57 protein-coding genes and 2 tRNA genes (2 of these 59 only partly in view) are annotated in these 54,773 nt (G+C 62.0%); 20 read left to right on the forward strand and 39 right to left on the reverse strand.

What is annotated here, in order from left to right; genetic code table 11:
- Positions 1-908, forward strand: the 3' portion of a protein-coding gene (locus K3146_RS03375) for a lipopolysaccharide biosynthesis protein (protein WP_221544767.1). 469 nt of this gene lie to the left of the window's left edge; 908 of the gene's 1,377 nt are visible here — the last part of the coding sequence; its start codon lies beyond the left edge, outside the window; its stop codon occupies positions 906-908.
- A 51-nt stretch (positions 909-959) separates the two neighbouring features.
- Here K3146_RS03375 and K3146_RS03380 read toward each other — a convergent pair.
- Together K3146_RS03380 and cpdR are read right to left on the reverse strand one after the other, a co-directional pair.
- A tRNA-Val gene (locus tag K3146_RS03380) sits at positions 960-1,034 on the reverse strand.
- A gap of 88 nt (positions 1,035-1,122) precedes the next feature.
- A complete protein-coding gene (cpdR, locus tag K3146_RS03385; RefSeq protein WP_221544768.1) occupies positions 1,123-1,512 on the reverse strand; it encodes a cell cycle two-component system response regulator CpdR in 390 nt (129 codons plus the stop codon).
- Between the two features lie 166 nt (positions 1,513-1,678).
- Between cpdR and K3146_RS03390 the strand changes: the two genes are divergently transcribed.
- A complete protein-coding gene (locus K3146_RS03390) occupies positions 1,679-2,560 on the forward strand; it encodes an N-formylglutamate amidohydrolase (protein ID WP_221544769.1) in 882 nt (293 codons plus the stop codon).
- A gap of 225 nt (positions 2,561-2,785) precedes the next feature.
- On the opposite strand, the gene K3146_RS03395 is transcribed toward K3146_RS03390, so the two are convergent.
- Together K3146_RS03395 and K3146_RS03400 are read right to left on the reverse strand one after the other, a co-directional pair.
- Complete coding sequence (locus K3146_RS03395; protein WP_221544770.1) at positions 2,786-3,562, reverse strand: SapC family protein; 777 nt, start codon at positions 3,560-3,562, stop codon at positions 2,786-2,788.
- Between the two features lie 84 nt (positions 3,563-3,646).
- Positions 3,647-5,095, reverse strand: coding sequence for an FAD-binding oxidoreductase (locus tag K3146_RS03400; protein ID WP_221544771.1), 1,449 nt, complete (start codon positions 5,093-5,095; stop codon positions 3,647-3,649).
- Positions 5,096-5,315: 220 nt separating this feature from the next.
- On the opposite strand from K3146_RS03400, the gene K3146_RS03405 reads away from it, so the two are divergent.
- The 4 genes from K3146_RS03405 (at position 5,316) to K3146_RS03420 (ending at position 8,689) form a co-directional block, all read left to right on the forward strand.
- The gene (locus K3146_RS03405) at positions 5,316-5,843 is read left to right on the forward strand and encodes a hypothetical protein (protein WP_221544772.1); all 528 of its coding nucleotides are present in this window, start codon (positions 5,316-5,318) and stop codon (positions 5,841-5,843) included.
- Between the two features lie 108 nt (positions 5,844-5,951).
- Positions 5,952-7,313, forward strand: coding sequence for a DEAD/DEAH box helicase (locus tag K3146_RS03410; protein WP_221544773.1), 1,362 nt, complete (start codon positions 5,952-5,954; stop codon positions 7,311-7,313).
- Between the two features lie 41 nt (positions 7,314-7,354).
- Positions 7,355-8,179: a sterol desaturase family protein gene (locus K3146_RS03415; protein ID WP_247710996.1), complete on the forward strand. Its 825-nt coding sequence runs from the start codon at positions 7,355-7,357 to the stop codon at positions 8,177-8,179.
- A 3-nt stretch (positions 8,180-8,182) separates the two neighbouring features.
- Entirely contained in the window at positions 8,183-8,689 is a 507-nt protein-coding gene (locus tag K3146_RS03420; protein ID WP_221544775.1) for a DUF4262 domain-containing protein, read from the forward strand.
- 1 nt (position 8,690) lies between these two features.
- On the opposite strand, the gene K3146_RS03425 is transcribed toward K3146_RS03420, so the two are convergent.
- A complete protein-coding gene (locus K3146_RS03425; protein ID WP_221544776.1) occupies positions 8,691-11,003 on the reverse strand; it encodes an ATP-dependent helicase in 2,313 nt (770 codons plus the stop codon).
- A 120-nt stretch (positions 11,004-11,123) separates the two neighbouring features.
- Between K3146_RS03425 and K3146_RS03430 the strand changes: the two genes are divergently transcribed.
- Positions 11,124-11,774 carry a hypothetical protein gene (locus K3146_RS03430; protein ID WP_221545243.1) on the forward strand — a complete coding sequence of 217 codons (651 nt, stop codon included), beginning with the start codon at positions 11,124-11,126 and terminating at the stop codon, positions 11,772-11,774.
- 251 nt (positions 11,775-12,025) lie between these two features.
- A complete protein-coding gene (locus K3146_RS03435) occupies positions 12,026-12,424 on the forward strand; it encodes a hypothetical protein (RefSeq protein WP_221544777.1) in 399 nt (132 codons plus the stop codon).
- Positions 12,425-12,439: 15 nt separating this feature from the next.
- On the opposite strand, the gene rsmD is transcribed toward K3146_RS03435, so the two are convergent.
- The 3 genes from rsmD to K3146_RS03450 are packed head-to-tail and all read right to left on the reverse strand — an operon-like array spanning position 12,440 to position 14,940.
- Positions 12,440-12,994 (reverse strand): 16S rRNA (guanine(966)-N(2))-methyltransferase RsmD, encoded by a 555-nt coding sequence (rsmD, locus tag K3146_RS03440; RefSeq protein ID WP_221544778.1) that lies wholly within the window; start codon positions 12,992-12,994, stop codon positions 12,440-12,442.
- Positions 12,991-13,758: a pseudouridine synthase gene (locus tag K3146_RS03445; protein WP_221544779.1), complete on the reverse strand. Its 768-nt coding sequence runs from the start codon at positions 13,756-13,758 to the stop codon at positions 12,991-12,993. Before K3146_RS03445 ends, rsmD begins: the two co-directional genes overlap by 4 nt.
- An 18-nt stretch (positions 13,759-13,776) precedes the next feature.
- Entirely contained in the window at positions 13,777-14,940 is a 1,164-nt protein-coding gene (locus K3146_RS03450; protein WP_221544780.1) for an aromatic ring-hydroxylating oxygenase subunit alpha, read from the reverse strand.
- A 71-nt stretch (positions 14,941-15,011) separates the two neighbouring features.
- Here K3146_RS03450 and K3146_RS03455 point away from each other — a divergent pair, with 71 nt between their 5' ends.
- The gene (locus tag K3146_RS03455) at positions 15,012-16,742 is read left to right on the forward strand and encodes an AmpG family muropeptide MFS transporter (protein ID WP_221544781.1); all 1,731 of its coding nucleotides are present in this window, start codon (positions 15,012-15,014) and stop codon (positions 16,740-16,742) included.
- Here the strand turns inward: K3146_RS03455 and K3146_RS03460 are convergent, their stop codons facing one another.
- The 4 genes from K3146_RS03460 to trpB form a co-directional block, all read right to left on the reverse strand.
- Positions 16,743-18,053 (reverse strand): bifunctional folylpolyglutamate synthase/dihydrofolate synthase, encoded by a 1,311-nt coding sequence (locus K3146_RS03460; protein WP_221544782.1) that lies wholly within the window; start codon positions 18,051-18,053, stop codon positions 16,743-16,745.
- 8 nt (positions 18,054-18,061) lie between these two features.
- A complete protein-coding gene (gene accD, locus K3146_RS03465; RefSeq protein ID WP_221544783.1) occupies positions 18,062-18,910 on the reverse strand; it encodes an acetyl-CoA carboxylase, carboxyltransferase subunit beta in 849 nt (282 codons plus the stop codon).
- Positions 18,907-19,701 carry a tryptophan synthase subunit alpha gene (gene trpA, locus K3146_RS03470; RefSeq protein WP_221544784.1) on the reverse strand — a complete coding sequence of 265 codons (795 nt, stop codon included), beginning with the start codon at positions 19,699-19,701 and terminating at the stop codon, positions 18,907-18,909. Before trpA ends, accD begins: the two co-directional genes overlap by 4 nt.
- Before the next feature lie 183 nt (positions 19,702-19,884).
- Positions 19,885-21,099: a tryptophan synthase subunit beta gene (trpB, locus tag K3146_RS03475; RefSeq protein WP_221544785.1), complete on the reverse strand. Its 1,215-nt coding sequence runs from the start codon at positions 21,097-21,099 to the stop codon at positions 19,885-19,887.
- Positions 21,100-21,190: 91 nt separating this feature from the next.
- On the opposite strand from trpB, the gene K3146_RS03480 reads away from it, so the two are divergent.
- On the forward strand, positions 21,191-21,505 hold the full coding sequence (locus K3146_RS03480) for a chorismate mutase (protein WP_221544786.1): 315 nt from the start codon (positions 21,191-21,193) through the stop codon (positions 21,503-21,505).
- 10 nt (positions 21,506-21,515) lie between these two features.
- On the opposite strand, the gene K3146_RS03485 is transcribed toward K3146_RS03480, so the two are convergent.
- From K3146_RS03485 to rpiB, 6 genes are all read right to left on the reverse strand, one after another.
- Entirely contained in the window at positions 21,516-21,866 is a 351-nt protein-coding gene (locus K3146_RS03485; protein WP_221544787.1) for a hypothetical protein, read from the reverse strand.
- A 130-nt stretch (positions 21,867-21,996) separates the two neighbouring features.
- Complete coding sequence (locus K3146_RS03490) at positions 21,997-22,725, reverse strand: RNA methyltransferase (protein ID WP_221544788.1); 729 nt, start codon at positions 22,723-22,725, stop codon at positions 21,997-21,999.
- Positions 22,712-23,179: a transcriptional regulator NrdR gene (nrdR, locus tag K3146_RS03495; RefSeq protein WP_221544789.1), complete on the reverse strand. Its 468-nt coding sequence runs from the start codon at positions 23,177-23,179 to the stop codon at positions 22,712-22,714. Before nrdR ends, K3146_RS03490 begins: the two co-directional genes overlap by 14 nt.
- 15 nt (positions 23,180-23,194) lie before the next feature.
- Positions 23,195-23,446: a hypothetical protein gene (locus tag K3146_RS03500; protein WP_221544790.1), complete on the reverse strand. Its 252-nt coding sequence runs from the start codon at positions 23,444-23,446 to the stop codon at positions 23,195-23,197.
- A gap of 11 nt (positions 23,447-23,457) precedes the next feature.
- On the reverse strand, positions 23,458-24,771 hold the full coding sequence (glyA, locus tag K3146_RS03505; RefSeq protein ID WP_282098455.1) for a serine hydroxymethyltransferase: 1,314 nt from the start codon (positions 24,769-24,771) through the stop codon (positions 23,458-23,460).
- A gap of 2 nt (positions 24,772-24,773) precedes the next feature.
- Positions 24,774-25,211 (reverse strand): ribose 5-phosphate isomerase B, encoded by a 438-nt coding sequence (gene rpiB / locus K3146_RS03510; RefSeq protein ID WP_221544791.1) that lies wholly within the window; start codon positions 25,209-25,211, stop codon positions 24,774-24,776.
- A 125-nt stretch (positions 25,212-25,336) separates the two neighbouring features.
- On the opposite strand from rpiB, the gene K3146_RS03515 reads away from it, so the two are divergent.
- The gene (locus tag K3146_RS03515) at positions 25,337-26,575 is read left to right on the forward strand and encodes a sensor domain-containing phosphodiesterase (RefSeq protein ID WP_221544792.1); all 1,239 of its coding nucleotides are present in this window, start codon (positions 25,337-25,339) and stop codon (positions 26,573-26,575) included.
- A 67-nt stretch (positions 26,576-26,642) separates the two neighbouring features.
- On the opposite strand, the gene rpoD is transcribed toward K3146_RS03515, so the two are convergent.
- The 4 genes from rpoD to K3146_RS03535 are packed head-to-tail and all read right to left on the reverse strand — an operon-like array spanning position 26,643 to position 31,732.
- The gene (gene rpoD, locus K3146_RS03520; protein ID WP_221544793.1) at positions 26,643-28,661 is read right to left on the reverse strand and encodes an RNA polymerase sigma factor RpoD; all 2,019 of its coding nucleotides are present in this window, start codon (positions 28,659-28,661) and stop codon (positions 26,643-26,645) included.
- Between the two features lie 19 nt (positions 28,662-28,680).
- Positions 28,681-30,564, reverse strand: coding sequence for a DNA primase (gene dnaG, locus K3146_RS03525; protein ID WP_221544794.1), 1,884 nt, complete (start codon positions 30,562-30,564; stop codon positions 28,681-28,683).
- Between the two features lie 32 nt (positions 30,565-30,596).
- Complete coding sequence (locus K3146_RS03530; protein ID WP_221544795.1) at positions 30,597-31,283, reverse strand: hypothetical protein; 687 nt, start codon at positions 31,281-31,283, stop codon at positions 30,597-30,599.
- The gene (locus K3146_RS03535) at positions 31,280-31,732 is read right to left on the reverse strand and encodes a GatB/YqeY domain-containing protein (RefSeq protein WP_221544796.1); all 453 of its coding nucleotides are present in this window, start codon (positions 31,730-31,732) and stop codon (positions 31,280-31,282) included. Before K3146_RS03535 ends, K3146_RS03530 begins: the two co-directional genes overlap by 4 nt.
- A 151-nt stretch (positions 31,733-31,883) precedes the next feature.
- Between K3146_RS03535 and carA the strand changes: the two genes are divergently transcribed.
- The 4 genes from carA (at position 31,884) to greA (ending at position 37,478) form a co-directional block, all read left to right on the forward strand.
- Positions 31,884-33,065 carry a glutamine-hydrolyzing carbamoyl-phosphate synthase small subunit gene (gene carA / locus K3146_RS03540; RefSeq protein WP_221544797.1) on the forward strand — a complete coding sequence of 394 codons (1,182 nt, stop codon included), beginning with the start codon at positions 31,884-31,886 and terminating at the stop codon, positions 33,063-33,065.
- Between the two features lie 20 nt (positions 33,066-33,085).
- Positions 33,086-33,562 (forward strand): hypothetical protein, encoded by a 477-nt coding sequence (locus tag K3146_RS03545; protein WP_221544798.1) that lies wholly within the window; start codon positions 33,086-33,088, stop codon positions 33,560-33,562.
- 12 nt (positions 33,563-33,574) lie between these two features.
- Positions 33,575-36,898 (forward strand): carbamoyl-phosphate synthase large subunit, encoded by a 3,324-nt coding sequence (carB, locus tag K3146_RS03550; RefSeq protein WP_221544799.1) that lies wholly within the window; start codon positions 33,575-33,577, stop codon positions 36,896-36,898.
- A 112-nt stretch (positions 36,899-37,010) separates the two neighbouring features.
- A complete protein-coding gene (gene greA, locus K3146_RS03555; RefSeq protein ID WP_221544800.1) occupies positions 37,011-37,478 on the forward strand; it encodes a transcription elongation factor GreA in 468 nt (155 codons plus the stop codon).
- A gap of 96 nt (positions 37,479-37,574) precedes the next feature.
- Here greA and K3146_RS03560 read toward each other — a convergent pair whose 3' ends face one another.
- From K3146_RS03560 to K3146_RS03585, 6 genes are all read right to left on the reverse strand, one after another.
- A complete protein-coding gene (locus tag K3146_RS03560; protein WP_221544801.1) occupies positions 37,575-38,081 on the reverse strand; it encodes a GNAT family N-acetyltransferase in 507 nt (168 codons plus the stop codon).
- Between the two features lie 14 nt (positions 38,082-38,095).
- A complete protein-coding gene (locus tag K3146_RS03565; protein WP_221544802.1) occupies positions 38,096-38,326 on the reverse strand; it encodes a DUF4170 domain-containing protein in 231 nt (76 codons plus the stop codon).
- Between the two features lie 114 nt (positions 38,327-38,440).
- Positions 38,441-38,950, reverse strand: coding sequence for a hypothetical protein (locus K3146_RS03570; RefSeq protein WP_221544803.1), 510 nt, complete (start codon positions 38,948-38,950; stop codon positions 38,441-38,443).
- 49 nt (positions 38,951-38,999) lie between these two features.
- Positions 39,000-39,326: a hypothetical protein gene (locus K3146_RS03575; protein WP_221544804.1), complete on the reverse strand. Its 327-nt coding sequence runs from the start codon at positions 39,324-39,326 to the stop codon at positions 39,000-39,002.
- The gene (locus K3146_RS03580; protein WP_221544805.1) at positions 39,319-39,747 is read right to left on the reverse strand and encodes a phage holin family protein; all 429 of its coding nucleotides are present in this window, start codon (positions 39,745-39,747) and stop codon (positions 39,319-39,321) included. The genes K3146_RS03575 and K3146_RS03580 overlap by 8 nt, the downstream gene beginning before the upstream one ends.
- Positions 39,748-39,771: 24 nt before the next feature.
- The gene (locus K3146_RS03585) at positions 39,772-40,404 is read right to left on the reverse strand and encodes a hypothetical protein (protein WP_221544806.1); all 633 of its coding nucleotides are present in this window, start codon (positions 40,402-40,404) and stop codon (positions 39,772-39,774) included.
- A gap of 175 nt (positions 40,405-40,579) precedes the next feature.
- Here K3146_RS03585 and eno point away from each other — a divergent pair, with 175 nt between their 5' ends.
- Positions 40,580-41,869 carry a phosphopyruvate hydratase gene (gene eno / locus K3146_RS03590; RefSeq protein ID WP_221544807.1) on the forward strand — a complete coding sequence of 430 codons (1,290 nt, stop codon included), beginning with the start codon at positions 40,580-40,582 and terminating at the stop codon, positions 41,867-41,869.
- Between the two features lie 4 nt (positions 41,870-41,873).
- Here eno and K3146_RS03595 read toward each other — a convergent pair whose 3' ends face one another.
- Entirely contained in the window at positions 41,874-42,125 is a 252-nt protein-coding gene (locus tag K3146_RS03595; protein ID WP_221544808.1) for a hypothetical protein, read from the reverse strand.
- A 77-nt stretch (positions 42,126-42,202) separates the two neighbouring features.
- On the opposite strand from K3146_RS03595, the gene K3146_RS03600 reads away from it, so the two are divergent.
- Positions 42,203-43,246, forward strand: coding sequence for a phosphotransferase (locus tag K3146_RS03600; RefSeq protein ID WP_247710998.1), 1,044 nt, complete (start codon positions 42,203-42,205; stop codon positions 43,244-43,246).
- A 2-nt stretch (positions 43,247-43,248) separates the two neighbouring features.
- Positions 43,249-44,340 carry an Rv3169 family protein gene (locus K3146_RS03605; protein ID WP_221544809.1) on the forward strand — a complete coding sequence of 364 codons (1,092 nt, stop codon included), beginning with the start codon at positions 43,249-43,251 and terminating at the stop codon, positions 44,338-44,340.
- On the opposite strand, the gene K3146_RS03610 is transcribed toward K3146_RS03605, so the two are convergent.
- The 5 genes from K3146_RS03610 to K3146_RS03630 all read right to left on the reverse strand — a co-directional run bounded on the left by K3146_RS03610 (position 44,337) and on the right by K3146_RS03630 (position 47,367).
- Positions 44,337-45,065 carry a class I SAM-dependent methyltransferase gene (locus K3146_RS03610; protein WP_221544810.1) on the reverse strand — a complete coding sequence of 243 codons (729 nt, stop codon included), beginning with the start codon at positions 45,063-45,065 and terminating at the stop codon, positions 44,337-44,339. The genes K3146_RS03605 and K3146_RS03610 overlap by 4 nt on opposite strands.
- A 3-nt stretch (positions 45,066-45,068) precedes the next feature.
- Positions 45,069-45,491: a 6,7-dimethyl-8-ribityllumazine synthase gene (gene ribH / locus K3146_RS03615; RefSeq protein ID WP_221544811.1), complete on the reverse strand. Its 423-nt coding sequence runs from the start codon at positions 45,489-45,491 to the stop codon at positions 45,069-45,071.
- 5 nt (positions 45,492-45,496) lie between these two features.
- Positions 45,497-46,735: a 3,4-dihydroxy-2-butanone-4-phosphate synthase gene (ribB, locus tag K3146_RS03620; protein ID WP_247710999.1), complete on the reverse strand. Its 1,239-nt coding sequence runs from the start codon at positions 46,733-46,735 to the stop codon at positions 45,497-45,499.
- A gap of 117 nt (positions 46,736-46,852) precedes the next feature.
- A tRNA-Lys gene (locus tag K3146_RS03625) sits at positions 46,853-46,928 on the reverse strand.
- A gap of 109 nt (positions 46,929-47,037) precedes the next feature.
- A complete protein-coding gene (locus K3146_RS03630; protein ID WP_221544812.1) occupies positions 47,038-47,367 on the reverse strand; it encodes a hypothetical protein in 330 nt (109 codons plus the stop codon).
- A 129-nt stretch (positions 47,368-47,496) separates the two neighbouring features.
- On the opposite strand from K3146_RS03630, the gene K3146_RS03635 reads away from it, so the two are divergent.
- Entirely contained in the window at positions 47,497-48,207 is a 711-nt protein-coding gene (locus K3146_RS03635) for a helix-turn-helix transcriptional regulator (RefSeq protein WP_221544813.1), read from the forward strand.
- Positions 48,208-48,210: 3 nt separating this feature from the next.
- Here the strand turns inward: K3146_RS03635 and rodA are convergent, their stop codons facing one another.
- Genes rodA through K3146_RS03660 form a run of 5 tightly spaced genes read right to left on the reverse strand, consistent with a single transcriptional unit; the run spans position 48,211 to position 53,907 of the window.
- A complete protein-coding gene (rodA, locus tag K3146_RS03640) occupies positions 48,211-49,332 on the reverse strand; it encodes a rod shape-determining protein RodA (RefSeq protein ID WP_221544814.1) in 1,122 nt (373 codons plus the stop codon).
- Entirely contained in the window at positions 49,329-51,410 is a 2,082-nt protein-coding gene (mrdA, locus tag K3146_RS03645; protein WP_221544815.1) for a penicillin-binding protein 2, read from the reverse strand. The genes rodA and mrdA overlap by 4 nt, the downstream gene beginning before the upstream one ends.
- Positions 51,410-51,961, reverse strand: coding sequence for a rod shape-determining protein MreD (locus K3146_RS03650; protein ID WP_221544816.1), 552 nt, complete (start codon positions 51,959-51,961; stop codon positions 51,410-51,412). Before K3146_RS03650 ends, mrdA begins: the two co-directional genes overlap by 1 nt.
- Complete coding sequence (gene mreC / locus K3146_RS03655; protein WP_221544817.1) at positions 51,961-52,851, reverse strand: rod shape-determining protein MreC; 891 nt, start codon at positions 52,849-52,851, stop codon at positions 51,961-51,963. Before mreC ends, K3146_RS03650 begins: the two co-directional genes overlap by 1 nt.
- 12 nt (positions 52,852-52,863) lie before the next feature.
- Positions 52,864-53,907: a rod shape-determining protein gene (locus K3146_RS03660; protein WP_221544818.1), complete on the reverse strand. Its 1,044-nt coding sequence runs from the start codon at positions 53,905-53,907 to the stop codon at positions 52,864-52,866.
- 196 nt (positions 53,908-54,103) lie between these two features.
- On the opposite strand from K3146_RS03660, the gene mutL reads away from it, so the two are divergent.
- Positions 54,104-54,773 carry the start of a DNA mismatch repair endonuclease MutL gene (gene mutL, locus K3146_RS03665; RefSeq protein ID WP_221544819.1) on the forward strand. The gene runs 1,133 nt beyond the window's last position, so 670 of the gene's 1,803 nt are visible here — the first part of the coding sequence; its start codon is at positions 54,104-54,106; its stop codon lies beyond the right edge, outside the window.

Consider the following 54,773-nt stretch of genomic DNA (forward strand, 5'->3'; position numbering starts at 1 on the left):
CCAATCTGAGCGGGCAGGGCGACCAAGGCGGATTGATCCGTTGCATCCTGATGATCGCAGGGATCTTCTTCGTCTCGAGTTACGGCGCTCTCGACCTTGAGGCAGCGCTTGTCGTTTCCATCGTCGCATCGCTCTTGTGCACGATCTGGGCATCGATCCTGGTCCTCAGGCATACCGGCTTGTCGAGTTCGATGAGCGGGATAGGGCGGACTGTCCGGGACGGTCGGCACGACAATTTCAACATGCTGATCAGCGAAGCGCTGCTGTACTGGTCGTGGTCGACGGCCGCGGTCGTGATCGGCGGTGTCCTGATCGATGCCTCGGCCATGGCCGGCGTGGTGGCTGCATTCCAGGTAAGCTACATTCTGACCAGCCCGATCACGATGATTGCCGGATCGGTCCCGCGGATACTCATCCGCCTGCAGAAGGCAGGGGAGCAGGAAGAACTGGAGGCTGTCCTGAGAGGCACGGCGTCTGCCGCATTCCTGTTCTGCCTTGTCGCATGCGCTTTCCTGCTCGCCATCGGTCCGGCAGGCTTCCAGGCGGTATTCGGCCCGAGCTATTCGGATGCCTACTATCACATTGCGATCCTGAGCGTGGGGATTCTTTTCTTCGTTTATTGCGGGCTGTCAGGGCAGGCCCTGCTTCTGATGGGCGACACCCGGGTGCACCGTCAGGTCATGCTGCGCACGGTTCTGGTGACCACACCTGCCTACGTGCTCCTGGCGCTCTATTTCGGGCCCTATGGCCTCTCGATCGGACTGGCGTTGTCGATGATCCTGCAGAAGATCCTTCTGATCCGTGCTGTGAAGCAGGACCTCGGACTGAATACGCAGGCCTATCTCGATCCGCGCGAATATCTGAAGCTCTTCCGGTTCATGAAGCGCCTGATCGCGCAGCGGGGCTAAGCCGTTCTCGAAAAAGAAAAACCCGCCACTAGGGGCGGGTCTTCGGTTCGATGGTGGGCGTACCAAGGTTCGAACTTGGGACCCCTACGATGTCAACATAGTGCTCTACCACTGAGCTATACGCCCACGCTATCGAACGGGCCGCTTGTGCGGCAGGCGCGCCATGTAGCGAGGCGAATCGCGGCGCGCAAGGGGGCAATCGCTGCCAATCGAATTAAAGCTGCGCGCTGATCTTTTCTTCGAGGGCGCGCTGCACCTCGAGCACGAGATCGCGCAGGTGGAACGGCTTCGAAAGTACCTTGGCCTGCGGCTGTTCGCGGCTGGCCTTGAGGGTCACGGCGGCAAAGCCCGTGATGAACATGACCTTCGTGCCGGGGCTGATCTCGTTGCAGCGTTGTGCAAGCTCGATCCCGTCCATTTCGGGCATGACGATGTCCGAAAGGAGGAGGTCGTAATCAGCGCTTTCGAGAAGCGGGACAGCCTCGGTCCCGCGATCGACCGCGTCCACTGCATAACCCGCCTGCTGGAGCGCCCGTACGAGGTAGGTGCGCATCGCTTCATCGTCTTCGGCGAGCAGGATTCGTTTCTGGGACAAGTCGGTCATGCCTTCCTCTATAAGCGAAATCGCTTAAGAATTCTTCCGTTCCATCTCGCGATGTCTCTTATTGATACGACGGGCCTTTGACTTGTCGATAGCAAACCGACAGAATCGGGCGATGTCGCTTGCCGATTCCTCTAGAAAACGCGCCGATTCGGTTTAGTTTCGAAGCATGGTTAATCCTTCCTTCGAGTTGCTGCTGGATGCCGACCCGCAACTGCCGGTGCTTATTGCCGCGCCACATGGCGGGCGGGAGTATTCGGAGGATGTGCTCGGCTCGCTTCGCGATCGCGACGCGACCATGCGGCTTGAAGACCGGCACGTCGACACGCTGGCCCGCGAGGTTGCGAGGCTGAGCGACAGTGCCCTGCTGGTGGCCAATGCGCCGCGGGCGGTTGTCGATCTCAACCGAGCGCCCGATGACGTGGACTGGAGCATGGTGACGGGCAAAAAGCCCCGCAAGCAACGTCACTCGCTCGCCAACCGGCGCGCGAGAAGCGGCCTCGGACTGGTGCCGCGCCGCCTGCCCGGTTCCGGTGAATTGTGGAAGGCACCTATCTCGCGCGGCGAACTCGATCGCCGGCTCGAAACCGTTCACCGGCCGTACCACCAGGCGCTTGGCTCCACACTCGAGACGCTACGCGACCATTGGGGGGCGGCGCTATTGATCGACCTCCATTCCATGCCCCCTCTCCGCAGGCGTTTCCCGGGTGAAAGCGCGCCCGAGTACGTCATCGGTGACCGTTTCGGCGCGAGCTGCGATGCCGGGATCGTGGCCACAACGCTCCGGCATTTCGGCGAAGCCGCCAGGCCGGTATCGCATAATCGCCCCTATTCGGGGGGATATGTACTCGACCGGCATGGCGCTCCGCGGCGAGGCATCCATGCGATCCAGATCGAGGTCTGCCGCTCAAGTTATCTCGACAGCCGGCTCGAACTTCCCTGCGCCCGCTTGCCCGCAGTGGCGCGGCTTCTGGCTGAGCTTGTACGCAAGCTTTCCGCGCAGGTGGCAGAGCTTGGCCAGGGCGGGCAATTACCCCAGGCTGCCGAATAAAAAACCACCTCGTGCAGGATCGCACGAGGTGGCCAAGGTTCAGGGAGGAGATGCACTTTCGTGCATCTGGTCGACGAGCCATGAGGGGAGCGTCGCCGACCCCTCATAAATGGGCATCTGCTGTGCGTCTTTCAAGCATACAAAAAGTGGCGGAACCCGCCGTACTGGCGCGATTCCACCACGATTTGTCTCACGTCGATCCGCCTCGGGGGCGGAACGCAGGGATTAGGCAGCCGGCGTCGGCTTCGGCGCGGTACCCTGCTGGACCTGGCGCGCGAAAACGTTGCGCATGAGGTCGAGCGAATAGGTGTGGGCGTGGATCAGCATGAGGAGGCCGTTCTTGTTCCATGCTTCGAGCTTGGCACCATCGACTTCACGCAGCTTGTCCTGGTTGATCATCTGGAACCCGCGATAGACGAAGGGCTTGTCCTCGCCGTCGCGCTGGATGGCGACTTCGCCGTCCATGAGCAGGTCGGCATCCTTGAGTTCCTTGATGAAAGCCTGAGTGCGCTGGGCAGCCTGTTCGAAATGTTCGCAGAACTGCAGGACACGCTGGGTGGCTTCGGTTGTGTTGCCTTCGTCGTCGAACAGGCGGTCGCCGTCTTCGAATTCACCGACAGCTTCGCTCGACGGATCGAACATCAGCGAGAGTTCGGTCGCATCCTGCTGCAGCTTGGCCAGCATGAAGGGATAGCGGCGGACATAGGCCGGGATATAGACCTGTTCGATGACCTTGCCGTCTGCATCGACATAGGTGTTCACGCCTTCGTTGAGGCCCATGAGTGCGAGCGGGAGCGGGTTTTCGCCGCTCGAGAAAACGATCGGGAAATCGCGCTGCGCCTGGACGAATTCGTCAACCGTCAGGGGGATAGCATGGGCCGTGGAAAGCCACGGAGCGGTATCGATCTGGCGGGTGCGGAAGTTCTTGTGATCCCGGCTGTTGAGCGGCATCAGGTCATTGAAGAACAAGGGCAATTGGGGCTGCTGCGGCGCGCTCGCCATGAGTAATCTCCGAAGAATTCTTTTCAAGTTGGATGGATGAGGCGAACCATGCCGGACGGCATCACGCGCCTGAAGCTGCGCCCCTTACGGCTTTGGCACTGTTTTCGCAAGCGGCACGAGCTTGCCGGGGTTGAGGATCCCCCGCGGGTCCAGCGCATCCTTCACCGCCCGCATGACAGTGAGTGCTGTGGGGTCGCCCAGTCGGGCGAGCTCGTCGCGTTTGATCTGCCCGATTCCATGCTCTGCACTTATCGATCCGCCCCATTGCGTGACCAGGTCGTGCACGAAAGCGCTGATTGCCTTGCCATCGCTGCGTTCCCATTCGCCTCGCGTAGCGCCTGGTGGGGCGAGGACGTGGAAATGGACGTTGCCGTCGCCGAGATGGCCGAAAGCGACCGCGCTCGTGCCGGGGAAGCGCTCTTCGACCTTGGGTGAGGCCGCTTCGACAAAATCGGCCATTCGCGCAACCGGAACCGAGATATCGTGCTGCATCGCAGGCCCGATCGCCCGTTCTGCCGGGGCGATAGAATCGCGCAGTAGCCAGAAAGCGTCTGCCTGGCCTTCATTGGCGGCGATGACCGCGTCCGAGAGCAGGTCCAGCTCCAGCGCTTCGGCAAGCATGGACTCCGCGATTTCCCCGATCCGATCCGCATCTTCCGGCTCCGCAACGAGTTCGACAAGCGCATGCCAAGCGTGGTCACCGGAAAGCGGGGCGCGGGCATCGGGCAGGTGATCGAGCACCGCAGCAAGACTGTGGGCCGGGATGACTTCAAACCCTTCGAGCGCTTCGCCTGCTTGCCGTTCGCAATGCAGCAGAAGCTGGCGTGCATGCTGGAGCGAGGGAACTCCGGCCCAAACGACCCGCCGTGCGCCGATCTCGGGGAGCAGGCGTAGCGTTGCCGCTGTGACGATCCCGAGCGTGCCTTCCGATCCGATCAGCAATTGCTTGAGGTCGAAACCCCGGTTATCTTTCTTGAGCGGGGTCAGCGTATCGAGGATCGACCCATCGGCCATGACTGCCTCGAGACCCAATACCTGCGCGCGCATCGTTCCGTGGCGTAAAACCTGGGTGCCGCCCGCATTGGTCGAAACAAGCCCGCCGATAGTCGCCGAACCCTTGCCGCCAAGCGTGAGCGGAAAGCGAAGGCGATGTTCCTCCGCGGCTTCGTGAAGGTTTTGCAGGATGACCCCGGCCTCGCAGGTTACCTGCCCGGCCTCAGCGTCGAGAGCGCGGATCGTGTCCATCCGGCGCAGCGACAGGAGCACCGCTTCTCCACTGGCATCGGGGGTCGCTCCGCCCGACATGCCGCTATTTCCGCCCTGCGGGACAATCGGCACGCCATGCTCCCCGCAGAGCCGGACGATTTGCGATACTTCCTGTGTAGTGGCGGGAGAGGCAAGGCCGAGCGCCTTGCCCGTAAACCGCCCGCGCCAGTCGGTCAGCCAGGGCTCGAGAAGCTGAGCGTCCCGTGTGAAACCCCGCGGTCCCAGAAGCTCGGCTGCTTGTTCGAGAAAGGTGTCGATATCGTGCATTGACCGGCCCATGCCACAAGGTGTGGACGAAATGCACCCTCTTGCGATCACCGCGCATTCAATTAAGCCGATATTCAATCGTTGGGGGGCATAGCGGCATCGTCACCACCGCCAAAGCGCCATCCGCCGCGGCCCGAGGAGCGAATTCGCACCACCGATGCCCAGCCTGCCGTTCCTGCTTGCGCAGCTCGCGCTCCTGGTCCCTTTCGGGATGCAAGCCATGAGCACGCAAGATAGCGCAACGACGGAAGGCTCGGTTACCTTCGAGCAGGCGCGCGAGAACCAGCGATCGCTCTCGCCGCTTCCCCTATCCGACGAAGTGCCCGGCTGGGCGCCGATCCTCGACGGTATCGCGCCTGCGAGCAGCGAGCAGGTGCGCATCGAACGCCGGGTGATCCTGCGCATTTCGCCGGCCCGTCCGGAAGGGCGGCTCAACCTCAATGCGGACGCTCCCAATCCGCCGCGCATGCGGGTGGTCGAGAAAAAGATGGGCAAGTGCATCGAATCCGCGCGGATTGGCGGCGTTGCCGATCGCGGAGAATATCTCGTCATGTTCATGCGAGACCGCCGGACGGTGGCTGCCAAGCTTGAGAAGGGCTGTAGTCCGCGAGATTTCTATCGTGGGTTCTACATGGAGAACAGCGAGGACGGGCAAATCTGCGTCAAACGCGATCGCCTGATGAGCCGTTCGGGAGCCAAATGCCAGGTGGATAGCTTCCGCGAACTGGTTCTCGAACCGGTCGAATAGGCGCTTTTCCTTGACTTGAGCGGGTAAATTGGCGAAGGGCGCGCTCGCTAGAGGCCGCCCTTTTGCGGCCTTTTCGCTTTTTCCATAATGGGGGCATTTGAAAGCCGCATGAGTTTTGCCGATCTCGGCCTGTCCGAAGACCTGCTGAAAGCCGTCGAAGAGGCCGGCTATACCGAGCCGACTCCGATCCAGGCGCAGGCCATACCGCCGATCCTGATGATGAAGGACATCATCGGCATCGCCCAGACCGGGACGGGCAAGACGGCCAGTTTCGTGCTGCCCATGATCGACGTGATGGCTTCCGGCCGCCGCCGTGCGCTGATGCCGCGCAGCCTGATCCTCGAACCGACACGCGAACTGGCCGCGCAGGTGGCCGAGAACTTCGAGAAGTACGGCAAGAACCACGATCTCAAGATGGCGCTGCTCATCGGCGGCGTTCAGATGGGGGACCAGGTCAAGGCGCTGAACGAAGGTGTCGACGTCCTGATTGCCACGCCGGGCCGCCTGATGGACCTGTTCGAGCGCGGCAAGATCCTGCTCAATGGCTGCGAGCTGCTCGTGATCGACGAAGCCGACCGCATGCTCGACATGGGCTTCATCCCTGACATCGAGTTCATTTGCGACAAGCTTCCCGAGAATCGCCAGACGATGCTGTTCTCGGCCACCATGCCGCCGCCAATCGAAAAGCTCGCGAAGAAATTCATGAGCAATCCCAAGCGGATCGAGACGGCGCGTGCGGCGACCACGAACAAGGACATTACCGCATTCAAGATCCCGGTCGACAGCCGCAAGAAGCGTGAAACGCTGCGCTGGCTGTTGCAGAACGACCACGTCGAGACCGCGATCATCTTCGCCAACCGCAAGACGACCGTACGCGAGCTCAATAAGAGCCTCCAGCGCCATGGCTTTGCGAGCAGCGAGATCCACGGCGACATGGACCAGGCAAGCCGGATCAAGGAACTCGATCGGTTCAAGTCGGGCGATGTGAACATCCTCGTGGCATCGGACGTCGCGGCCCGCGGGCTCGACATCAAGGGCGTAAGCCACGTCTTCAATTTCGATACGCCCTGGCACCCGGACGATTACGTACACCGTATCGGTCGAACCGGTCGGGCAGGGGCCAAAGGTCGCGCATTCACCTTCGTTTCGAAGGAAGATGCGGAGGCAATTCAAAATGTCGAAAAATTGACAAAGAACGAAATTCCCGTTTTCGGCAAGAAAGATGTGCGGGTCGAACTGGTCGAGACTCCTAAGGGAGAGCCCGAGGCGAAGAAGCCCGAAAAGGATGACAAGCCCGAGCGGGAGGAGCGTGAGGACAAGCCGAAGCGCAGCCGCAAGAAAGACGCCGATGCACCACGCGAGGACAAGCCCAAGCGCTCTTCACGCAAACGCGACCAGGATGATGAGCCCGTTCCGGCAGGCGAATGGAATGGCCCCAAGCCGGGTTTCCTCGAAGTTTCGGCGACCTGATTTAAGCCTTCGATAACCATAGCGCGTGCAGGATGCGCGCGATGGATATCTTTGCCGACCATATCCGTGGAGCCGCAATCCTGCTGTCGATGACAGCGGTCGTGTTCGGCTTGCTCGCGCTCGCCACGAAACGCGGCGCGATCGGCGGGGCGATTGTCCGGACGCGCAAGGAATTCACGACCAATCTCGGGCTGGCCGCGATCAATCTCGTCATCCTGGCACCCTTGTTCGTGCTCCCGGAAGGCACATTGCGTGAGGCGATCGGTACACCCGCTGCCCTCGTGTCGTTCTGGGACCGGGTCCCAGGACTGCTGACATTCGTCGCGGCAGTGCTGGTCTTCGATTTCGTGGTCTATTGGCGGCACCGGCTTGAGCACACGCCGGTTTTGTGGCCAATCCATGCCACGCATCACGCAGACACCGCCTATCATTGGCTCACCACCATGCGAAAACACCCCCTCAGCAAGCTGCTGAGTGCGAGCGTGGATATTGTTCTGCTTCTGCTGCTAGGTTTGCCCGAATGGGCCATTGGAACCGCGACCCTCGTCAGGACCTGGTGGGCCTTCTTCGTCCACGCCGATGTGCCCTGGACGCTCGGCATTTTCGGCAGCGTCATGATCTCGCCCGCCGCGCACCGCCTGCACCATATCCGTGACGAGGCACTGATGGGTTCGAACTACGGCAATACGGTGACGCTATGGGACAAGCTTTTCGGCACCTATGTCGATCCGGCACCCTACCTCGAGTGCGAGACGGGGATCGCCGAGGGTACGCGCGGATTGGGCGGCGAACTGCTGCGTCCTTTCGAACGTCGCTACTGGCGGCGCGGGAGAACGTCCGAACAACCCACCGAACTCGCAGGATAATCGATGTTTCAGAAGATCAGGGACTGGTACATCGATGGCCAGGTAAGAGCGCATCGCGAAAGGTCCGCCAAGGCGATCGCCAAATATGGCTGGACTGCCAACTATGTCGGCAACGAAGGAAACGGTGAGGTAGATTTTGCCTACACACTCGGGTTCAGCGACTTCGGTGCGCCCGAACTCATCGTGTTCGATCTCGAACCGATGCTGGTGAATCATGTCTTTTGGGAAGCTTTCAACCGCGTGAAAGCAGGTTCAAAACTCCACGATGGTTACATATTTCGTGAGCCTGATCCGGAGGCCAAGGGGTTCGAATGCACCTTCAGGACTGCCCGGAATCCGGATGTCTGGAACAAGTACGTTTTCGACGCGATTGCCTACTCGCAGTCCAAGGGCAGGGGTGACCGCCCCGAAGTCATGCAGGTGGTTTGGCCGTGTGCGCAATCGCTGCTCTATCCGTGGGACCCCGGTTGCCCAGCGCCAGTAATTCGCGCCCAGCCGAGACTCTACTAGGCTACTTGTCCGCCAGTCTCACGAAGCTGTCGAGCACGCGCTTTGTGCCAGCCTTCTCGAACTCGATTTCCAGCTTGTTGCCTTCCTGATCGGTGACGCAACCGTAACCGAACTTCTCGTGGAAGACCTGCGCGCCGATGGCGATGTCGCTGCGCGGCTTGGCTGCGAAGCTTGCCGCGCTGCGTCCCGGCTCGGCGAGGCGTTTGGGTGTTGTGTCGTATCCGGTCGACAGGGCGCGTTGCCAGCCCGGCCCGCGCGCAGTGCTGCGTTCAGGGCGGGCAGTCGAGACATGGGCGAAGGGATCCTCGGTCTCGGTCCAGTTAGCGCGCCATAACGAGGCCCCACCGCTCATCGTGGTCTCGCTCTCGATATGCTCCTCGGGCAGTTCCTCGATGAACCGGCTCGGGATCGAACTGGTCCACTGCCCGTAGATCCGCCGGTTTGCCGCGTGGTAGATCGTGCAGCGCCGCTTGGCCCGCGTGATCGCCACATAGGCGAGGCGACGCTCCTCCTCGAGGCTGGCAAGTCCGCCCTCGTCGATAGCGCGCTGGCTGGGGAACACCCCTTCCTCCCAACCGGGCAGGAAAACATGGTCGAATTCGAGCCCCTTGGCCGCGTGCATGGTCATGATGGTGACCTTCTCGCCATCGTCGCGTCGGTCGTTGTCCATGACGAGGCTAACGTGCTCGAGAAAATCGGTCAGCGTCTCGTATTCCTCCATAGCGCGAGCGAGTTCGGTGAGGTTCTCAAGGCGACCGGCACTTTCCGCGCTGCGATCCTTGTTGAGCATATTCTCGTAGCCGCTCTCGGTAAGGACTGTTCGCAGCAGCTCGGAGGGAGTGACCTGATCTGCCATCTCGCGCCAATGCACGAACTGGCCGAGCAGGCCGATGAGGGTATTCTTCGCCCGCGCCGGCAGTTCGTCACTGTCGCATAGGTCCAGCGAGGCTGCGGCGAGCGGTCTTTGCGTCCTGCGCGCGTGGCGGCGCATGGCCTCGAGCGTCTTGGCGCCGAGCCCACGTTTCGGCTGGTTGTAAATGCGTTCGAACGCGAGGTCGTCGGCGGGCTGGGCAATAGTGCGCAAGTAGGCGAGGGCATCGCGGATCTCGGCGCGTTCGTAGAAACGAAAGCCGCCGACGATTCGGTAATTGAGACCGATCTGGATGAACCGGTCCTCGAATTCGCGCGTCTGATACTGGGCGCGCACGAGGATCGCGACCTCATCGAGCGGGGCACCTTCGCTTTCGAGCCGTTCGATAGCCTCGCCTACGCGGCGAGCTTCCTCCGGAGCGTCCCACACGCCGACTACCCGGACCTTCTCGCCCGCCGGAAGCTCGGTCCACAGCGTCTTGCCGAGACGGTTGCTGTTCGCATCGATCAGGCCCGATGCGGCTGCGAGGATCTGCGGAGTGGAGCGATAATTCTGCTCCAGCTTGATGACCGCCGCGCCGGGGAAATCCTTCTCGAACTTGAGGATATTGGCGACCTCTGCGCCCCGCCATGAATAGATCGACTGGTCATCATCGCCGACCACGCAGATATTCTTGCGGGTCTGGGCGAGCAGACGCAGCCACAAGTACTGGACTTGGTTGGTGTCCTGATATTCGTCGACGAGGATGTATTTGAAGCGCTGCTGGTACTGCGCGAGAACGTCGTGATGCTGGCGGAAGATGTTCAGCATGTGCAGCAGCAAATCGCCGAAGTCGCAGGCGTTCAGGGCTTTCAGGCGATCCTGGTAGAGCTTGTAGAATTGCGCGCCCTTGCCATTGGCATAGGCTTCGTTCTCGACCGCATCGAGGTCGCTGGGGTTGAGCCCGCGGTTCTTCCAACGGTCGATGAGCCCGGCCAGCTGGCGCGCGGGCCAGCGCTTTTCGTCGAGCTCCGCCTCCTGGATCAGTTGCTTCAAGAGCCGCAACTGATCATCCGTGTCGATGATCGTGTAATTGCTTTGCAGGCCCACCAACTCGGCATGACGGCGAAGCATACGGGCGCCGATTGAGTGGAAGGTGCCGAGCCATGGCATCCCCTCCACGGCATCGCCTATATGCCGCCCGACCCGCTCGCGCATTTCGCGTGCGGCCTTGTTGGTGAAGGTGACGCACAGGATCTCGCTCGGCCACGCTTTCCGCATTGCGATGAGATGTGCCAAACGCGCGGTGAGCGCTGCTGTCTTTCCGGTCCCCGCACCGGCGAGCATCAGCACCGGTCCTTCCGTCGTCAGCACCGCCTCGCGCTGGGGCGCGTTGAGCATCGCCGCATAGGGCGGAATCCCGGCGTTTACGCTTTCTTCAGAAGGGGCAGGCAGGTCCGACATGGGTATCGGAACAGCTAGGGAACGCGCGGTCGCAGCACAACCCCCTTGCGGCGACGGCCTCGGAACTATCGCCTTGATCCATGAGTAATATCGCCAATGACACTCTCAGGAGGAAGAACAATGAAGACCTTCGTTTTTGCTGGAGCAGCTGCACTTGCATTCATCGCAGCACCGGTCGCCGCAGACCACCACATGGAAGGTGAAACAGAAACCTATACCTTGGCCGAAGACCAGGTGGTCATCTACGACAGCTGGCCCGAAGACCGCCGCGTCGTCTACGATGCCTGGCCTTATGGCGTGCAGGAATATTACTGGACCCTCACCCCGGCGCAGACCGAGGGATGGTGGGTCCTAACCGATCCGCAGCGTGTGCGCGTCTACGAAATGACGCCCGAACAGCGCAGTCTCGCCTGGCAGCAGATCAGCAACCAGATGAGCAGCGCAGGCAGTGAAACCGCTGAAGCGGCGACCACCGCCGCAGCTTCTACCTCCACCCAGCAGCCCCGCTTCGTACGCAGTGAAGTCTCGCAGACCACTCCTGCCGGCTATAGCGCGGCGAGTGGCGAAGAACTGCCGGTTTGCAGCGAAGGTCAACAGGATGGCTGCATCAACAGCTGGGAGAAGAACGGTACGGGCAATCGCCCGATCGATTACTGGCCGGGCCGCCCCGCCAGCGAGATCGATGGTCCGCTTCCGGCTACCCAGGCCGAATTCGACAGCATGACCAAGGCCGAGGAGGCCGAGAACGAAGACGAACCGAACGAAGACTGATCGAGCTTACGTCAGGCGCTGTAACACAGCGCTTGTGCTTGGAGGGGGCGGGACTGCCATGGCGGTCCTGCCCCCGATTTCATGCGCAAACCTCCCGTCACCTTTTCCGCACGCCTCACGCCGGAGCGTCGCCGATATCGGACGGGAAGATGGGCGAATGCTTGCCTAACTATCTGAAGCTCTGCATTTTCTCTTGGCCGTTTAGACGGCTGGGGTCGCGTTCGTCGCGCATGTACTTGTAGGAGACAGACATGCGTAAGACCTTTCTATATCTGCTGGCGGGCCAATTGGCCTCCATATCTATTCCGATCATGGCGCAAGAATCGAACGAGCTGTCAGATCAGCTCGGTGAGACTGCCCTTACTGCTGAACAGCTAGCCACGATCGAGGCCTGGCCCCCGGAAAAGCAGGTGGAATTCCGGGCGTGGTCGGCCGACACGCAGGTCTACTTCTGGACGCTCCCACCGCAGCGCCAGGCAATTTTCTGGAAGCTGCGTGACGAGGACAAGTCTGCCTTGGCTGGCATGGATGATATTGCCCGAGAGGAGGCCTGGCTCATGATCGAGCAGAAGACGACGGGAAAATCCGATCACCCCGCTACCGATGAGAAGCGAGAGCCGGACGAAATGCCGCAGTCCGAGGGACGGTGAGCCGACTGTGGCCGCCTAGGCCGTGTCGGGAGCGAGCTTCAACAGTGAGAGTTTTGCTTTCCCGACGCGGCGTTCAGCGAGCAATTCGAGCAGTTTGACGTCAACATCCTCGGTGCGCGCGGTTTCTACCGCGATCCAGGTAGAGGGCGCGATCCATCCGAGGCGGATCATCCTGTCGAGCGCCACATTGGCAGCGTTGGTGAAATAGGGCGGATCGAGCAGGATAAGGTCGTGCGCAGTCTTTGCCGGACCCAGACTCATCACCGAACCGTGTTGTACGGTTGTGCGGCTGCGGGCGTCGAGGGCGGAAATATTGGCCTTGATAGCCTTCACCGCCTCCGATTCCTGTTCGACGAACAGGCAATGGCCTGCACCACGCGAAAGCGCTTCGAGGCCGAGCGCGCCCGATCCGGCAAACAGGTCCAGCACCGACAGGTCATCGAAGCTACCGAGGCGGCTGGCGAGCATGCTGAACAGCGTCTCACGAGTGCGGTCGGCGGTGGGGCGGGTCAAATCGCCTTTTGGCGCCACAAGCTTCCGCCCGCGCCATTCGCCGGCAATTATCCTCACTTGCGGCCTCCGCGCCCCAGCTCACGCTTGAACGCTTCGACATCGCCGCGCTTGATTTCGGCTGCCTGACCACGTGGCAGATCGCCAAGGTGGAATGGGCCGTAGCCGATGCGGAGGAGTCGGTTCACTTCGAGACCCAAATGTTCGAGGACGCGGCGGACTTCGCGGTTCTTGCCTTCGCGCAAGGTCATTTCGATCCAGCGGTTGCGCCCCGATCCGCGCTCGAGATTCGCCTCGATCTGGCCATAGCGCACACCATCGATCTCGATCCCCTCGATCAGCTCGTCGAGCTGTGCCTGCGTGATGTCGCCAAAGGCGCGGGCGCGGTAGGTGCGCGGTACTCCCGTGGAAGGTAACTCCATCGCTCGCTTCATCTCGCCGTCATTGGTGAGCAGCAGCAGTCCTTCGGTGTTGAAGTCCAAGCGGCCCACCGGCATCACGCGGCCCGCATTCTTGGGCAGGGCATTGCGGAGCGCAGCGTAGATCGTGGGCCGTCCAGCAGGATCTCGCTCGGCCGTAATCAGGCCTGAAGGTTTGTGGAACGCGAAGAGACGGGTGTCTTCGATCTCCCCGACGGGTTTACCATCTACGCTGACGCCCTTGAGCGACTCCAGCTTTACCGCAGGCGTATCGAGCACCTTGCCGTTGAGCGAAACGCGCCCGTCGGCAATCATTCGCTCAACCTCGCGGCGGCTGGCCACACCGGCACGCGCAAGCAGCTTGGCGATGCGGTCGCCGGCTTCGGGGAGTCTGTTGTCGGACATGCTGGCGCGGTTAGGCGCTCAGTTGGCGGCGCGCAAGGCTTCCTCGACCGTCTCGTGATAGCGGCGGATCCCGCCTTCCATCGTGCCGAGCGTGAGTTCGGGCACGGCACCGGTTGATAGACCCTGTTGGCCAAGTTCGGCAGCGCGGAAATCCTCGCTGGCGAATACACCGCCATCGAGCAGCGCCCAGCTGCGCTCCCAGTGATCGCGCGCCTTGTCGGTGGCGGGTTCCTCGGGGATCAGCATGAAATCCTCGACTAGAGTGCGATCGTGCGCCTGCGGCATCATCACCATCAGGTTGATGTAATCGGGGCTGGGGATCACCAGCGCGCCGGGCAAGGTCTGATAGGCGAAGGTAACCACGCGGCGCATCTGCGCCATGTCGGTGAGGTCGACGCCCTCCATTTCCTCAAGTCGCCCGACGGCGCTGCGAGCATGTGGGCCGATCATGTCGCCGCTCGTCACGCCGTCCTTGAAGAAGGGGCCGATGGTCTGCGCGTGGAGGCGAGTCACATGGTAGCTCTCTAGGAAGGCATCCATAATGAGCTTCCAGTTGCCTGCCACCTCGTGCGTCTTGCGGCGGAAGAAGAAATTTTCGCCCATGCCGAGCGCGTCGAAATCTTCGCCGAGTTTCTCGGCCATGGAGAAATCGGCGGTTTCTTCCATCGGGCAAAACCAGATCAGGCCCCCTGTCTCTTTCGACGGCAGTTCGACCAGTCCCATCGAGCCTTTGTCGAGATCGGGGAACGTGTCGGGGCGGGGCAGGGCAAGCAGCCGGCCGTCCACCGAATATGTCCACGCATGATAGGGGCAGACAAGTTTCTTCGTGCAGGCGACCTCATTGCCTTCCACGAGCCGCGTTCCGCGATGACGGCAGACATTGAGGAATACATGCGCATCGCCATCCGCATCGCGCGTGATGAGCAGCGGGCGTCCCGTGCCATCATGCGGCACAGCCATTCCCGGCTCGGGGAGCAGGGCGCTGGGGCAGATGACCTGCGGCAGCCGGTCGAAAATCGCATGCTTCTCGCGCGCGAAATATTCAGGATCGGTATAGACGCGCGCGGGCACCGTAGTCTGGCCGGGTCCGAGACGCTGCCTGCCCTCCGCGATATCGCGGGCCAAGGCCAGCATGCCATCGGTTGGCCGGCGTCCGTCGAGCAGCGTGGAGGAACCTCCCATCGCGCCTGTTCCTTTCTCTCTCCGGCGGCTAGTGTCGCAAAAAATACGTCGTTTAGGAAGGACGCTAGGGAATGGCCGAAGCGGTTGCAGAACAAAAGAAGTCGGCTTGGAAGGCACTCGGCCTTGCACTGACCAACCGCAAGACAGGCTTCATGCTGCTGTTCGGCTTTGCCAGCGGGCTGCCGTTTGCGCTGTTCCTGGGGACTCTGTTCGCCTGGTTGACCGAGGCCGAGGTCGACCTCGAGACGATGGGCATCTTCTCGCTGATCGGTCTGGCCTATGCTTTCCAATTCCTGTGGTCGCCGCTGATAGACAAGGTGAATATCCCCGTCTTGCGCAAGCTGGGGCGGCGCAAGCAATGGATCGTGCCCGCGCAGGTCCTGCTCGGGACCATCCTCGTGACGATGAGCCTGCTCGAACCCAAGACGCAGCTCGGCTGGTTCAGCCTACTCGCGGGAATCGGCGCCTTTGCCAGCGCGACGCAGGACATCGCGATCAACGCCTGGCGTATCGATGTGGCGGACGAAGAAGCGACGATCGATATCCTCTCGACCATCTACCAGATGGGTTACCGGCTTTCCTCGCTAGTGGGTGGGGCATTCGGCCTGATCATCGCCGCGCGCATCGGCTGGCCGGAGACCTATGCCCTGATGGGGGCTATCCTGCTTGGCGTAGGTTTCATCGGCCTCTGGGCACCTAACGCTTCGCAGACGGACGCGGACGTGGCCAATGAGAGCGAGCTGCAGGTCCGCGCGCTGCGCAAGGCGGGCGAACTGGCGCCCTCGATCCGTAACCGCGCGCTTGCGCTAGTGGGCTTGCTATGGGCTGTCGCCATCGGGGCGGTGCTGGCCTTCATGATCATGTCGATGACTTATGCGCCTGAAGACCGGCCGAACCCCACCGAATTCACGCTGACCTACGGGCCGTGGATCATCGTTGCGACGATCATCCTCCCCGCGCTGATCGCCGGCTGGCTGGCCTCGCAGAAGAAGCAAGGCAACCATCTACTCGCTGCCGACGAGGCACCGGCCACGGGCGGTGCCTATGCGCTGGATCACCTCTATCGCGCCCTGGTGCTGCCGCTGGTGGAATTCGTCGGCCGGATGGGCTGGTCGCTGGTGTTGATCCTCGCCGTGGTGCTGACCTATCGCATCTGCGACGCGATCTGGGGCACCTTCGCCTATCCTTTCTACCTCGGCGAGCTCGAATATACGAATGACGATGTCGCCTTCGCCTCGAAATTCTTCGGCGTCGGCGCGATCATTCTCGGCTTGGCCCTTGGCGGCTTCATGCTGACGACCATCGGACGCATGGCGACCCTCCTGATTGGCGGCGTGCTCGCGGCGCTGACGAACTTGCTCTACGCTGACATGGCCGTGGGCGGGGCCAATATGCAGGCCTTTAGCGATGCGATCGGCTTCACCTACCTCATCATGCAAATCCCCGAGATTGGCGATGCGGAGCTGGCCAAGCTGACGATCACGATCGGTTTCGAGAATCTCGCAATCGGCATTGCGGGCGCGGCCTATATCGCCTGGCTATCTTCGATCGTCTCGAAAAAATTCAGCGCGGTGCAATATGCACTTCTGTCCTCGCTGACACTTCTCGTCGGTACGCTGGGGCGCGGGGCGTTGGGAGAGATGATCGAAAACCAGGGCTATTACGATGTCTTCATCCTGACGACGTGGATCGGCCTCGCTGCGGCGGTGCTGGTGTGCTTCGAATGGTACCGCGAGAGCCGGGGCAAGGCCGCTGCGGGTATCGTCGCACCGGAGGCAGGCGAGACCGTCCCGGCGGAGTAGTCAGTCGGGGATTTCGTCGTTGAGGCGCAGGACCTCGCCCGCAAGGTAGAGCGAACCCGCGATGAGGATGGGGTAGCCGTCGTCAGGTAGCGACATGAGTGCTTGCTCGACGTCTTCGGCCGACGCCGCATCGGGATCGAACGCACATGCCGGGTGGCTATCATGACCGGGGACCGGAACGACCGTGATACTTCGCGCTCGATTTCCCAAGGGGGCGGTTAGAGCCCGCGGATCCTTGTTCTCGAGCATCCCGATGATCAGGTGTAAATCGTAGCCGAGAGCCTCAGCGAGTGCATTTCCAGCGCTCGGGTTATGGCCACCATCGAGCCAGATGCGGTCTTCCCCGACAAGTGCCGTCAGCGGGCCAGAAGAGAGCTTTTGCAGTCGTGCAGGCCAGTGGGCATTCCGAAGGCCGTCTGCAACACTCGCGTCCGAAACTAAGATCTTCTTTTGCGATCTCAGCATGGCAATTGCGAGGCTTGCGTTCAGCACCTGGTGGTCGCCCAACATGTTGGGCTTGGGGAAGATCTCGGGTGGTCCCTGGAGCGGGTAGTCATAGAAGTAAAAGTCGTTCGTGCACGGACTGCAATCCCAATCGGGTCCGCGCGCGATAACCTGCGCCCCAACCGACTGTGCAACATCACGGATTACGCCAACTTCGTTCTTTGCTTCGGGCATGATCACCAGCGGTACGCCCTGTTTCGCAATCCCAGCCTTTTCGAAAGCGATACGTGCGATCGGCTCCTCCGGCACGCCATCTTCGGGAGCGAGAAGGAAGCGTTCGTGGTCGATCCCAAGAGCCGCGATCCCGCAGGCCGCCAGCACCTCAGGCTCCAGAACATTGGTGGCATCGAAGCGCCCGCCCAGGCCAACTTCAACCACACAGGCATCCGCCGGAACGCGCGCGAATTCGGTGAAAGCGGCGGCGATCGTAACTTCGAAGAAGCTCGGATTGAGATCCTCGCCCGCGTCCAGCACCTCGGCCAGCAATTCGGCCAGGCGCTTGTCGGAGATCAACTCGCCTGCCACGCGGATGCGCTCGTTGTAGCGCACCAGGTGCGGGCTGGTGGTCATGTGGACCTTGTAGCCCTCCGCCTCCAGCATTGCGCGCAGGAAGGCGCAGGTCGAACCTTTGCCGTTGGTCCCGGCGACGTGGAAAGTCGGCGGCAACTTGCGGTGCGGGTTGCCGAGCCGATCGAGCAGGGCGCGGATCGTGTCGAGGCCCAGCCGCCCATCAGGCACGCTCAACTGCGCCAGCCGATCAAGCTGGGCTTGCACCTCGGCGTTTTCGGAGCGGGCGAAGTCCCGCATTCAGACCGTCAGGCCGCTTCCGCAGGCGCGAGGTAGTCGATCAGCGCCCCCAGCGTGCCCTTCAGCTCGTGGCGATGGACCACCATGTCGACCATGCCGTGCTTGTGCAGGTACTCGGCGCGCTGGAAGCCGTCGGGCAGCTGCTCGCGAATGGTGTCCTGGATAACGCGCTGTCCGGCAAAGCCGATTAGCGCGCCCGGCTCGGCGATATGCACGTCGCCCAGCATCGCATAGCTTGCTGTAACGCCGCCCGTGGTCGGGTCGGTCAGCACGACGACATAGGGTAGGCCGGCCTCTTTGAGGCGGCGTGTCATGACGGTGGCCTTGGGCATCTGCATCAGGCTGAGAATGCCTTCCTGCATGCGCGCACCGCCAGCAGCGGTCACGACGATGTAGGGAGCCCGCAAGGTCAGCGCGCGCTCGGCGCCCTGGCAGAAGGCGGTGCCCACCGCCATGCCCATGCTGCCGCCCATGAAGGTGAAGTCCTGCACGCCGACGACGGCGGGCTTGCCCTCGATCGCGCCTTCGCCGACGAGGAAGGCGTCCTTATGCGGGCTCTTCGCGCGCGCCTGCTTGAGGCGGTCGGTGTATTTCTTCGAATCGCGAAACTTGAGCGGATCTTCCTTCACCTCCGGCACGGGGAGCGTCTGGAAGCCTTCGTCGAGCAGCATGGCAAGGCGCTTGTCCGCGCCGATACGTCCATGGTGGTCGCAGCGTGGGCAGACATCCATGTTCTCGGCATATTCCTGCCCGAAGACCATCTGCTGGCAGCCGGGGCACTTGACCCACAGATCCTTGTCGGTGGTGCGCTTGGGGAGCCAGCTGATATTGTTGCGGACGCGTGTAAACCAGTTCATGCGGACGCCCTTGCCGCCGAATGCACTGCCTTGGCAAGGCTTGCCGTCAATTCGCGCAGCTTTTCCGGTGCGTTTTCGCCATGCTCGCCGACCAGTTCGACGAGCGCCGAGCCGACCACGACACCATCAGCAACTTGGGCGATCTCAGCCGCCTGTTCGGGCGTGCGCACGCCGAAACCGACTGCGACCGGAATGTCGGTCGACTGCTTGATGCGGCTGACGTTCGCCTCGATCGATTCGATAGCGGCCTGCTGCATGCCGGTGATACCGGCCACTGCGACATAGTAGAGGAAACCGGAGGAGCCTTCGAGAACCTGCGGGAGGCGCTTGGCATCGGTAGTCGGCGTGGCGAGGCGGATCGGTGAGATCCCAACCTCGCGAAGGTGCGGGCCGAGCGCATCGTCTTCCTCGGGCGGAATATCGACGCAGATCACCCCGTCCGCGCCCGCTTCCTTGGCGGCCTTGGCGAACCAGTCAGGCCCGCGTCGGATCATCGGATTGGCATAGCCCATCAGCACCAGAGGAACGTCCGGATGACGCTCGCGAAACTTGCGCGCAATGCGCAGCACGTCGGCAGTCGTCGTTCCCGCACCGAGCGAGCGCAGGTTCGCGTTCTGGATCGCGGGGCCATCGGCCATAGGATCGGTGAAGGGCATCCCCAGTTCGATCACATCCGCGCCGCCCTCGACCAGCGCGTCGAGATAGGCCGAAGTGTCACCGTCGCCCGCGGTAATGAAGCAGACGAGCGCGGGGTGGGGCTTGGAGAAGGCGTTGGAGAGGCGGTCAGACATTGTTTTCATCTTGATGAGCCCAGCTTATTGCCCGTCGAATTAGTGTGATGGCCGCACAAGCAACTGCAAGTTCTCCTACCTCAATCAACTCTCTCGGCCAGCCGAGCACGAGGTGAAGCGCGCCGAATACTAACCCTGCCACGAGACCAGTTATCGCGGCCTCGCGGACTTCGACGAGCCAATTCACATCTGCACTCCCAGCCGCTCGGCAACCGTGAAGATGTCCTTGTCTCCGCGCCCGCATAGGTTGGCGAGGATCACGCTGTCCTTAGGCATCTCCTTGGCGCGCTTCGCCACCGCTGCAATCGCGTGGCTCGGTTCGAGCGCAGGGATAATACCTTCGGTGCGGCAGAGGAGCTGGAATGCGTCCAGCGCCTCCTCGTCGGTGATGGCGGTGTACTCTACGCGGCCCGTGTCTTTCAGCCACGCGTGTTCGGGGCCGATGCCGGGATAGTCCAGCCCTGCGCTGATCGAGTGGCCTTCGGTGATCTGGCCGTCGTCGTCCTGCAGCAAATAGGTCTTGTTGCCGTGGAGCACGCCGGGGAAGCCGCCGAGGAGGCTGGCCGCATGTTCATCGCCATCGAGACCGTGGCCTGCCGCCTCGACACCGAGCATCTTGACGTCGGGATCGTCGAGGAAGGGGTGGAACAGGCCGAGCGCGTTGGAGCCGCCGCCGATGGCCGCCACCAGCAAATCGGGCAGACGGCCGATGCGGTCCTGTAACTGCGCGCGCGCTTCCTTGCCGATCACGCTCTGGAAATCGCGGACCAGCTCAGGGTAGGGGTGCGGCCCGGCAGCGGTGCCGATGATGTAGAAGGTGTCGTGGACATTGGCGACCCAGTCGCGCAGCCCTTCGTTCATCGCGTCCTTCAGCGTGCCGCGCCCGCTGGTGACGGGCACGACTTCCGCGCCAAGCAGCTTCATGCGGAAGACATTCGGCGACTGTCGCCGCACATCCTCTGCGCCCATGTAGATCACGCAGGGCAGGCCGAAGCGCGCGCAGACGGTGGCGGTGGCGACGCCATGCTGGCCCGCGCCGGTTTCCGCGATGATGCGCGTCTTGCCCATGCGGATGGCGAGCAGGATCTGCCCGATGCAATTGTTGATCTTGTGCGCGCCCGTGTGATTGAGCTCGTCGCGCTTGAACCAGACCTGCGCCCCACCGAGCGCCTCGGTCAGCCTTTCCGCGAAGTAGAGCGGTGACGGGCGGCCGACGTAATGCTCCAGCAAGTCGTCGAATTCAGCCTGAAATGCTGGATCGGCCTGCGCTGCGCGGTATTCGCGTTCGAGGTCGAGGACCAGCGGCATCAGCGTTTCGGCGACATAGCGGCCGCCGTAATCGCCGAAATGTCCACGCTCGTCGGGCTGGTTGCGGTAGGTGTTGGGATTACTCGCCATGTGGCCCTAATGCAGAGGTGTTGCGAACAAGTCGAGTGAGGCTTTGGTTTGTCCTCGACAAGCCGAATTCAAATCGCCATTCGCCCGTGCCATGAGTGACGAATTCAAGCTGCCCGAAGACTGCCAGACCATGCGCGACGTCCGCGCAGGCGTGGATGCGACCGATCGCGAGCTGATGACACTGCTCGACCGCCGCTTCGGCTACATGCGCGCGGCTGCCCGCATCAAGCAGGATCGCGGAGACGTGCGGGACGAAGCGCGCAAGGCGGAGGTGATTGCCAATGCAGTCACCGATGCGACAGCGCGCGGTTTGCCTGCAGAGGAGCTGCAGAAGATCTGGAACATGCTGGTCGAAGCGTCGATCGCTTACGAATTCGAAGCCTTCGATCGGGCCGACAGGGTCTGACCCGTCCCGGTCAGCGTGGGCTGATCCCGCCCGAACGCTGGTCGTTCATCGCGTTGGACATTTCGATCTGCGAGCGCCGCATCTCGTCCTGCGCGAAATCGTCGGAGAGCTGCTTTGCCTCTTCGGCTTCCGCGACCCACTGGCTATTGGGCTTGCAGACCTTCTTGGACCGCGAAATGCGCGATGCGGTAGGCGGCCGCGTCTTCTTGCAGATGATGGGATCCTCTTCAGGGCGTTCGCCTTCGACGATGATCGGATCATCCTCTGAGACGGCCTCATCGGCCTCCTGTGCGAAGGCAGGGCTTGAGCCGAGCGACAAGGCACCAGCCAGAAGCGCGGAACGCATTGCGAGTGATTTCATTGCGGTCTCCTTGCACGAAAGGTAACCGAAACAAGGAAAAAACACAAACGGCGTGCCTGGCGAGAGAAAGTTGCCCATGCGCCCGATTTTCCTAATCAAATCAGGCGCGAATATTGAAATCCCCGCGCTGCTAGGCCTTCGGTGCGCGCTGCAAGCTCGACAGGACACCTCGCAAGGTTCTCACCTCGAGGTGGTTCCATGCCGGCTTGGTCAAGACTCCGCGCAAGGTTCGCCTCGTGGCTTCTGCGCGCGGTTCGGGGAGGAAATAGCCCTTCGGTTCCAGCATGCCCTCAAGGTGAGCGATCAAGCCCTCCAGATCCTCCTGAGAGGCGGGCGGCAGCAATTCTTCCTGCGTTGGCTGGACGAGGGCTTCGTGCTTCGACCATTCATAGGCGCACAGGATCACGGCCTGCGCGAGGTTCAGCGAGCCGAATTCGGGATTGATCGGCACCGTCAGGATCGCACGGGCAAGGGCAACATCATCCGTTTCCAGACCCGAGCGCTCGGGCCCGAAAAGAATCGCGCTGCGTCCCTCTGCGCTTGCCATCTCCCGGCTTGCTTCTTCGGGCGTGTAGACCGGTTTGGTGACGCCGCGCTTGCGGACCGTGGTCGCATAGACATGTGCGCAATCGGCGACTGCTTCGGCAGTCGTCGCATAGACCTTGGCGCGCTCGAGCACGATATCCGCTCCGGCTGCCGCCGGGCCCGCATCGGGGTTGGGCCAACCATCGCGCGGCTCGACCATGCGCAATTCGGTAAGCCCGAAATTGAGCATCGCACGCGCTGCCTTGCCGATATTCTCGCCGAGTTGGGGACGGACGAGGACAATGACGGGTTTGCGGCTGTCAGCCTCGCTCATTGGCGGCTTCCTGCACCGTACTGGCGAATTCCTCGAAATCGCGAGCCTCGCTGAAGTCGCGATAGACGCTGGCGAAGCGGATATAGGCGACGCTGTCGAGCTGGCGCAGGCCGTCCATCACGAGCTCGCCGATCTTCTTGGAAGGGATTTCGGCTTCGCCTGCCGTCTCGACCTGGCGCTGGATGCCGCTGACAAGCTGGTCGATCTGCTCCTGCTTAACGTCGCGCTTGCGGCAGGCGAGCGAGATCGACTGCTCGAGCTTGCCGCGCTCGAACCCCTCGCGACGGTCATTCGATTTGACGACGGTGACTTCGCGCAGCTGGACGCGTTCGAAGGTGGTGAACCGGGCCCCACATTTCGAACACTGGCGACGGCGGCGGATCGAGGTGGCGTCCTCGGTCGGCCGGGAATCCTTCACCTGGCTATCGTCATGGGCGCAGAATGGGCAGCGCATCGTCTATCCGCGAATTCAGGGGCGCAGGCGCTTGTAGAGCATGAAACCCGCGCCTGCGACGCCGCCGATGATCGGGCCCACGACGGGCAGGACCCATCCAGCGACCGCGCCAACGGCTGCGCCGGTCAGAACGGGCTTGGTCGAAGGATGATCGAGACCATCCTTCATCATGCCCTTCAGTTCCGCCTGCGCGTCGGGGACCAAGTCATGATCACCATAATTGCTGCGCTCGTCCTCGGGTTCGCGATCGTCGGGGATATTGGCCATGGGGTGCTCCTTTAGCGGCCGGGGTAGACCGGGAAAGCTTCGCACAGCTTGGCCACACGGTCACGCACGCTCTGTTCGACCTGTCCATCACCCTCGGGTCCGTTGCGCGACAGGCCGTCGACCACTTCGCAGATCAGCTTGCCGATGGTTTCGAACTCGGCCTCGCCGAAACCGCGCGTCGTACCGGCCGGCGTGCCGAGGCGAATACCGCTGGTCACGAAGGGGCTGCGAGTGTCGTAGGGGATGCCGTTCTTGTTGCAGGTGAGCCAGGCTCGGTCGAGGCCGGATTCGGCTGCCTTGCCCGTCACATCCTTGGCGGTGAGGTCGACGAGCATGGAATGGTTGTCGGTCCCGCCGGAGACCACGCGTAGGCCGTTTGCCTCGATCCCGCGTGCCAGCGCACGCGCATTGGCGACAACATTGGCGGCATAGTCCTTGAAACCGGGACGCAGCGCCTCGCGGAAAGCGACCGCCTTGGCAGCGATCACGTGCATAAGCGGTCCGCCCTGAAGACCGGGGAAGACGGCCATGTTGATGGGCTTGGTCAGTTCTTCGTCGTCCCAAAGGATAACACCCGAGCGGGGCCCACGAAGGCTCTTGTGCGTGGTCGTGGTGACGACATGGGCATGCGGGAAAGGCGAGGGATGCGCACCGCCCGCGACGAGGCCGGAGATATGGCTCATATCGACCATCAGGTACGCGCCGACTTCGTCAGCTACCTTGCGGAAGGCTTCCCAGTCCCAGACGCGGCTGTAGGCCGTGCCGCCCGCGATGATGAGCTTGGGACTATGCTCCTTCGCGATTGCCATGACCTCATCCATGTCGATGAGTTCATCGTCCTTGCGCACGCCGTAGCTGACCGGATTGAACCACTTGCCGCTCATGTTGACCGGCGAGCCATGAGTGAGGTGGCCGCCCGAATTCAGGTCGAGCCCCATGAAGGTATCGCCCGGCTGCAGCAGCGCGAGGAAGACCGCCTGGTTCATCTGGCTGCCTGAATTGGGCTGCACGTTGGCGAAATTGCAGCCGAACAGCTGCTTCGCCCGATCGATGGCCAGCGTTTCGACCACGTCCGCATAGTCGCAGCCGCCGTAGTAGCGCTTGCCGGGATAGCCCTCGGCATATTTGTTGGTGAAGACGCTGCCAGTCGCTTCGAGCACGGCGGTCGAGGCGATGTTCTCGCTCGCGATCAGCTCGATCTTGTCCTGCTGGCGGCCCAGTTCCTTGCGGATCGCCTCGTAGATCTCCGGATCGGCCTCGGCGAGGCTGTCGTGCCAGAAACGGTCCATCGGGGTGCGTGCGGGGTCTTTTGCCTGAGTAGCCATGATCAGATGTCCGGGTTGGAGAGCTTGTCGACGCGGCGCTGGTGGCGACCGCCTGCAAATTCGGTGTCGAGGAAGGCGGTGACGCAGGCCTTAGCCATGTCGACACCGGTCAGCCTTGCGCCAAGCGCCAGGCAATTCGCATCATTGTGTTCGCGGGCAAGGGCGGCCGAAAGTGGTTCGGAGACCAGCGCGCAACGTACATTCGGATTGCGGTTAACGCTGATCGAGATACCGATCCCGCTACCACACAGGGCGATGCCGCGCTCTGCCGTGCCATCGGCCACGACGCCGGCCAGCTTGTAGCCGAAGTCGGGATAGTCGACGCTGTCCGTGGTCTCGGGTCCGAGGTCGGCAACCTCGTGTCCCTGTTCGATAAGCCAGTCGCGCAAGGTCGCTTTAAGCTCGATTGCGGCATGGTCGGAGGCGAGGGCGATACGCATGGCCAGCCACATAGGGACTACAGCCGATTCTCTCCACCCCGAAGACCGCCCTATTGCACACGAAAGTGCCGGAATCCGGCTTGGTTATGGCAAATAATTAATGAATCTCGCGTAGGTGCGCGCATATGAACATGTCCGCACACGCCTCTCTTACCGCCGACGTGGTTACCCGGCTTACGCCGCAACCGATCAAGAGCGATCCGATCGACCGCATCCTCAATGCGGTGCGCACCCATCTCGGCACCGAGATCGCCTTCGCCTCGCGCTATGTCGAGAATAACGAGAAGGAACTGACGCATGTCGATTCCGACCTCGACCTGCCCATGGGCCCGGGATTCCGCGATCCGCGCGAGAATAGCTATTGCTGGCACATCGCCGAAGGGCGACTGCCCGAGCTGATCCGGGACCCGGCAGATTTTCCCTTTACGCAGGATATCGCGATCACGCACTTCCTGCCGGTCGGTTGCCACCTCAATACGCCTCTGCGGCTTTCGGATGGCACGCTATACGGCAGTTTCTGCTGCCTCAGTCGCAATCCCGACCGCACCATGACCGAGCGCGATGTCGACGTGCTGCGCGCCTTCGCCGCGCTGGCAGTCGAGCAGATCGAGGCGAATGTCGAGACCGATTTCCGCCGTGAGCGGATCAACGCCCGGATCGACAAGCTGCTCGAAGAAAAGAGCCTCGATATCCACCAGCAACCGATCCATTCGATCCAGACCGGCAAGCCGGTGGGCGTGGAATGCCTTTCACGTTTCCCCGATGCGATGATGCGCAGCCCGGACAAGTGGTTCGACGAAGCCGCCGAGGTGGGTAGGGGCGTCGAACTGGAACTGCTCGCAGTCGAGGTTGCACTCGCCAATGTCGACCAGATGCCGGCCGGGTTCTACGTCTCGGTCAATGCCTCGCCTGAAGCGATCATGTCGGGCAAGCTCGCCAAGATCCTTGAACGCGCAGGCAAGGTGGACCTGGTCGTTGAAGTTACCGAGCATCAGCAAGTTAATGATTTCAACGCCTTGCGTGAGGCTTTGAAACCCATTTCAAAGCATGCGCGCATTGCCATCGACGATGTCGGTTCAGGCTATGCGGGCCTCCGCCACTTGGTGGACCTTTCCCCGGACCTGCTCAAGCTGGACATGGAACTGACCCGCGACATCCACCAAGACATCGCCCGCTGCGCGCTGGTCGGCGCCATGGTCCGGTTTGCCGAAGCCATCGGTTCGAAACTGATCGCCGAGGGCATCGAGAACGAGGAAGAGGCCGCAGTGCTGAAACGCCTCGGGGTCGAATACGGGCAGGGGTACCATTTCGCCAAGCCGATGCCGATGGCCGATGCGATCAAGCACCTGATGAAGAAGCGCTGAGCAAACGCGATACGAAAAAGGGGCGCCGGACCATGGTCTGGCGCCCGTTTTGCATTAGCAAATCGTTCTACTGATCGAGGAACGAGCGCATCTTGCGGCTGCGGCTTGGGTGCTTGAGCTTGCGCAGCGCCTTGGCCTCGATCTGACGGATACGTTCGCGGGTCACCGAGAACTGCTGGCCGACTTCCTCCAGCGTGTGGTCGGTGTTCATGCCGATACCGAAGCGCATGCGCAGCACGCGTTCCTCGCGCGGGGTGAGGCTGGCCAGGACACGGGTGACCGTTTCCTTGAGGTTCGCCTGGATCGCGGCGTCGACCGGAATGATCGCGTTCTTGTCCTCGATGAAATCGCCCAGATGCGAATCTTCCTCATCGCCGATGGGCGTTTCGAGGCTGATCGGTTCCTTGGCGATCTTCATCACCTTGCGCACCTTTTCGAGCGGCATGGAGAGCTTCTCCGCCATCTCTTCAGGTGTCGGTTCGCGGCCCTGATCGTGCAGGAACTGGCGCGAACAGCGGACCAGCTTGTTGATCGTCTCGATCATGTGGACCGGGATACGGATCGTGCGTGCCTGGTCGGCGATCGAGCGGGTGATCGCCTGGCGGATCCACCACGTGGCGTAGGTGCTGAACTTGTAGCCGCGACGGTACTCGAACTTGTCGACCGCCTTCATCAGGCCGATGTTGCCTTCCTGGATGAGGTCGAGGAATTGCAGGCCGCGGTTGGTGTACTTCTTCGCGATCGAGATAACGAGACGCAGGTTCGCCTCGACCATTTCCTTCTTGGCGATACGCGCCTCGCGCTCGCCCTTCTGGACCATGTTCACGATGCGGCGGAATTCGGGAAGAGCCATGCCGGTTGCGCTGGCGATATCGCTGATTTCCGTGCGGATACGGTCGATCGCGTCGGCTTCCTTCTCGGCGAAGGCGGCCCACTTCTTGTCCTTCTTGACGCGGTCCTTCATCCACTCGTCGTCGAGTTCGTTGCCGATATAGGCATCGAGGAAGTCGACGCGCTTGACCTTGTGACGTTCGGCAAGGCGCAGCATCTGGCCGCCAAGCGCGGTCAGGCGGCGGTTGAAGGCATAGAGATTGTCGACCAGGAACTCGATCTTGGTCGCGTGGAACTGGACGCTTTCGACCTCGGCGGTCAGCTGGTCTGAGAGCGCTTCGTACTTCTTTTCCTTGGCAGGCGGGAAATTCTCGCCGCGCCCAAGCACATCGACGCGTTCTGCCTGAAGCTTCTCGAACTTACCGAACAGATCCTTGATGCGCGCAAAGCGTTCGATGGCATCCGGCTTGAGCGCCGCTTCCATCTGGGCGAGCGACATCGTGTTGTCCTCGTCCTCATCGTCATCCGACTTGGACGAACCCTCTTCGCCGTCTTCGCCTTCGCTGTCCTCTTCATCATCCTCGTCGTCATCGTCGCGGATGGTCGGGCCGGCGGTTTCTTCGGAGATCTCGCCGTCGTCGTCATCGTCTTCGGCGTCGTCATTGAGCTTGTCCGCCGGAGGCTCCTTGGAAAGCATGGCGTCGAGATCGAGGATCTCGCGCAGCTGCATTTCCTCGTTGTTGAGCGCTTCCGACCACTGGATAATGGCGTGGAAGGTGATCGGGCTCTGGCACAGGCCCATGATCATCATGTCGCGGCCGGCTTCGATACGCTTCGCAATCGCGATTTCGCCTTCGCGGCTGAGCAGTTCGACCGCGCCCATTTCGCGCAGGTACATGCGGACGGGATCGTCGGTGCGTTCGCCGGTAGCGGCCTTCTTGGCGGCGGGTTTCTTGGCCGCGTCCTTTTCCTTGGCGGAAGGTGCGGGCGCGATTTCCTCGACTTCGTCTTCCTGCTCGGCATCCTCGTCGCTCTCGACGATCTGGACGCCCATTTCCGAGAGGGCTGACTGGATGTCCTCGATCTGGTCGCTGCTCATCTCGCCCTGCGGCAGGGCATCGTTGAGCTCGTCATAGGTGACGTAGCCCTTCTTCTTCGCTTTGGTGATGAGCTTCTTGATCGATGCCTCGTTGAGATCGATCAGGGGTGCGTCGTCGTCCTTGCCGCCTGCGCCGCCGCCTTTTTTACCAGCCATAGATATCCATCAATCCGTGCTACTCGTCGCTCGCAGGTCCTGAACCCTGCGCGACTTCTGAATCTCTTGCGGCCACCGAGGCGGCCTTTCGACTTGCCATTTGTCCGAGTCGCGCCTCGAAATCCAGCTTCCGCTTCAACAAACGCTGTTGTTCCGCGAACGCTCCTTCGGGGTCTGTCTCGAATCGCGCGGTTGCTTGCGCCAACGCGACTTCGAGTGCCGGCCTTTCGACCAGCAGTGACACGGCTTCAGCCAGATCCTCGCACGCATCAACCGGATCGGAGCCTTTATCGAGAAAGGCGAAATGGGTGTTTGCCGGTGGGGCGGGAAGGCCTTCAGGCAGCGATATGGGCGATTCGCCGAGCGAATCAAGCGTTTCCGCAGCGGCCATCAACGAATCTATGGCGGGGCCGACATTCGGGTCACGTGCGGCGAAGCGCGAAAGGGCAGCTTCGTGTCGCGCAATTTCGCCCGGGTGGAGCAACAGACCGTGGATCACGGCAGTTGCGAGAGCGTCGCGTTGACCTCCAGACATTGCGTGCTTGAGGCGCGCTGCCGTCTCTGGCGACAGGCGGGGAGGGGGTGCATTGAATCCACCCTTCTTCCACTCGCCACGCGGCTTGAATTCGCGCTGCGGGCGGGGTGGGAATGCGAAACTCGAGAAACGCTCGAGAAGTTCGCGCTTGTAGAGCGCGCGAATGTCAGGGTGCTGGATCGCCTCGACATGGTTCTGCAGCCGTTCCTTGAGACCGGCCTTTTCTTCGGGCGAGTCCAACGGCTGCGCGTCGCGCTCGAAAGCCCAGAGCGTATCTAGCAGGCTGGCGGGGGAGGACAGCAGCTCTTCCATCGCGCCGACGCCGTTGTCGCGGATGAGATCGTCGGGGTCCATTCCGGCGGGCATCCTCACGATCGAGAGAGAATGGCCCGGGCGAAGCATGGGCAGGACACGACCGATCGCCCGCATGGCCGCACGTTGTCCTGCATTGTCCCCGTCGAAGCACAGGATGGGCCGCTCGACCTGCCGCCAGAGCAGCTCGATCTGGTTCTCGGTCAGCGCGGTACCGAGAGGCGCGACTGCCTCCGCAATGCCCGCATTGGCGAGCGCGATGGCGTCCATATAGCCCTCGACCACCACGATCCGCCCGCTTTGCCGGGCAGCGGGTGCGGCGCGGTGGAGGTTGTAGAGCGTGCGCCCCTTGTCGAAGAGCGGCGTATCGGGACTGTTGAGATACTTCGGCCCATGCGCATCGGCATCGAGGATACGGCCACCAAACGCGATCACGCGCCCGCGCGCATCCTGGATCGGCAGCATCAGGCGACCCCGGAACCGGTCGTAAGGGTCCTTGCCCTCGACCTCGATCCGCATGCCCGCTTCGACCAGCATCGGTTCGGGGAACGAAAGCGCGCCCTTCAGCGCCTGCCTGTCGGAAGGTGCAAAGCCGAAACCGAATTCGCGGACTACCGCGTCCGAGAATCCGCGCCGCTTGAGATAGGCCCGAGCCTCCGAACCCTCTGCAGAGGCGAGTTTGTCGACGAACCACTGCTGCGCCGCCGCTGTGACGTCATGCAGGCTCGCGCGCTTTTCAGCGCGTTCGGCCGCACGCGGATCGGGGGCGGGGACCTCCATTCCGGCCTCCGCTGCCAGTTCCTTCACCGCGTCCATGAAGGGCATGCCGCGCTGATCGGTCAGCCAGCGGATCGCATCGCCATGCGCTTCGCAGCCGAAGCAATGGTAGAAGCCCTTCTCGTCATTGACGTAGAAGCTGGGCGTCTTCTCATTGTGGAACGGGCAGCAGGCCTTGAACTCGCGCCCCGCCTTCGTCAGCCTCACCGTGCGGCCGATCACGGCGGACAGCGTGGTCCGCATGCGCAATTCGTCCAGCCATTGGGGTGAAAGGGCCATCCCGCCTTCCTATCGCGAGAGGGTCCGGACCGCTAGTTCGACGGAGCTCCGTCTGCCGGTTTTTCCGGCGCCGGATAGGGGCCCCTCGCAACCGCCTGATTGCCATCGACTTCCAGCAGATAGGCATCTGCAGGCCCGACAGGCGGCTGTGTGGATTGCCACCAGAAGGTAATCGTCGTGCCCGGTGTCCAGCCGTCGCCTTCGACGACGCGCCAGATGAGGTGTCCATCGTCGCTGGTGATCGAAATCGCGTCCTCGCCGCCCAGCGCCGCGAGAGCCTGGGCGCTGGAATAGCCGACGGCACGATTGAATCCGTGAGCCTTGCCGGTCATCCGGAACAGCGTTGGCGGGCTTTCGACTACCTCGGGACCCTCAGCCGGCTGTTCGTTCGCCGCCTCGGATTCTGAAAGCGTCACCTGGTGGACATAGGTGTAGATCGTGTCTTCCGGCATCTGGCCAGGTTTGCATTCGCTCGTCCCCTCGGGACAGGCCACGAAGCTGACCATCTTGCCGATCTCGCGATTGCCCGCGCTTAGCGTCGTCCTGACCTCGGGACCCTGAGGCCCGACGATGCGCGCGCCAAGTGTCGACAGATCGAGATCCGCCGCCGCCAGCGTGCGGGGCTGTGCGACGGTCGGGGTGGGCGCAGGCTCGGCCTCGCTCTCGCGATCCGAGCAACCGATGAGCGCGAGCGGCGCGAGGAGGAGCAGGCGCTTCAAGAGAGCGCCTCCTTCACGAGGCCGCTGGCCTTCGTCATGTCCAGACTTGCCCCGTGCCGAGCCTTGAGTTCGCCCATGACGCGGCCCATGTCCTTCATGCCTTCGGCGCCGGTATCCGCCTTGATCTGGGCAATGGCCGCGCGGGTTTCCTCCTCGCTCATCTGCTTGGGCAGGAATTCCTCGATGACGGCCAGCTCGGCCTTTTCCTTGTCGGCAAGTTCCTGTCGGCCACCGCCTTCGTACATCTCGATCGATTCCCGGCGCTGCTTGGCCATCTTCATCAGCACGTCGGTGACGAGGTCATCGTCCTCCGGCTTCTTGTCCGAAGTGCGCAGCTCGATATCGCGATCCTTGATCTTGGCACCGATCAGGCGCAGCGCGGCAGTGCGCTCCTTGTCCTTCGCCTTCATGGCGGTGACGGTTTCGGACTGGATTTTCTCGCGGAGCATTTCGCCTCTTTTCGCCTAACCTGTGGAAGTTTCGTGGCTCATGTAGTGGAAGGGCGTAGAAAGCCAAGTGTTCCGCTTGACGGGAACCACTGGGGCCCCTAGCGGCTGGGACTTAGCACACATCGCTGGAAACCCCTGACCCGGAGCGCCCATGGCCCTGTCCGCATTCTCGCACGCGCAACCCAAAGGCGCGACTGGCGTTATCGTATTCGCGGACGGCACCTGTATCTGGGGAAAGGGATTTGGAGCGAGCGGCAGCGCGGTTGGTGAAGTCTGCTTCAACACCTCCATGACCGGCTACCAGGAAGTTATGACCGATCCTTCCTACGACAGCCAGATCGTCACCTTCACATTCCCGCACATCGGCAATGTCGGTGCGAACGAGGAAGACGTGGAGAGCCGCGGTCTCGGAGCGGTCGGCTGCATCGTAAGGCAGGACATCACCCCGCACTCGAACTTCCGCGCGAGCGACGAGTTCGTCGAGTGGTGCAAGCGTCATGGCAAGATCGGCCTAGCCGGCGTCGACACGCGCGCGCTCACGCGCCGTATCCGTGTGCAGGGCGCACCCAATGCCGTGATCGCGCATAATCCGCGCGGGCAGTTCGACCTGAAGGCGCTGAAGAAACAGGCCGCAGAATGGAGCGGTCTCGAAGGTCTTGATCTCGTCCCATCCGTTACGCGTGAGGATCGCGAGGACTGGGGCGGCGGTTTCTGGCAGCTCGGCAAGGGCTACGCGCGCGCCTCCTGGGAAGGAAAGCCGCATGTCGTCGCGATCGATTACGGTGCGAAGGACAACATCTTCCGCAACCTCGTGAAGGCAGGGGCAAAGGTCACAGTCGTGCCTGCGCGGACCGGCCTCGACGATATCCTCGCCCTCGAACCCGATGGCGTCTTCCTGTCGAACGGCCCCGGCGATCCGGCGGCTACGGGCGAATACGCCGTTCCCGTGATCAAGGGCCTGCTCGATCGCGACGTTCCGCTATTCGGCATATGCCTTGGCCACCAGATGCTGGCACTGGCCGCAGGGGCAAAGACCGCGAAGATGTTCCAGGGCCACCGCGGCGCCAATCACCCGGTCCAGCGCGTGGGCGAGGGCTGGGGCGAGAGCACCGGCCTCGTCGAGATTACCAGCATGAACCACGGCTTCGCGGTCGATGCGGATACGCTGCCCGACAATGTCGAGCAGACCCACGTCTCGCTCTTCGACGGCACCAATTGCGGTATCTCCATCAGGGGCAAGAAGGCCTTCGGTGTCCAGTATCACCCCGAGGCCAGCCCGGGCCCGCAGGACAGTTTCTACCTGTTCGAGAAATTCGTGGGGATGCTCGGGTGACGGAGAAAGGAAACGGATCGATGACCATTCGCGCTGGAGCTCTAAGGCTCGCAACTCTTACGCTAACCTTTGCGGTCGCGGCCTGCGGGAGCGCGAATGGCGATCAGGCTAGCGGGGGATCCGCCGGCGCAAGTCCAAGCCGCGAATGGACCTCCACCATGGATGGTGACGACCTGCGCCTGCACCGCAAGCTCGACCGTCTGACGCTGAGTTATACGCTTTCGCCGGGTCGAGAAGGGCCGCAGGCCAAAATTCTTGCTGAGGCATCGCCTTGCCTTGGCGGCAAGGGCAAGCAGCTGGCCGATGACCAGTACACGGCAGACTATTTCGACGATGCCAGCGCCATCTCCGATATCCGCGATCGCTTCGATGGCGTTGTCGGCCGTATCAACGATTTGTGCGACGTCCCCCAGGAAACCATCGATGAAATCCAGAGCGGGTTCGACGGTCTCTACTTCCGCTCGGCCTCCGACCGCGCTGCCTTCGCCGACCAGTAACCGAAAGTCCCCATGCCCAAACGCACCGACATCTCCTCGATCCTCGTAATCGGCGCCGGCCCGATCATCATCGGCCAGGCCTGCGAGTTCGACTATTCCGGCACCCAGGCGATCAAGGCGCTGAAGGAGGAGGGATATCGGGTCATCCTGGTCAACTCCAACCCGGCCACGATTATGACCGATCCGGAAATGGCCGATGCGACCTACGTCGAGCCGATCACGCCAGAGATCGTCGCCAAGATCATTGAGAAAGAGCGGCCCGATGCGGTGCTGCCGACCATGGGTGGGCAGACGGCGCTGAACTGCGCGCTGAGCCTCAATAAGGACGGCACGTTGGAGAAGTTCGGCGTCAAGATGATCGGCGCCGACGCCAAGGCGATCGACAAGGCCGAGGACCGCCAGCAGTTCCGCGAGGCGATGGACAAGATCGGCCTCGAAAGCGCGCGCAGTGGCATCGCGCATTCGGTCGAGGATGCCTACAAGGTGCTTGAAACAACCGGCCTCCCGGCGATCATCCGCCCAAGCTTCACGCTCGGCGGCACGGGTGGAGGCATCGCGTACAACAAGGCCGAATTCGAGCGGATCGTGCGCGAGGGTCTCGATGCTTCGCCTACTACCGAAGTCCTGATCGAGGAATCGCTTCTCGGCTGGAAAGAGTACGAGATGGAGGTGGTGCGCGACCGGAAGGACAATTGCATCATCATCTGTTCAATCGAGAATGTCGATCCGATGGGCGTGCATACGGGCGACTCCATCACAGTCGCCCCGGCTCTCACGCTGACCGACAAGGAATACCAGATCATGCGCACCGCCTCGATTGAGGTGCTGCGTGAAATCGGCGTCGAAACAGGTGGTTCGAACGTACAGTTCGCAGTCAATCCCAAGGATGGCCGCCTGATTGTGATCGAGATGAACCCGCGTGTTTCGCGGTCCTCGGCGCTCGCATCGAAGGCGACTGGCTTCCCCATCGCTCGCGTCGCGGCGAAGCTCGCGGTGGGATACACGCTCGACGAGATCCAAAACGAGATTACCGGCGCGACGCCTGCCAGTTTCGAGCCGACGATCGACTATGTCGTGACCAAGATCCCGCGCTTCGCCTTCGAGAAGTTCAAGGGCTCGAAAAACGAGCTATCGACCGCGATGAAGTCAGTCGGCGAGGTCATGGCCATCGGTCGGTGTTTCGCGGAATCCATGCAGAAGGCGTTGCGCGGGCTCGAGACTGGCCTCGACGGCTTCAACCGCGTGCCCGAGCTGGAGAACGTCAGCCGCGAGAAGATCACCGCCGCGCTGAGTCAGAGAACTCCGGACCGCATCCTCAAGATCGCGCAGGCTTTCCGCGAGGATTTCACGGTCGAGGAGATCAACCAGATCACCGGTTTCGACCCCTGGTTCCTGCGCCAGATCGAAGCGATCATCTACGAAGAGAAGATGCTCGGCCACAACGGCCTGCCGCGTGATGAAGCGGAGATGCGCCGCCTCAAGGCGATGGGCTTCTCCGACAAGCGCCTCGCCACATTGGCGGTGCGATCCGTGGGTGTTGCAGGTGGTCTTGCAGAGACGCAGGCGCGCCGTTCGGGCCTACTGCACGATGCCCTGCGCGCCATGGCGGGCGCAACGAGCGAGCAAGAAGTGCGCGATCTGCGCCATCGGCTTGGCGTTTATCCAGTCTACAAGCGGATCGATAGTTGCGCGGCAGAGTTCGAGGCGATCACGCCTTATATGTACTCGACCTACGAGGCGCCCAGCTTCGGCGAGGCGGAGGATGAGGCCGACCCGAGCGAGCGCCGGAAGATCGTCATCCTCGGCGGCGGTCCGAACCGGATCGGGCAGGGCATCGAGTTCGACTATTGCTGCGTCCACGCCTGTTTCGCGCTCGCCGAGGCCGGGTTCGAGACGATTATGGTCAACTGCAACCCGGAAACGGTCTCGACCGATTACGACACCTCCGATCGCCTATATTTCGAGCCGCTGACCGAGGAAGATGTCCTCGAAATCATGCGAGTAGAAATGTCCAAGGGCGAAGTTGTCGGCGTGATCGTGCAGTTCGGCGGTCAGACGCCCTTGAAGCTTGCCGCAGCGCTCGAACGTGAAGGCATTCCGATCCTCGGCACAAGCCCCGACGCGATCGATCTTGCCGAAGACCGTGAACGCTTCGCCAAACTGGTGAACAAGCTCAAGCTCAAACAGCCGCTCAACGGTATCGCCAAGAGCCGCGACGAGGCCGCTGCTGCTGCCGCGCGGATCGGCTATCCCGTCCTGCTGCGGCCGAGCTACGTTCTTGGCGGCCGCGCCATGGAGATCGTCGACAGCGAGCCGCAACTCGACGACTATATCAACACTGCCGTCAACGTCTCTGGCGACAGTCCGGTGCTGGTCGACCAGTACCTGCGCGATGCTGTCGAATGCGACGTGGACGTGATCGCCGATGGCGAGGACGTTCGCATTGCGGGTGTCATGCAGCACATCGAGGAGGCTGGTGTGCACTCGGGCGACAGCGCCTGCACCCTGCCGCCCTACAGCCTGTCCGATGAGATCGTTGAAGAGATGGAGCGCCAGGCGACCGAGCTTGCGCGGGCATTGAATGTGCGCGGCCTCATGAACGTGCAGTTCGCGGTCAAGGATGATGAGGTTTACCTGATCGAGGTGAACCCGCGCGCCAGCCGCACGGTGCCTTTCGTCGCGAAGGCCATCGGTCAGCCGGTCGCCAAGGTCGCCGCGCGCGTCATGGCAGGCGAGAAGCTGGCCGATTTCGAACCCTTCAACCTGCGCCCAGAACATATGGCGGTGAAAGAAGCCGTTTTCCCCTTCGCGCGCTTCCCGGGCGCCGATCCGGTTCTTTCGCCCGAGATGAAGTCGACAGGCGAGGTGATGGGTATCGACCGCGATTTCCCTGCCGCCTTCTTCAAGTCGCAGCTCGGCGCAGGCATGAACTTGCCGCGTGAGGGCACGCTTTTTGTGTCGGTAAAGGACAGCGACAAGGAAGTGATCGTCCCGGCCGTCAAAACGATGCTGGAGCAGGGCTTCCGCGTGATCGCAACCGGCGGGACCCAGCGCTTCCTGTCGGACAAGGGCCTCGACATCGAACGGGTAAACAAGGTCGCCGAGGGGCGGCCGCATATTGTCGACGCGATTATCGATGGCGAAGTGGCCCTGATCTTCAATACCACAGAGGGATGGCAGTCGCTGCTGGACAGTAAATCGATCCGCGAAGCGGCGCTGGAAAAGAAGTTGCCGTACTATACCACCGCCGCTGCGAGCCTCGCTACGGCGCGGGCGATTGCAGAGGTTTCGACCGAGCAGCTTGAAGTGCGTTCATTGCAAGACTATTATAGCTGACAAGAACACACGCGTACTCCTTCCAAACATTCGACCACGACAGGCTCCGCAAGTTTGCGGACCGGGGTCGAATTGTCCGGAAAGGGACGCAAAGCAGGAAGGAAATTGGCCCATGGATAAGGTGCCTATGCTGGCAGAGGGCTATGAGAAGCTGACCGCAGACCTCAAGGTGCTGCGTGCCGAACGTCCGAAGATCGTCGATGCGATCGAGGAAGCGCGCGCGCATGGCGATCTCTCCGAAAACGCCGAATATCACGCGGCCAAGGAGCGCCAGGGCCAGGTCGAAGCCATGATCGGCGATCTGGAAGACAAGATCAGCCGGGCACAGATCATCGACCCGACCACCCTGTCGGGCGACAAGGTCATCTTCGGCGCGACCGTCACGCTTCTCGATGAAAACGACAAGCCGGTGAAATACCAGATCGTCGGCCAGACCGAAGCCGATGCGAGCAAGGGCCGCATCAGCTACACTTCGCCCATCGCGCGCGCGCTGATCGGCAAGCAAGTGGAAGAGGAAGTCGAAGTCACCGTGCCGAGCGGCGACAAGTTCTACCTGATCGACAAGATCGAATTCGTGTGAAGTTTGTGTGTGTTCCCGCGCAGGCGGGAACCTCATTGAATATCGCGCTAAGCCGCCTGAGGCCCCCGCCTGCGCGAGGGATCAAGGTCGCCACCGTTACAGCGCGCGCTTCTTCTTGGGCGCTGCGGGCTCTATCTCGCGAACCATCGCCCAGTTGGTGATCTCGACACCGTCGATTTCGAAGGTCCGCTTCTTCATCGCGGTATAGCCAGCGCTCTCGAAGGCCGGCTTCGCAATCTCGCTTGCCTCGGTGAAGAGGTGGGTGATCCCGTTATACTTGGCAAAGAGCGCCGCCGTCTCCAGCAGGCTGGAGGCGATGCCTTCCTTCGTGTGATCGGGATGGCAGTAGAGATGGTCGAGGTGACCGGTCAGTTCCAACATCGCATAGGCGACCGGTTTGTCATCCTCGTCCACCGCGATGAAGATCTGTGTCCCCGCATCGGCTTGCGACTGGTAGACTTCGGGGCCTGCGAAGTTCGATAGCCAGGCCTCGACCTGTTCTTCGGTATAGGCCTCAGGACCTATGGCGCCAATCGCCGCGCGGCCGAGTTCGGCAAGCGCTTCGGCGTCGCCTTCCTCGAAAGAGCGGATCGAATAGCCCATGGTCCTGTCAGCCCTTACGCTTCTGGGTCCAGCAGCTTGTGCAGGTGGACGATGACATACTTCATCTCGGCATCGTCGACCGTGCGCTGCGCATTGCCGCGCCATGCGCTTTCGGCGTCGTCATAGCTCGAATAGACGCCGGCGACATGCAGGCTTTCCGGGTCGGAGAAGGTTACGCTGCGCGGATCGGTGACGCGGCCCCCCATCACCAGGTAAAGGGTCTGCTTGCTCTCTTTTTCTTCCATGGTCGGTTTCTTTCTCGCTACGGAATCGGGGGAGGAGATCGGCCCCGCCCATAAAGGAAGCGGCGCGACAGGCAAGCCCGTCACGCCGCTATCCGTGTTTGGTTTAGATTCGGTTTAGTTCGAGATCTTGGCACGCAGATCGCGATACGCACGCGAAGACTTGCGGCTCGCCTTGCGGCCGGACGACCGCAAGCTGTCGCTCATCGAATCGAGGCGATAGCCAGCGTCGCGCTTGATGCGGCGCGCCTGGGTGCCGGCTGCATCGCTAAGATCTTCGAAGCGATCGCCAGCACCTTCGATCATCGACAGGCCGTAGGCGAGGGCGGCGTCGGCTGCATAGCTCGCCAGCGATCCGCCACGGCGGCCGAGTTCGCGGCCACGGCGCGTCATCGCGCCAATAGCGAGGCCGATTGCCACGGCACCGGCGACGGTTGCGACCGGGTGTTTCTTGGCGAATTCGATCGCGCTGTCGGCGACATCCTTCGCTTGATCGGCAAAGGAGCGCTCTTCATTCCGGCGTTCACCGGCTTCGATGCGCGCACGCAGCTGGTCGCGTTTCTCTTCGTCAGTCAGCTTGCTGTCGGCGCTAATCGGGGTGACATTGCTTTTTGCGGTGTCGGACATGGGTAAACCTCTTGAATTCGTGTCTGTTTGATCAACGACCGACCGGGGCTCAACGTTCCGGCGTTTCGCCGCGCTCGTCCCATTGTTCGTCCTCTTCACCGCTCCCAAGGCCCAGCGCCTCGAGGAGGGGATTTCGGGCGAACCAGACCACTACGGCAGCCAGCAAGGCGGCCAGCGCGCCTTTGTTGTCCTCGGCGACTTCTACGGCTTCCTCGTAGAGGTCCATCGCGCCTTCAGTCATGCGGTCCATGGCGCGTTCGCCCAGGCCTTTATGGGCGAAATCGGCCTTGATGTGCTCGATATCGGCTTCGACCAGCGCCCGCGCGGAGTCGCGCAGATACTTGTCCTCGAGCATGCGCGTCCTGCGATCACTCATCGGCGCCATCCGAAAAAGCATCGCGAATGTCGTCGATCCGCCCCTTGAGGAGGCGAAGGAGGACGACGCCGAAGACGATCAGGAGGATTGTCACCACCGCTGTGGCGCCCCAAGGGCCCAGCAATGGCATCAAGGCGATCACGGCGCCTACCGTGAAAGCAATCAGCGCTAGGTGGAAAACGCCAAAGGCGCCAAGCGCGATGGCAATGGCGCCTTTTAAGCGGTTGGCGGTGAAGCCCGCGCGGCTCTTCTGGAAGGCGACCTCTGCCTCGGCATAGGTCTTGCCATCCTCCAGCAGCGCAAGAATGTCGTCGGTCAGGGAAGGACCCGGGTCACCGTAGTCCTCCTCCTCGGGCTCGTAATCGTCGGGCAGGTCGAGCGGACCTTCATACTCCGCCCGTTCCTGCATTTCACTGTCCATTATCGAGCCCCCGACCCTAGTTTCTTAGCGGCGGAATAGGCGCGAAAGCAGGAATCCTGCAACCGCTGCGATGCCAATTGCCGTGCCCGGGCTTTTGCGGACGAACTCGCGGCCGTCTTCGACGAGGTCGTCGACGCTCTTTTCGTCGAGCTTGCGAGCATAATCGTCCAGCGCGGTCGAGGCGCTGCGAGCATACTCGCCATACTTGGCGCCAAGCTTCTCATCGACCTGGTGGGCGTTCTCGGTGATCGTACGGCTGAGCGAACGAAGGCCTTCGCTGGTCTTGACCTTGCCCTCGGTAGCAAGTTCCTTGCTCTTCACGCGGGCATCTGCGCCGTACGCCTTCGCTTCGGCGACCCAGTCTTCGCCCTTGCCTTTGGCCTGGCCGCGATAGGCGGCTGCGCGTTCGCGGCCTTCAGCCTTCAGCGCCGCGGCGCCAGCCTTGGCTTCCTCGAGCGCGGCGTTGAAGCGGCTCTTGGCTTCGGTGCGGTGGTCGGCGGTGGGTTCGGTGTCGGTTACAGTGTTGGTCACGGGGGTCATCTCCTTGGCGGTAGCGGTCTTGGCCACGGTCTTGCGCGGCTTCTTCGCGGTGCTGGATTTCTTTGCGGTGGTGGTTTTGCGCTTCTTGGGAGCGCCAGATGCGGGGGTTTCTGCCATTGCTCTCGTCCTTGCCCTCAATTCGTATTCATTTCCCGGCGCTTGGAAGAAACCGGGTCTTCTATGGTGCAACGCAACTTGCGCGCCGATGTTCCGGCGAATAGAGCGCTTTCCAGCCCTCGATCTGGGGGTGTTCTAGCGAATTACAACACCTGCCATTGGAGTTCACCGTTCCATGACCGCAATCATCGACATCCACGCCCGCGAAATCCTCGACAGCCGGGGCAATCCCACGGTCGAAGTCGATGTGCTGCTGGAAGACGGAAGTTTCGGCAGGGCAGCAGTGCCTTCGGGCGCCTCGACCGGCGCGCACGAGGCGGTGGAACTGCGCGATGGCGACATGGGTCGTTATCTCGGCAAGGGCGTCACCAAGGCGGTCGATGCGGTCAACACAGAGATCCGCGACCTGCTGGTGGGCAATTTCGATGCGGAGGACCAGCGCGATATCGACCACTCCATGATCGCGCTCGACGATACACCCAACAAGGGCCGTCTCGGCGCGAACGGCATCCTCGGAGTGAGCATGGCGACGGCCAAGGCAGCGGCCAACGCGCGCGGCCTTCCGCTCTACAGCTACATCGGCGGCGTTTCGGCACATGTCCTGCCGGTTCCCATGATGAACATCATCAATGGCGGCGAGCATGCCGACAACCCGATCGACATCCAGGAATTTATGGTGATGCCGGTGGGTGCGGACAGCCTCGCCGAAGCGGTTCGCTGGGGTGCGGAGATCTTCCACACGCTGAAGAAGAAGCTGCACGAGAAAGGCCTCGCAACCGCTGTAGGGGACGAGGGCGGCTTTGCTCCGGACCTCGCGAGCACACGCGATGCGCTCGACTTCATCATGGCCTCCATCGAGCAGGCAGGGTTCAAGCCGGGCGATGACGTAATGCTCGCACTCGACTGCGCCTCGACCGAGTTCTTCAAGGACGGGAAATACGAGATCTCGGGCGAGAACCTCTCGCTCAACGGTCACGAAATGGCCGAATATCTCGACAAGCTGTGCCGCGACTATCCGATCCGCTCGATCGAGGACGGAATGGCCGAGGACGATTTCGAGGGCTGGAAGGCACTCACCGATCGCATCGGCAAGCCAGTGCAGCTTGTCGGTGACGACCTCTTCGTCACCAATCCGCAGCGCCTGCGTGAAGGTATCGACCAGGGTCTGGCGAATTCGCTTTTGGTGAAGGTCAACCAGATCGGCACGCTTACCGAAACGCTCGATGCGGTCGCGATTGCCAACCGGGCAAGCTACACCGCCGTCATGTCGCACCGCTCCGGCGAAACCGAGGATGCGACCATCGCCGATCTCGCGGTCGCGACCAACTGCGGTCAGATCAAGACCGGGTCGCTTGCGCGCTCGGACCGCCTCGCGAAGTACAACCAGTTGATCCGTATCGAGGAGGAGCTGGGCGACAGCGCTTTCTACGCGGGACGCGACTGCTTCGGAAAGATCGTCTGCTGAGGCGCTAGCCCTTTGCCCGGTTCTTCGGGTGGAACCAGTATTGCCACACGCCCCATGCGTTGATGAGCAACAGCAGGCCGTTCATCGCGGCCAGTGGCATCGCGTCTTCGCCCAAGCCGATGTAGATCCACAGCGCCGATACGAAACAAAACAGGACGAAGCCCCATGCGGTTGCCCGTCGCCCGAGATCGAATGCGATCATCGAGGCGGCGGCAACGGTGCCGATGGATGCGATCCATTCGAGCGGGCCGTTCATGATCGTAGTGTTCCCATGATTGCCACGACGTTTCGGGGAAGCTAGCGTTCCGAAATTGTCCTTTGTGGGAGAGGGGCTTGGCCGGATTTCCTGCCCATCCAGATGACCTGACGCCCGAGTGGCTTTCCGATGCTCTCGGCGCAAAGGTTGAGAGTTTGCGCTGGGAGCCTATCGGCACCGGGCAGGTCGGTGACAGCGTTCGAATTTTCGTCGAGAGCGCAGGCTTGCCCAGGACGTTCGCAGGGAAGTTCCCTGCTGCCGATCCTGCCAGCCGGGGCACCGCGACCATGTTCGGCCTCTATCGCAAGGAAGTCGAGTTCTACCGGCAAGCCGCGCCGAAGCTCGATGTCCGGGCTCCGAAGGTATATTTTGCCGATGTGTCCGATGACGGCGGTGAGTTCTGCCTTATCTTTGAGGATCTGGGACCGGCGCGGCAGGGCGACCAGATAGCCGGTTGCGGCATCGACGATGCGCGGGCGGCCATCCGGCAGGCGGCGGCGATTCACGCACCCAGTTGGGGCAGGGCGGAGATCCTGGAAGCTGGATGGATACAGCCCCCTGAGAATCTCGGTGCGACCGTGGGCGGGATGTATCCGCAGGCCCAGGCCCAGTTTCGCGAACGCTATCGAGACGTGCTGGAACCCGAATTCATGCAGCTTTGCGAAGGGCTGGCAGATCGGGCGAACAGCTATTTCGTCCGTGATGCCAAGCCGAAATGCCTCGTCCACGGCGATTTCCGCCTCGACAACATGCTGTTCGACATCTTGGACGGCGAAGAGCCGATAGCCGTGCTGGACTGGCAGACCGTGACGATCGGCAGTCCCATGAACGACGTGGGATACTTTCTCGGCTGCGGGATCGGGCAACTTGGGCTCAACCATGAGGACGAACTGCTGGATCTCTACTACGTGGAGATGGCTGGACGCGGCGTTTCACTCTCGCACGAAGACATGCAGCGCGACTACCGGCTTGGTATCTTGCACGGCGTATCCACCGCCGTTTTCAGCGCGGCCTTTGTCGAGCGCACTCCCCGGGGAGACGAGAATTTCCTGTCGATGGCACGCGGAGCTTGCGCATTGGCGCTCCGCCATGACAGCTTGTCGGTATTGGAGGAGACCTGAGCATGGCACTGTCCAAGGGCGACGATTATCCCATCCACCAGACCTCCGAGCCGGTTGCCTATGCCGGTACCGATCGCAACTTCTACGACCGCTATTTCTTCAACGGCTACGCGCCCGACGGTGGCGGCTTCTTCGCCATGGCTTTCGGAGTCTACCCGCATCTCGATATTGCCGATGCGCACTTCAGTTTTATCCGGGGCGGCACTCAGTACTGCCTGCACGCCAGCGCCGAGTTGGGTATGGAGCGCATGGGCATGCGCGTGGGGCCGATAAGGCTCGAAGTGATCGAACCGCTCCACGCGCTCAAGGTCACCATCGAAGAGTCCGACGGGATCGCCGGAGAGTTCACCTTCACTGGCCGTGCCTTCCCGATCGAGGAGCCGCGTTTCATCCATCGCATCGGTCCGCGGGCCTTCATGGACTACACGCGGATGACACAGAATGGCCACTACGAGGGTTGGCTCTCGCTCGATGGCGAAAAACACGAGATGGTCGATGGCACCGCCGGCACGCGCGATCGCAGCTGGGGCGTAAGACCAATCGGCGCGCGTGATCCGCAGCCCATACCCGGCGCGCCTGCACCGAGCTTTTTCTGGCAATGGACGCCGATCAGTTTCGGTGACGGAAGCCTCTTCTTCCACGTGAACAACGACACACATGGCAAGGCCTGGAACACGCGGGCCGCCTGGGCGCCCGATGGCGCAGATGCCCGCGATCTTGCCGAAGGACACGGGAGCATGCGCACTCGATTACTGCCGGAGACCCGCTGGCCGGCGGGCGGGACCTTGTCGCTGGCACTAAAGGGTGCGCCCGAGCAGGTGACTTTCGAACCGCTCGACCGGTTCCAGATGAAAGGGCTGGGCTACACGCACCCGGAATGGGGGCATGGCATGCACCACGGTCCGCTAAGGGTCGCGCGGGAGGATTATGACCTTGCGAGCCTCGATGCCCTGGCGATGGACAATCTGCATGTGCAAACGCTCGTCCGCGCAACCGGCAGCGACGGGCGCGAGGGTATCGGGGTGTTCGAACAGCTCATCCTTGGGCCCTTCGCGCCGTTGGGCCTCGAAGGATATGGCGACGGAGCGGATTAGTCCGCAATAACGAGGCGATAGCCTGCGTCGTAAGAATCGAGACCGTGCAATAAGGAATAGCGCTGGTTCCACGCGCCACTTTCTATGTCGTCGCCAAGCCGCCGGAGGCCATCCTCCACGCCGTCGAGCGCCCAGAAACTCGAACTCCCGGACCGTAGATGCGGATCTAGATAGGCCTCGGGGCGATCCCAATAGGCATAGAGAAAGCCGTCGCTGCAGGCTTTGGGGACCGGCACCGTCTCCGTGCGGATAGTGCCGAGCCACTTTGCGTAATTCTCCATTGGGGGCATGACCCTTCCGTCGAGCTCAGCAAGCTGGGGGAGATAATCGGTAAGCCATGGGCGTGCAGCGGGATCGAAAGTCAACAGCACTACTGGCCCGGCTGACACGCGACGCATTTCGGCAAGGCCCTCTGGCTGGTCGCCCCAATGATGGATGGTCAGGATCGCCATGGCAGCATCGAAGGAGTTGTCCTCGAATGGTAGCGCCTCGGCGCTCGCCTGCACTGCGCGAGCGGCACCTTCGGGCCGCTTGGCGATCATCTCGGCGGAGGGTTCGACCGCCACGATTGACCGATCATCCGGTTCATAGGATCCGGTTCCTGCCCCGACGTTTACGACGCTTCTTGCATCGCCAAGAGCTCGGCGGATCTGCGCGGCGATACGCGGGTCGGGCTTGCGCAACTCGGCGTAGTTCACCCCGATCCGGTCATATTTCGCCGCCATGGATCAGCCCGCGAAACGGCCTTGGAGATCGAGCAGGGCCAGCGCGGCCTTGGCTGCCTCGCCACCCTTGTCCTTCTTCGAAGGATCGGCGCGCACAAGCGCCTGTTCCTCGTTCTCGACCGTGATGATGCCATTGCCGATCGCGATGCCGTCCATGGTGAGCGCCATGATGCCGCGCGCGCTTTCGCCCGCGACGATCTCGAAGTGGTAGGTTTCGCCGCGGATCACTACGCCGATGGCCACAAAGCCGTCGTATCGGCCTGTTTCGGCTGCCATGGCAATCGCGCCGGGGATCTCGAGCGCGCCCGGGACGGTCAGAACCTCGACCGAATGGCCTTCCGTCTCCAGCGCAGCCTTTGCGCCAGCAACCAGCATGTCGTTCAGGTGATCGTAGAAACGTGCTTCGACGATGAGGAAATTGGCCATGTGACTTACTCCGGGATCGGCATGTGATCGACGATATTAAGGCCATAGCCTTCGATCGCCACGACATTGGGCTGTGAATTGCTGAGCAGGATCATGTCTTCGACACCCATGTCGGCAAGGATCTGCGATCCGATCCCGACATTGCGCTCGGCCTCGCTCTCGCCATAGCCTTGGGCGGGGCGGCCGGTAATGATGACAATCACGCCCGAGCCGTGCTCGCCAACTGCCTGCATCGCGCGCTGGAGCGTGCGCTTGCGCGGTCCGGGCTTGCCCAGCACGTCGTCGAAGATCGAGATCGGGTGGACGCGGGTGAGGGTGGGCTGGCCTTCCTTCACCTCGCCCTTCTGCAGGACATAACTTTCGCTCCCGTCGACCGTGTTGCGGTAGGTCAGCATTTTCCAGCTGCCGCCATAGTCGGAATCGAAGGTGTCCTCGGCGATGCGTTCGACTAGATGATCGTGGCGCATGCGGTATTCGATGAGGTCACGAATCGTGCCGATTTTCATGTCGTGCTTGCGCGCGAATGCGACGAGGTCATCGAGGCGGGCCATTGTCCCGTCGTCCTTCATGATCTCGCAGATCACGCCGGAGGGATTGAGACCGGCAAGGCGTGAGATATCGACCGCAGCCTCGGTATGGCCGGCGCGAACCAGCACCCCGCCGTCGCGTGCGGTAAGGGGGAAGACATGGCCGGGGGTGACGATGTCGTCGGGGCCCTTGGTGGGGTCGATGGCAACCGAGACCGTGCGCGAGCGGTCGGCTGCGCTGATGCCGGTGGTGACGCCCGTCTTGGCCTCGATAGAGGTCGTGAAGGCGGTCTGCATGCTTTCGCGATTGTCGCGACTCATGGGTTCGAGGCCGAGTGCCTTCACGCGCTTGCTGTCGAGCGAGAGGCAGATCAGGCCTCGACCGTGCGTCGCCATGAAGTTGATCGCATTGGGAGTCGCCATTTGCGCTGGGATGACGAGGTCGCCTTCATTCTCGCGATCCTCGTCATCGACCAGGATGAACATGCGGCCGTTGCGCGCTTCGTCGATGATTTCTTCGGCACCGACGATCACCGGCGTATCGTCATTCGCATCGAGAAAGCTCTCCAACTTGCCGAGCGTTTCGGCAGTGGGATTCCAGCTGTCCTCGGTGCAATCGCGCAGCGTATTGGCGTGAAGCCCGGCAGCGCGGGCAAGGCCGGCACGGGTCATCAGACCATTGCCGACGAGGGTGCGAACTTTCTCGATAGTGTTCATGGCCGCGCCGGTATCACATCATAATGTGATACGCAAATAGGATCACGACAGAATGTGATGCATTATCGCGAGTGTGCGGCTGCCACGACCAGAAGTTTGCTATGCCTGTGGGAGATTTGGTGGACGCACTAGGGCTCGAACCTAGGACCCGCTGATTAAGAGTCAGCTGCTCTACCAACTGAGCTATGCGTCCACACTCACGGTCTGTTTCCGCGATCTCGCCCGGTGGTGCGGGCGTTCCCCGACTCGGGGAGGCGCTCATATAGCGGCTGTTTCGCCGATTGAAAGTGCTAATCGTGCCTTCAGGCGGCCGTGCGTCGCCGAAGGCTGTCGAGGCCTCCGTCGCGCAAGTGGATCGTAGCGCCGAAAGGATCGCTAGGATTGTCGTCGATCCGCACGATCCGGCCATACTCCAAGGTCCTGAGAGCGGCGAATGCTTCGTGCAGGGCCAGACCCGTGAGACGATGAATGTCCCACACCGTGGTCTCTTCCTCCTCCAGCGCACGCCGGCAAAGTGTCAGGAGGACGTCTTGGCAAGCTCCGTCGCCCGCATGTCGCGCCAGTTCTTCACACTCCAGGAGTGCTTGGGCATCGTTTTTGGTGCCTTCGGAGAGGCGGCGTGGTGCGACCACTTGGGGGACCCTTTTTGCATCACAAGCGCCTCTCATCTCGCCTGGGAATCGTGTTTGGACTGCACATAAAGCGGTTTCTGGAGTATGGTAGTCACGCACTTGGGGGACATGCCTTACGGACTACGAAAAATGCAGAACTTTGCGGCACATATCGAACAGATGGAGGATTCGGAGGCGATCCTCGAGTTCGTATGTGAAAAGTGCCGCGAAGCCGGTGCAGATGGTTTCAGCTACCATTTCACACCGATTTTCGAGTCCGCCACATCCCGCAACACCCTTGTCTGGGCGAGACACGCACCTTCCGAACTTCAGGCGCGCTATTTCTCGGAAGGCTTTCGCGAGATCAATCCGGTGCCGAAGCTTGCGATCGAGAGCGGGCCGATCATGACGTCGAGCAAGGCGAGGGAGCTTGGGAAAGACGACCCGATGGCGGAGGAATTCTTCCGCTTCTTCGACGAGATCGGTATCGAGCACTGGGCGGGCTTCCACCTTTTCGGCCCTCGTGCTCGCAATGCCCTTGCAGCACTGACCTTCGAGAAGGACGTCGATGAGCTGGAGCCCGGCACGCTCACGCACATCCATTCCATGCTCCAGGCAGGGCATTTTAGAATCTGCGCTATCATTGGGTCGGCAGACCGCGAGGTTTCCTTGTCGGAGCGCGAGAAGGAGGTCCTCAAGGGGATTGGTACCGGAAAGTCGGCGATGGAGGTGGCAAGGATGCTGAAGATTTCGCCCGAGACGGTGAAGACTTACACGAAGCGCATCTACGACAAGCTCGAGACACACGACCGGGTTACGGCGACGGTTCGGGCGCTGAAGCTGGGGCTAGTCGAGCTATAGGGTCTAGCTGGCGATCAGCCCGGTTCGTGGCTGCTTCAGGTTCCATCGATGGATCATCATCAGCACGCCGATGCAGATCATGTTCGTCATCATCGAACTGCCGCCGTGACTGATGAAGGGCAGGGGGATACCGACAACCGGTGCGAACCCCATGACCATCAACAGGTTGATGGCGACGTAGAAGAAGATCGTCGCGGTCATACCTGCAGCCACGAGCTTGGAGAAGCGGTCGTTGGCAGCCCTTGCGACACGCAAGCCCCAGGTGAGGATGATCCCGAAGCATCCAAGGACGAACAAGCCCCCGGCGAACCCCCATTCCTCTGCCATAGTCGCGAAAACGAAATCGGTGTGCGGCTCCGGCAGGTAATTGAGATGGCTTTGCGAGCCTTCGTTGAAGCCCTTGCCGAACAATCCGCCCGATCCGATCGCGATCTTGGACTGGGTAATCTGGTAGCCGTCGCCCAGTGGATCGTTTTCAGGATCGAGGAAGGTCAGCACGCGCTTTTGCTGGTAATCCTGCAAGCCGAAGAAGAAGGCGACTGGCGCCATCGCGAGGCCGGCTATCCCTGCCCCTATGAACCAGCGCAAGGGAAGCCCGGCGAGGAACATGACCACAAACCCGCCGAAGGCGATGGCGAGCGATGTGCCGAGATCCGGTTGCAGCAGGACGAAAGCGATTGGCGTAAGGATGATCCCCGCGGCGGGCATCAGCGCGCGCCAGCTCGGCACCATGCCAACGGGGAGATGGCCATAGTAATGTGCCACGGCCATGACGGCGGCAGGCTTCATAAGTTCGGAAGGCTGGATACGGATCGGACCCGCTTCGAGCCAACGCTGGCTGCCACCGCCGACCTGACCGACGATCTCGACTGCAATCAGCATCAGCAGGATCACGATATAGGCAGGATAGGTCAGCAGCTCGACCAGATCCTTCCCGAACCGCGAGATCACCACCGCCATGACGAAGAAGATGCCGAAGCGCAGCAGGTGCGACTTGGCGTAGGCGTCGAAATTCCCGGCAGCGGCGGATGTCAGCACCAATGCGCCGAATATGATCAGCCCGAATAGGGGGAACAGCATCATCCATGGCTGGCGTGCGACGGGTGCGGGGACGATGCCGCTCATTGATTGTTGCGCCCGAGATTGTCGGTTTCCGAAGTTGGCGCGCGCGATCCTTCGTTCTCTACGCCAACGGGACGCTGGGCGAATTCCTCTGCCTGGCGCTGTGCCAGCCGGGCTTCGGCTTCGACCTGATCGAAAATCTGTTCGCTACGCTGCGGTACAGGTTGTACCACCTCGCCGGCAGCAGCGGCATAGGCGCGATACTTGGCGTCGAGCCTTTGCTGCGCGGTCCCGCCCCATTGCTCTTCTAGAGGACGCAGGGCTTCCAAGCCTTTCGCTGGATCGAAAAGGTAGGTCATGACGTCGCGCGCGATGGGATAGGCAGCGCCCGAACCGCCGCCATGCTCGATCACGACGGCACCCGCATATTTCGGTTTGTCGAATGGCGCGAAGAACACGAACAGACCGTGGTCGCGATACTTCCACGGGCCGGTCTTGCCATCCGAGATACTGAGCGAGACGACCTGTGCCGTACCGGTCTTCCCCGCCATCAACACGTTCTCAAGGGGAAGTCGGGCGCGGCCAGCGGTGCCGGGACCGTTGACCGTATCGCTCATCGCTTGCCGGACATAGTCGATCTGTTCCGGGGTGAAAGCGAAGTGCTCGAACTCTCGGACAGGTTCATCCATGCGCAGGCGCGGGACGACACGATCCCCGGTGGCGAGCCGGGCGGCCATGACGGCAAGCTGCAGGGGGTTGGTGAGGTAGTACCCTTGCCCGATCGACGAGTTCACAGTGTCGTAGGGCTGCCATTCGGTTTCAAATTTGCGCCGTTTCCATGCGGGATCGGGCACCGTCCCGTAAAATTGGCTGATGACCGGCAGATCGAACTCTTCGCCCAGGCCCATCTTGTGAGCCCATTCGGCAACCTTCTCGAAGCCTACCTGCTGGGCGAAGTGATAGAAATAGCTGTCGCAGCTCTGGTAGATCGCCTTGGCCATGTCGACCCGGCCGTGGTTGCTCCAGCAGTTGAAGAAGCGGTTGCCGACCCGGCGACCGCCATTGCACATGATCGACTCTTCCGGCTTCACACCGGCGTCGAGGAAGGCCATGCAATGCATTGGTTTTACGGTCGAACCCGGCGGATAGAGGCCTTTGAGAACCTTGTTGCGCAGCGGCACACGCTCATCGTCGCGCAGCATCGAATATTCGACGCGGCCGATCCCGGCAGAGAAACTGTTCGGGTCGAAGCTGGGCATGGAGGACATGCAGAGAATGTCGCCCGTCTCGCAGTCGAGCACGACGCAGGATCCGCTCTCAAGGCCGATCCGGCGCGCGGCATAGTCCTGCAACGGCCCGTCGATGGTGAGCCTTACGGGGGCGCCCTGTCTATCTTCGCGCGTTTCCAGATCCCGCACGATGCGGCCCGAAGCGGTCACCTCGACACGCCGGGCGCCTGGTTCGCCCTGCAACTCGTCTTCGAACTGGGCTTCGAGTGCATCCTTGCCGATCTTGTAGCCCGGTGTGATCAGGATAGGATCGGGTCGTTCCTCATACTCCTCGGCAGAGGCGGGTCCGACATAACCGATCAGGTGGCCAACGCTGGGGCCGGTCGGATAGAAGCGGGAGAAGCCGCGCTGCGGTACCACACCCGGCAGATCGGGGAGCCTAACGCTGATGGCCGCGAATTGTTCGTAGTCGAGGCCAGTCGCCACCTCGATAGGCTGGAATCCGCGCGCATCCTCGATATTGGCGGAGATGTCGGCGACATTGTTTGCCGTGAGCCCAAGGATTTCCGCCAGAGCCGCAAGGGTCGCTTCCGGATCGCGCATGCGTTCGGGGATGACGTCGACGCGGAAGTCGGCCCTGTTCGAAGCGAGCGGGGCGCCGTTGCGGTCGAGGATCCAGCCCCTGCGCGGGGGGATCAACGACAGATTGACCCTGTTGCTCTCGCTTTCGAGCACCCAGCGTTCGTTCTCCGCGATGGCGATATAGGCCATGCGTGCGGCGAGGATGGTGCCGATTCCGCCCATTCCGGCGCCGATCACGAAGGAGCGGCGGTTGAAAGCGTTCTCCAGCGTGGTCTGGCTCACCAGCTCGCGGGGTTTCGTACCCGTTCGCCGCTTCCTGAACAGTCCCATCAAACCCGCTTCCAGCGCCATAGGCGCCACAGGTCGAGACGCGCGACGACGCGCGAGATAATGGGAAAGAGAAGGAGCGTCAGCACGAGTTGCGGCCCGAGTGCGATAAGCGAAAAGAGTGTGGGGCTCGCACCAGACAATAACCAGCCTGAACCAAGGTAGAATGCGCCGAGGAGGACGGCTGCAATCCAGTCCTGCCAGAACGATCGCCAGGGCAGGCGGGCGTCGAGCACTTCGATTGTTAGCATGGTGAGCGACCAGGTCAGCAGCGCAAAGCCGAAAGGTTGGCCGTTGTAGAGGTCATCGAAAATTCCGAGCGGGATACCCGCCCAGACGGGCAGAAGGCCGGGGCGCACAAGTCGCCAGCCGAGCAGCATGAGATAGCCGATCGGGGGCACAAGGGGCAGTGCTGCCGCGATGAAGAAGATCGGCAGTATGCTCCCGAGCATGATCGAGGCCCAGGGAACGATATTCGCAACAACCGGCGAGTGCGAACGATTGAGGCGGCTGCCGTATGCGTCACTGCGCGCGCGCGGATCGATCCGCTCCATCAGTCGCCCAGCTCCTCTTCGATCGGAGTGGTAGCGCCAAGCGCTGCCTCAGGCTCGAAGATCGGTTCTACCGCGACGTAATCGGTGGCCGCGGGATCGCTGACGATACGCGCAAGGCCGCCGTCGTCGGTGAGTTCGGTGACAATGGCTACGGCGATACCCGGAGGGTAATACCCACCCGCACCGCTGGTGACGAACAGGTCGCCGGGTTGCAGCGGGTTGATGCCGAGATTGATGAGCTTGATGCGTAGCAGGCTGTCGCCGCGTCCTTCGGCAAAGGCGACCACCTCGTCACCTGCGCGGCGTACCGGCAATACGCTCTCACTGTCGGTCAGCAACAACACGCGCGACGAGAGGCTGCCGGTCTCCAGGATCCGCCCGACCACGCCACGCGAACTACGCACCGGCATGCCGACAGCGACTCCGTCGTCGGTCCCGGCACCGAGATAGGCAAAACGCCGAGTGCTCGACGAGGCAGAGCCGATCAGGCGGGCAACGGCGATCGGCTCGCGGTTTTCCTCCTGCAGGTCGAGCAGGCCCTTGAGGCGTACGTTCTCCTGTCGCACCGCTTCCGCTTCTGCGAGGCGGATACGGGCAAGCTCCATCTCGCGTTTGAGCTCTGCGTTCTTAGAGCCGGCGCGATAGTAGCCCTTGATCGATTCCCACAGCGATTTGCTTTCGGTGCGGGCGACCGCAACCGTTTCGGTTGCAGGAGAGGCTGCATCCTGCGCCGCGCTGCGCGGTCCCCCGAACAGGTCCGGTTGGAAAAAGGAAATACCCAGCAGCACCGCGCCGATGAGCGCGCCGACTCCGGCCACGATGTAGCCGGTGAAGAGGTTGTACTGCGCCCGCTTGGAATAGCTGGAGCGCCGCTGGCTGCTCGGCGCCATTGCCGTTCCCCCTTAAGCGGTCATCAAGACGCCGCGGTAGATCGGGTCTTCCATAGCACGCCCCGTGCCAACCGCCACGCAGCTGAGCGGGTCTTCCGCAATCGTGACAGGCAGGCCGGTTTCCTCGCGCAGATATTCGTCAAGGCCGCCGATCAGTGCGCCGCCCCCGGTGAGCACGATGCCCTGGTCGACGATGTCGGCTGCGAGTTCGGGAGCGGTGTTTTCCAGCGCGATGCGGACACCCTCGACGATGGCGCCGATGGGTTCGGAAAGCGCTTCGGCAATGTGGCCCTGGTTGATCGTGATTTCCTTCGGCACCCCGTTGACGAGGTCGCGGCCCTTGATGGTGATCTGTTCGCCGATCCCGTCTTCGGGCGGCCGCGCGACGCCGTAATCCTTCTTGATCCGTTCAGCGGTGCTGTCACCGATCAGGAGGTTGTGGTGTCGTCGGACATAGGAGACGATGGCTTCGTCCATCTTGTCGCCGCCGGTACGAACCGAGGTGGTGTAGGCCAGGCCGCGGAGCGAGAGAACAGCGACTTCGGTCGTGCCGCCGCCGATGTCGACGACCATGGAGCCGACGGGTTCGGTGACGGGCATGTCTGCGCCAATGGCTGCGGCCATCGGTTCAAGGATCAGGTAGACCTGCGACGCACCGGCATTCGATGCCGCATCACGGATCGCACGGCGCTCGACCGAGGTCGAACCCGAGGGAACGCAGATGGTGATCTCGGGATAGCGCATCAGGCTGCGGCGGCCGTTCACCTTCTTGATGAAGTGCTTGATCATCTCTTCGGCGACGTCGAGATCGGCGATCACGCCGTCACGCAGTGGACGGATGGCTTCGATGGAATCGGGCGTCTTGCCCATCATCATCTTCGCATCGTCGCCCACGGCCTTCACACGCTTCTGACCATTGATGAACTCGAGCGCGACCACGCTCGGTTCGTTCAGGACGATGCCCTGATCCTGCACATAGACCAGCGTGTTGGCGGTACCGAGGTCGATCGCCATGTTCTGCACGCCGAATTTGAAGAGGTTGTTCCAGAAGCCCATTTTCGTGTCGTATTCCGTGTGATGTCGGGGTCAGTCGAGTGTTGGTTGCAGCCGCTCGCTTCTACCCGGGGGGAGACGGTGGCGGAGCCTTAGCGATATTACGCACCGAATGCCAAAAATTTCCTTAGTGGAAGCGGGGGATACGCACACCTCTTGTCTCGGATTCCCCGCGCTTCGTCGCTATGCTGGCTCGTCCATGCCCGAGATACGCCGCCTACCCGATACTTTGGTCAACCGAATTGCCGCAGGCGAAGTGGTCGAACGACCGTCGTCCGCACTCAAGGAGCTGGTCGAGAACGCCATCGACGCGGGCGCATCGCGGATCGCTGTGAAGCTTGTCGAAGGTGGGCTTACGAGCCTCGAGGTGACGGACGATGGTTGCGGCATGTCTCCTGCGGAGATGGCGCTCGCGCTCGAACGTCACGCGACGTCGAAATTGCCTGACGAAGCCATTGAGATGGTGTCGACTTTGGGCTTCCGCGGCGAGGCCTTGCCGAGCATCGCGAGCGTGGCGCGTTTTACGCTTGAGAGCCGCCCGCACGGCGCGGATGACGGGTGGAAGCGCGTCGTCGATCACGGAGCGCTGGTAGCTAAGGGTCCTGCGGCCCTGCCGCCAGGTACGCGGGTGCGGGTCGAAAACCTGTTCGGAAAAATCCCCGCACGCCGCAAGTTCCTGCGCACACCGCGAAGCGAATATGCCGCCTGTCTCGACGTGGTGAAGCGGCTCGCCATGGCGCGGCCCGACGTGGCGATCACGCTCGAGCATGGCGATCGCCGGATCCTCGGCCTGCAGGGTGGAGAAGGGCTGGAGAACCGGGTGGCGCAGGTTGTTGCGCGTGAACTCAAGGATAATGGCGTTGCCATCG

Source organism: Qipengyuania vesicularis (genome assembly GCF_019711415.1).
Lineage (GTDB): Bacteria > Pseudomonadota > Alphaproteobacteria > Sphingomonadales > Sphingomonadaceae > Qipengyuania > Qipengyuania vesicularis.

Excerpts from the sequence above, each read along its gene's own strand:
- cpdR (WP_221544768.1), bottom strand. The coding sequence starts at position 1,512 with ATGACCGACTTGTCCCAGAAACGAATCCTGCTCGCCGAAGACGATGAA.
- K3146_RS03390 (WP_221544769.1), top strand. The coding sequence starts at position 1,679 with ATGGTTAATCCTTCCTTCGAGTTGCTGCTGGATGCCGACCCGCAACTG.
- K3146_RS03395 (WP_221544770.1), bottom strand. The coding sequence starts at position 3,562 with ATGGCGAGCGCGCCGCAGCAGCCCCAATTGCCCTTGTTCTTCAATGAC.
- K3146_RS03400 (WP_221544771.1), bottom strand. The coding sequence starts at position 5,095 with ATGCACGATATCGACACCTTTCTCGAACAAGCAGCCGAGCTTCTGGGA.
- K3146_RS03405 (WP_221544772.1), top strand. The coding sequence starts at position 5,316 with ATGAGCACGCAAGATAGCGCAACGACGGAAGGCTCGGTTACCTTCGAG.
- K3146_RS03410 (WP_221544773.1), top strand. The coding sequence starts at position 5,952 with ATGAGTTTTGCCGATCTCGGCCTGTCCGAAGACCTGCTGAAAGCCGTC.
- K3146_RS03415 (WP_247710996.1), top strand. The coding sequence starts at position 7,355 with ATGGATATCTTTGCCGACCATATCCGTGGAGCCGCAATCCTGCTGTCG.
- K3146_RS03420 (WP_221544775.1), top strand. The coding sequence starts at position 8,183 with ATGTTTCAGAAGATCAGGGACTGGTACATCGATGGCCAGGTAAGAGCG.
- K3146_RS03425 (WP_221544776.1), bottom strand. The coding sequence starts at position 11,003 with ATGTCGGACCTGCCTGCCCCTTCTGAAGAAAGCGTAAACGCCGGGATT.
- K3146_RS03430 (WP_221545243.1), top strand. The coding sequence starts at position 11,124 with ATGAAGACCTTCGTTTTTGCTGGAGCAGCTGCACTTGCATTCATCGCA.
- K3146_RS03435 (WP_221544777.1), top strand. The coding sequence starts at position 12,026 with ATGCGTAAGACCTTTCTATATCTGCTGGCGGGCCAATTGGCCTCCATA.
- K3146_RS03445 (WP_221544779.1), bottom strand. The coding sequence starts at position 13,758 with ATGTCCGACAACAGACTCCCCGAAGCCGGCGACCGCATCGCCAAGCTG.
- K3146_RS03450 (WP_221544780.1), bottom strand. The coding sequence starts at position 14,940 with ATGGGAGGTTCCTCCACGCTGCTCGACGGACGCCGGCCAACCGATGGC.
- K3146_RS03455 (WP_221544781.1), top strand. The coding sequence starts at position 15,012 with ATGGCCGAAGCGGTTGCAGAACAAAAGAAGTCGGCTTGGAAGGCACTC.
- K3146_RS03460 (WP_221544782.1), bottom strand. The coding sequence starts at position 18,053 with ATGCGGGACTTCGCCCGCTCCGAAAACGCCGAGGTGCAAGCCCAGCTT.
- accD (WP_221544783.1), bottom strand. The coding sequence starts at position 18,910 with ATGAACTGGTTTACACGCGTCCGCAACAATATCAGCTGGCTCCCCAAG.
- trpA (WP_221544784.1), bottom strand. The coding sequence starts at position 19,701 with ATGTCTGACCGCCTCTCCAACGCCTTCTCCAAGCCCCACCCCGCGCTC.
- trpB (WP_221544785.1), bottom strand. The coding sequence starts at position 21,099 with ATGGCGAGTAATCCCAACACCTACCGCAACCAGCCCGACGAGCGTGGA.
- K3146_RS03480 (WP_221544786.1), top strand. The coding sequence starts at position 21,191 with ATGAGTGACGAATTCAAGCTGCCCGAAGACTGCCAGACCATGCGCGAC.
- K3146_RS03485 (WP_221544787.1), bottom strand. The coding sequence starts at position 21,866 with ATGAAATCACTCGCAATGCGTTCCGCGCTTCTGGCTGGTGCCTTGTCG.
- K3146_RS03490 (WP_221544788.1), bottom strand. The coding sequence starts at position 22,725 with ATGAGCGAGGCTGACAGCCGCAAACCCGTCATTGTCCTCGTCCGTCCC.
- nrdR (WP_221544789.1), bottom strand. The coding sequence starts at position 23,179 with ATGCGCTGCCCATTCTGCGCCCATGACGATAGCCAGGTGAAGGATTCC.
- K3146_RS03500 (WP_221544790.1), bottom strand. The coding sequence starts at position 23,446 with ATGGCCAATATCCCCGACGATCGCGAACCCGAGGACGAGCGCAGCAAT.
- glyA (WP_282098455.1), bottom strand. The coding sequence starts at position 24,771 with ATGGCTACTCAGGCAAAAGACCCCGCACGCACCCCGATGGACCGTTTC.
- rpiB (WP_221544791.1), bottom strand. The coding sequence starts at position 25,211 with ATGCGTATCGCCCTCGCCTCCGACCATGCCGCAATCGAGCTTAAAGCG.
- K3146_RS03515 (WP_221544792.1), top strand. The coding sequence starts at position 25,337 with ATGAACATGTCCGCACACGCCTCTCTTACCGCCGACGTGGTTACCCGG.
- rpoD (WP_221544793.1), bottom strand. The coding sequence starts at position 28,661 with ATGGCTGGTAAAAAAGGCGGCGGCGCAGGCGGCAAGGACGACGACGCA.
- dnaG (WP_221544794.1), bottom strand. The coding sequence starts at position 30,564 with ATGGCCCTTTCACCCCAATGGCTGGACGAATTGCGCATGCGGACCACG.
- K3146_RS03535 (WP_221544796.1), bottom strand. The coding sequence starts at position 31,732 with ATGCTCCGCGAGAAAATCCAGTCCGAAACCGTCACCGCCATGAAGGCG.
- carA (WP_221544797.1), top strand. The coding sequence starts at position 31,884 with ATGGCCCTGTCCGCATTCTCGCACGCGCAACCCAAAGGCGCGACTGGC.
- K3146_RS03545 (WP_221544798.1), top strand. The coding sequence starts at position 33,086 with ATGACCATTCGCGCTGGAGCTCTAAGGCTCGCAACTCTTACGCTAACC.
- carB (WP_221544799.1), top strand. The coding sequence starts at position 33,575 with ATGCCCAAACGCACCGACATCTCCTCGATCCTCGTAATCGGCGCCGGC.
- greA (WP_221544800.1), top strand. The coding sequence starts at position 37,011 with ATGGATAAGGTGCCTATGCTGGCAGAGGGCTATGAGAAGCTGACCGCA.
- K3146_RS03560 (WP_221544801.1), bottom strand. The coding sequence starts at position 38,081 with ATGGGCTATTCGATCCGCTCTTTCGAGGAAGGCGACGCCGAAGCGCTT.
- K3146_RS03565 (WP_221544802.1), bottom strand. The coding sequence starts at position 38,326 with ATGGAAGAAAAAGAGAGCAAGCAGACCCTTTACCTGGTGATGGGGGGC.
- K3146_RS03570 (WP_221544803.1), bottom strand. The coding sequence starts at position 38,950 with ATGTCCGACACCGCAAAAAGCAATGTCACCCCGATTAGCGCCGACAGC.
- K3146_RS03575 (WP_221544804.1), bottom strand. The coding sequence starts at position 39,326 with ATGAGTGATCGCAGGACGCGCATGCTCGAGGACAAGTATCTGCGCGAC.
- K3146_RS03580 (WP_221544805.1), bottom strand. The coding sequence starts at position 39,747 with ATGGACAGTGAAATGCAGGAACGGGCGGAGTATGAAGGTCCGCTCGAC.
- K3146_RS03585 (WP_221544806.1), bottom strand. The coding sequence starts at position 40,404 with ATGGCAGAAACCCCCGCATCTGGCGCTCCCAAGAAGCGCAAAACCACC.
- eno (WP_221544807.1), top strand. The coding sequence starts at position 40,580 with ATGACCGCAATCATCGACATCCACGCCCGCGAAATCCTCGACAGCCGG.
- K3146_RS03595 (WP_221544808.1), bottom strand. The coding sequence starts at position 42,125 with ATGAACGGCCCGCTCGAATGGATCGCATCCATCGGCACCGTTGCCGCC.
- K3146_RS03605 (WP_221544809.1), top strand. The coding sequence starts at position 43,249 with ATGGCACTGTCCAAGGGCGACGATTATCCCATCCACCAGACCTCCGAG.
- K3146_RS03610 (WP_221544810.1), bottom strand. The coding sequence starts at position 45,065 with ATGGCGGCGAAATATGACCGGATCGGGGTGAACTACGCCGAGTTGCGC.
- ribH (WP_221544811.1), bottom strand. The coding sequence starts at position 45,491 with ATGGCCAATTTCCTCATCGTCGAAGCACGTTTCTACGATCACCTGAAC.
- ribB (WP_247710999.1), bottom strand. The coding sequence starts at position 46,735 with ATGAACACTATCGAGAAAGTTCGCACCCTCGTCGGCAATGGTCTGATG.
- K3146_RS03635 (WP_221544813.1), top strand. The coding sequence starts at position 47,497 with ATGCAGAACTTTGCGGCACATATCGAACAGATGGAGGATTCGGAGGCG.
- rodA (WP_221544814.1), bottom strand. The coding sequence starts at position 49,332 with ATGAGCGGCATCGTCCCCGCACCCGTCGCACGCCAGCCATGGATGATG.
- mrdA (WP_221544815.1), bottom strand. The coding sequence starts at position 51,410 with ATGGGACTGTTCAGGAAGCGGCGAACGGGTACGAAACCCCGCGAGCTG.
- K3146_RS03650 (WP_221544816.1), bottom strand. The coding sequence starts at position 51,961 with ATGGAGCGGATCGATCCGCGCGCGCGCAGTGACGCATACGGCAGCCGC.
- mreC (WP_221544817.1), bottom strand. The coding sequence starts at position 52,851 with ATGGCGCCGAGCAGCCAGCGGCGCTCCAGCTATTCCAAGCGGGCGCAG.
- K3146_RS03660 (WP_221544818.1), bottom strand. The coding sequence starts at position 53,907 with ATGGGCTTCTGGAACAACCTCTTCAAATTCGGCGTGCAGAACATGGCG.